Annotated in this window: 45 protein-coding genes, 1 pseudogene and 1 riboswitch (1 of these 47 only partly in view); of the genes and pseudogenes, 18 read left to right on the forward strand and 28 right to left on the reverse strand. The window is 67.3% G+C overall.

Annotation, left to right across the window (positions count from 1 at the left end; translation table 11 throughout):
• The 3 genes in view from ACSU1G_RS22235 to ACSU1G_RS22245 are tightly spaced (at most 17 nt apart) and all read right to left on the reverse strand, a layout consistent with a single transcriptional unit that may run on beyond the window.
• Nucleotides 1–240 carry the start of an amino acid ABC transporter ATP-binding protein gene (locus ACSU1G_RS22235; RefSeq protein WP_439282203.1) on the reverse strand. 669 nt of this gene lie to the left of the window's left edge, so only the first 240 of its 909 coding nucleotides appear in the window; its start codon is at nucleotides 238–240; the stop codon falls past the left edge of the window.
• Nucleotides 240–1,223 carry an amino acid ABC transporter permease gene (locus ACSU1G_RS22240; protein WP_439282204.1) on the reverse strand — a complete coding sequence of 328 codons (984 nt, stop codon included), beginning with the start codon at nucleotides 1,221–1,223 and terminating at the stop codon, nucleotides 240–242. Before ACSU1G_RS22240 ends, ACSU1G_RS22235 begins: the two co-directional genes overlap by 1 nt.
• A gap of 17 nt (nucleotides 1,224–1,240) precedes the next feature.
• Nucleotides 1,241–2,185 (reverse strand): transporter substrate-binding domain-containing protein, encoded by a 945-nt coding sequence (locus ACSU1G_RS22245; RefSeq protein ID WP_439282205.1) that lies wholly within the window; start codon nucleotides 2,183–2,185, stop codon nucleotides 1,241–1,243.
• A gap of 206 nt (nucleotides 2,186–2,391) precedes the next feature.
• Here ACSU1G_RS22245 and ACSU1G_RS22250 point away from each other — a divergent pair, with 206 nt between their 5' ends.
• Together ACSU1G_RS22250 and ACSU1G_RS22255 are read left to right on the forward strand one after the other, a co-directional pair.
• Entirely contained in the window at nucleotides 2,392–3,129 is a 738-nt protein-coding gene (locus tag ACSU1G_RS22250) for an HNH endonuclease family protein (RefSeq protein WP_439282206.1), read from the forward strand.
• Between the two features lie 174 nt (nucleotides 3,130–3,303).
• A complete protein-coding gene (locus ACSU1G_RS22255; protein WP_439282207.1) occupies nucleotides 3,304–3,945 on the forward strand; it encodes a hypothetical protein in 642 nt (213 codons plus the stop codon).
• Here the strand turns inward: ACSU1G_RS22255 and ACSU1G_RS22260 are convergent.
• Nucleotides 3,942–4,784, reverse strand: coding sequence for a metal-dependent hydrolase (locus ACSU1G_RS22260; protein WP_439282208.1), 843 nt, complete (start codon nucleotides 4,782–4,784; stop codon nucleotides 3,942–3,944). The two genes, ACSU1G_RS22255 and ACSU1G_RS22260, sit on opposite strands and share 4 nt — an antisense overlap.
• Before the next feature lie 153 nt (nucleotides 4,785–4,937).
• Here ACSU1G_RS22260 and ACSU1G_RS22265 point away from each other — a divergent pair, with 153 nt between their 5' ends.
• Together ACSU1G_RS22265 and ACSU1G_RS22270 are read left to right on the forward strand one after the other, a co-directional pair.
• Nucleotides 4,938–5,813: an enoyl-CoA hydratase-related protein gene (locus tag ACSU1G_RS22265; RefSeq protein ID WP_439282209.1), complete on the forward strand. Its 876-nt coding sequence runs from the start codon at nucleotides 4,938–4,940 to the stop codon at nucleotides 5,811–5,813.
• Between the two features lie 46 nt (nucleotides 5,814–5,859).
• Nucleotides 5,860–6,714, forward strand: a complete 855-nt coding sequence (locus ACSU1G_RS22270; protein WP_439282210.1) for an SDR family oxidoreductase — start codon at nucleotides 5,860–5,862, stop codon at nucleotides 6,712–6,714.
• On the opposite strand, the gene ACSU1G_RS22275 is transcribed toward ACSU1G_RS22270, so the two are convergent.
• The 12 genes from ACSU1G_RS22275 to ACSU1G_RS22330 all read right to left on the reverse strand — a co-directional run bounded on the left by ACSU1G_RS22275 (nucleotide 6,715) and on the right by ACSU1G_RS22330 (nucleotide 16,118).
• Entirely contained in the window at nucleotides 6,715–7,191 is a 477-nt protein-coding gene (locus ACSU1G_RS22275) for a prevent-host-death protein (RefSeq protein ID WP_439282211.1), read from the reverse strand. It lies immediately after the preceding gene.
• 136 nt (nucleotides 7,192–7,327) lie between these two features.
• Nucleotides 7,328–8,812: an aldehyde dehydrogenase family protein gene (locus ACSU1G_RS22280; RefSeq protein ID WP_439282212.1), complete on the reverse strand. Its 1,485-nt coding sequence runs from the start codon at nucleotides 8,810–8,812 to the stop codon at nucleotides 7,328–7,330.
• A 57-nt stretch (nucleotides 8,813–8,869) separates the two neighbouring features.
• A complete protein-coding gene (locus ACSU1G_RS22285) occupies nucleotides 8,870–9,976 on the reverse strand; it encodes an NDMA-dependent alcohol dehydrogenase (protein ID WP_439282213.1) in 1,107 nt (368 codons plus the stop codon).
• A gap of 141 nt (nucleotides 9,977–10,117) precedes the next feature.
• Nucleotides 10,118–10,528, reverse strand: coding sequence for a four-helix bundle copper-binding protein (locus ACSU1G_RS22290; protein ID WP_363351098.1), 411 nt, complete (start codon nucleotides 10,526–10,528; stop codon nucleotides 10,118–10,120).
• A 73-nt stretch (nucleotides 10,529–10,601) separates the two neighbouring features.
• Nucleotides 10,602–10,859 (reverse strand): DUF6480 family protein, encoded by a 258-nt coding sequence (locus ACSU1G_RS22295; protein ID WP_439282214.1) that lies wholly within the window; start codon nucleotides 10,857–10,859, stop codon nucleotides 10,602–10,604.
• A 201-nt stretch (nucleotides 10,860–11,060) separates the two neighbouring features.
• A complete protein-coding gene (locus ACSU1G_RS22300) occupies nucleotides 11,061–12,500 on the reverse strand; it encodes an MFS transporter (protein WP_439282215.1) in 1,440 nt (479 codons plus the stop codon).
• Between the two features lie 20 nt (nucleotides 12,501–12,520).
• Nucleotides 12,521–12,637, reverse strand: a riboswitch (SAM riboswitch).
• Nucleotides 12,638–12,809: 172 nt separating this feature from the next.
• Entirely contained in the window at nucleotides 12,810–13,301 is a 492-nt protein-coding gene (locus tag ACSU1G_RS22305) for a glutathione peroxidase (RefSeq protein WP_439282216.1), read from the reverse strand.
• On the reverse strand, nucleotides 13,301–13,723 hold the full coding sequence (locus ACSU1G_RS22310; RefSeq protein ID WP_439282217.1) for an organic hydroperoxide resistance protein: 423 nt from the start codon (nucleotides 13,721–13,723) through the stop codon (nucleotides 13,301–13,303). The genes ACSU1G_RS22305 and ACSU1G_RS22310 overlap by 1 nt, the downstream gene beginning before the upstream one ends.
• Before the next feature lie 43 nt (nucleotides 13,724–13,766).
• On the reverse strand, nucleotides 13,767–14,204 hold the full coding sequence (locus tag ACSU1G_RS22315) for a MarR family winged helix-turn-helix transcriptional regulator (protein ID WP_439282218.1): 438 nt from the start codon (nucleotides 14,202–14,204) through the stop codon (nucleotides 13,767–13,769).
• A 101-nt stretch (nucleotides 14,205–14,305) separates the two neighbouring features.
• Entirely contained in the window at nucleotides 14,306–14,596 is a 291-nt protein-coding gene (locus ACSU1G_RS22320) for a DUF4287 domain-containing protein (RefSeq protein ID WP_439282219.1), read from the reverse strand.
• Nucleotides 14,597–14,619: 23 nt separating this feature from the next.
• Nucleotides 14,620–15,717 (reverse strand): aminotransferase class V-fold PLP-dependent enzyme, encoded by a 1,098-nt coding sequence (locus tag ACSU1G_RS22325; RefSeq protein ID WP_439282220.1) that lies wholly within the window; start codon nucleotides 15,715–15,717, stop codon nucleotides 14,620–14,622.
• A gap of 8 nt (nucleotides 15,718–15,725) precedes the next feature.
• On the reverse strand, nucleotides 15,726–16,118 hold the full coding sequence (locus ACSU1G_RS22330; protein WP_439282221.1) for a RidA family protein: 393 nt from the start codon (nucleotides 16,116–16,118) through the stop codon (nucleotides 15,726–15,728).
• Between the two features lie 197 nt (nucleotides 16,119–16,315).
• Here ACSU1G_RS22330 and ACSU1G_RS22335 point away from each other — a divergent pair, with 197 nt between their 5' ends.
• Together ACSU1G_RS22335 and ACSU1G_RS22340 are read left to right on the forward strand one after the other, a co-directional pair.
• Nucleotides 16,316–17,422 carry an aminotransferase class V-fold PLP-dependent enzyme gene (locus tag ACSU1G_RS22335; protein WP_439282222.1) on the forward strand — a complete coding sequence of 369 codons (1,107 nt, stop codon included), beginning with the start codon at nucleotides 16,316–16,318 and terminating at the stop codon, nucleotides 17,420–17,422.
• A 68-nt stretch (nucleotides 17,423–17,490) separates the two neighbouring features.
• Nucleotides 17,491–17,754, forward strand: coding sequence for a hypothetical protein (locus tag ACSU1G_RS22340; protein ID WP_439282223.1), 264 nt, complete (start codon nucleotides 17,491–17,493; stop codon nucleotides 17,752–17,754).
• 41 nt (nucleotides 17,755–17,795) lie between these two features.
• Here the strand turns inward: ACSU1G_RS22340 and ACSU1G_RS22345 are convergent, their stop codons facing one another.
• The 3 genes from ACSU1G_RS22345 to ACSU1G_RS22355 form a co-directional block, all read right to left on the reverse strand.
• A complete protein-coding gene (locus tag ACSU1G_RS22345) occupies nucleotides 17,796–18,431 on the reverse strand; it encodes a hypothetical protein (RefSeq protein WP_439282224.1) in 636 nt (211 codons plus the stop codon).
• Nucleotides 18,428–18,679 (reverse strand): hypothetical protein, encoded by a 252-nt coding sequence (locus ACSU1G_RS22350; RefSeq protein ID WP_439282225.1) that lies wholly within the window; start codon nucleotides 18,677–18,679, stop codon nucleotides 18,428–18,430. Before ACSU1G_RS22350 ends, ACSU1G_RS22345 begins: the two co-directional genes overlap by 4 nt.
• A gap of 65 nt (nucleotides 18,680–18,744) precedes the next feature.
• The gene (locus tag ACSU1G_RS22355) at nucleotides 18,745–19,509 is read right to left on the reverse strand and encodes an Ltp family lipoprotein (protein WP_439282226.1); all 765 of its coding nucleotides are present in this window, start codon (nucleotides 19,507–19,509) and stop codon (nucleotides 18,745–18,747) included.
• 677 nt (nucleotides 19,510–20,186) lie between these two features.
• Here ACSU1G_RS22355 and ACSU1G_RS22360 point away from each other — a divergent pair.
• Both ACSU1G_RS22360 and ACSU1G_RS22365 read left to right on the forward strand, forming a co-directional pair.
• Nucleotides 20,187–22,310, forward strand: coding sequence for a GmrSD restriction endonuclease domain-containing protein (locus ACSU1G_RS22360; protein WP_439282227.1), 2,124 nt, complete (start codon nucleotides 20,187–20,189; stop codon nucleotides 22,308–22,310).
• 263 nt (nucleotides 22,311–22,573) lie between these two features.
• Nucleotides 22,574–23,998: pseudogene (locus tag ACSU1G_RS22365) on the forward strand (IS3 family transposase).
• 180 nt (nucleotides 23,999–24,178) lie between these two features.
• On the opposite strand, the gene ACSU1G_RS22370 reads toward ACSU1G_RS22365, so the two are convergent.
• The 4 genes from ACSU1G_RS22370 to ACSU1G_RS22385 all read right to left on the reverse strand — a co-directional run bounded on the left by ACSU1G_RS22370 (nucleotide 24,179) and on the right by ACSU1G_RS22385 (nucleotide 27,180).
• Nucleotides 24,179–24,409, reverse strand: a complete 231-nt coding sequence (locus ACSU1G_RS22370; protein ID WP_439282228.1) for a hypothetical protein — start codon at nucleotides 24,407–24,409, stop codon at nucleotides 24,179–24,181.
• A gap of 195 nt (nucleotides 24,410–24,604) precedes the next feature.
• Complete coding sequence (locus ACSU1G_RS22375) at nucleotides 24,605–25,318, reverse strand: protein-tyrosine phosphatase family protein (protein WP_439282229.1); 714 nt, start codon at nucleotides 25,316–25,318, stop codon at nucleotides 24,605–24,607.
• A complete protein-coding gene (locus ACSU1G_RS22380) occupies nucleotides 25,279–26,229 on the reverse strand; it encodes an ADP-ribosylglycohydrolase family protein (RefSeq protein WP_439282230.1) in 951 nt (316 codons plus the stop codon). The genes ACSU1G_RS22375 and ACSU1G_RS22380 overlap by 40 nt, the downstream gene beginning before the upstream one ends.
• A gap of 57 nt (nucleotides 26,230–26,286) precedes the next feature.
• Nucleotides 26,287–27,180 carry an ARPP-1 family domain-containing protein gene (locus ACSU1G_RS22385; RefSeq protein ID WP_439282231.1) on the reverse strand — a complete coding sequence of 298 codons (894 nt, stop codon included), beginning with the start codon at nucleotides 27,178–27,180 and terminating at the stop codon, nucleotides 26,287–26,289.
• Nucleotides 27,181–27,307: 127 nt separating this feature from the next.
• Between ACSU1G_RS22385 and ACSU1G_RS22390 the strand changes: the two genes are divergently transcribed.
• The 10 genes from ACSU1G_RS22390 to ACSU1G_RS22435 all read left to right on the forward strand — a co-directional run bounded on the left by ACSU1G_RS22390 (nucleotide 27,308) and on the right by ACSU1G_RS22435 (nucleotide 52,419).
• Entirely contained in the window at nucleotides 27,308–28,090 is a 783-nt protein-coding gene (locus tag ACSU1G_RS22390) for an NUDIX hydrolase (protein WP_439282232.1), read from the forward strand.
• A 280-nt stretch (nucleotides 28,091–28,370) separates the two neighbouring features.
• On the forward strand, nucleotides 28,371–31,319 hold the full coding sequence (locus ACSU1G_RS22395; protein ID WP_439282233.1) for a helicase-related protein: 2,949 nt from the start codon (nucleotides 28,371–28,373) through the stop codon (nucleotides 31,317–31,319).
• Nucleotides 31,320–31,322: 3 nt separating this feature from the next.
• Nucleotides 31,323–36,044, forward strand: a complete 4,722-nt coding sequence (locus ACSU1G_RS22400; RefSeq protein WP_439282234.1) for a DNA methyltransferase — start codon at nucleotides 31,323–31,325, stop codon at nucleotides 36,042–36,044.
• Nucleotides 36,045–36,058: 14 nt separating this feature from the next.
• A complete protein-coding gene (locus tag ACSU1G_RS22405) occupies nucleotides 36,059–42,499 on the forward strand; it encodes a DEAD/DEAH box helicase (protein ID WP_439282235.1) in 6,441 nt (2,146 codons plus the stop codon).
• A gap of 10 nt (nucleotides 42,500–42,509) precedes the next feature.
• Nucleotides 42,510–44,819: a 3'-5' exonuclease gene (locus tag ACSU1G_RS22410; protein WP_439282236.1), complete on the forward strand. Its 2,310-nt coding sequence runs from the start codon at nucleotides 42,510–42,512 to the stop codon at nucleotides 44,817–44,819.
• Between the two features lie 77 nt (nucleotides 44,820–44,896).
• Nucleotides 44,897–46,138, forward strand: a complete 1,242-nt coding sequence (locus tag ACSU1G_RS22415; RefSeq protein ID WP_439282237.1) for a DUF6361 family protein — start codon at nucleotides 44,897–44,899, stop codon at nucleotides 46,136–46,138.
• Nucleotides 46,138–48,054 (forward strand): hypothetical protein, encoded by a 1,917-nt coding sequence (locus ACSU1G_RS22420; RefSeq protein WP_439282238.1) that lies wholly within the window; start codon nucleotides 46,138–46,140, stop codon nucleotides 48,052–48,054. The genes ACSU1G_RS22415 and ACSU1G_RS22420 overlap by 1 nt, the downstream gene beginning before the upstream one ends.
• Nucleotides 48,051–51,341 (forward strand): helicase-related protein, encoded by a 3,291-nt coding sequence (locus tag ACSU1G_RS22425; protein WP_439282239.1) that lies wholly within the window; start codon nucleotides 48,051–48,053, stop codon nucleotides 51,339–51,341. Before ACSU1G_RS22420 ends, ACSU1G_RS22425 begins: the two co-directional genes overlap by 4 nt.
• Nucleotides 51,342–51,353: 12 nt before the next feature.
• Nucleotides 51,354–52,034, forward strand: a complete 681-nt coding sequence (locus ACSU1G_RS22430) for a DUF6308 family protein (RefSeq protein WP_439282240.1) — start codon at nucleotides 51,354–51,356, stop codon at nucleotides 52,032–52,034.
• Between the two features lie 4 nt (nucleotides 52,035–52,038).
• On the forward strand, nucleotides 52,039–52,419 hold the full coding sequence (locus ACSU1G_RS22435) for a hypothetical protein (protein WP_439282241.1): 381 nt from the start codon (nucleotides 52,039–52,041) through the stop codon (nucleotides 52,417–52,419).
• 495 nt (nucleotides 52,420–52,914) lie between these two features.
• Here the strand turns inward: ACSU1G_RS22435 and folP are convergent, their stop codons facing one another.
• From folP to ACSU1G_RS22460, 5 genes are all read right to left on the reverse strand, one after another.
• Entirely contained in the window at nucleotides 52,915–53,889 is a 975-nt protein-coding gene (folP, locus tag ACSU1G_RS22440) for a dihydropteroate synthase (protein WP_439282242.1), read from the reverse strand.
• 140 nt (nucleotides 53,890–54,029) lie between these two features.
• Nucleotides 54,030–54,827: an ABC transporter ATP-binding protein gene (locus tag ACSU1G_RS22445; RefSeq protein WP_439282243.1), complete on the reverse strand. Its 798-nt coding sequence runs from the start codon at nucleotides 54,825–54,827 to the stop codon at nucleotides 54,030–54,032.
• The gene (locus tag ACSU1G_RS22450) at nucleotides 54,824–55,828 is read right to left on the reverse strand and encodes an ABC transporter substrate-binding protein (protein WP_439282244.1); all 1,005 of its coding nucleotides are present in this window, start codon (nucleotides 55,826–55,828) and stop codon (nucleotides 54,824–54,826) included. Before ACSU1G_RS22450 ends, ACSU1G_RS22445 begins: the two co-directional genes overlap by 4 nt.
• 9 nt (nucleotides 55,829–55,837) lie before the next feature.
• Nucleotides 55,838–56,494, reverse strand: coding sequence for an ABC transporter permease (locus ACSU1G_RS22455; RefSeq protein ID WP_439282245.1), 657 nt, complete (start codon nucleotides 56,492–56,494; stop codon nucleotides 55,838–55,840).
• 197 nt (nucleotides 56,495–56,691) lie between these two features.
• The gene (locus tag ACSU1G_RS22460) at nucleotides 56,692–57,519 is read right to left on the reverse strand and encodes an ABC transporter permease (RefSeq protein ID WP_439282246.1); all 828 of its coding nucleotides are present in this window, start codon (nucleotides 57,517–57,519) and stop codon (nucleotides 56,692–56,694) included.
• Nucleotides 57,520–57,671: the final 152 nt, after the last annotated feature.

Consider the following 57,671-nt stretch of genomic DNA (forward strand, 5'->3'; position numbering starts at 1 on the left):
GGCACCGCCGTTGATGGTCTCCAGCTGGTCCAGGCACCGCACGAGGGTGGACTTGCCGGAGCCGGAGGGGCCCAGGATGGCCACCACCTCGCCCTCGTTGACGGTCAGGTCGATGCCGTCCAAGGCTACGAGGTCACCGAAGTGCTTGCGCAGCCCCACGACCTCCAGGACGCGGGTGGCGGGAGCCTGGGGGGCGCGGTCCTGACGGTCAGGGGCCGTGGTCGTGTCGGGTCCGTTCATCACTGGTTCTCCTCGTTCCGGTTCGCTGCCGCGGAACCGGCCGGGCCGGCGTCGGGCCCGGACTCTGCGATGGCCTTGGGGGCGGTGCGGGTGGCGCCGCGGCTGTAGTAGTCCTCGACCTTGCGCTGGAAGAAGGTCAGGACGGTCACGGCCACGAGGTACCAGATCACGGCCACGATCAGCATGGGCACCACGTCATAGGTGCGGTTGTAGACGACCTGCACGGCGTGCAGCAGATCGCCCATCGCGATGACGCTGACCAGGGAGGTGCCCTTGAGGGTGGCGATGACCTGGGAGCCGGTCGGCGGGATGATGACGCGCATGGCCTGGGGCAGCACGATCCGGGTGAAGGAGTGCCAGCGGCTGAAGCCCATGGCCGCCGAGGCGTCATGCTGGCCCTGGTCCACGGAGAGGATGCCCGCGCGGATGATCTCCGCCATGTAGGCGGCCTCGTGCAGGGACAGTCCGATGATGGCCGCGGTCAGCGGGGTGATCAGGTCATTGGTGGACCAGCTGAACAGTTCGGGGCCGAACGGCACCCCCACGGAGATGCGGGGGAGCAGGTAGGCCAGGTTGTACCAGAAGATCAGCTGCACCAGGGGCGGGACCCCGCGGAAGAAGCCGACGAACGTCAGGCACGCCGTCCGCACGGGCCAGTAGTCGCTGAGCTGGCCGGCGGCCAGGACGGTGCCCAGGGCGGTGCCGAGCACCATGGCCACCACCATCAGCAGCACGCTCGTCACCAGTCCGAGCAGCACGCTGGGGTTGAAGAGGTACTCGGCCACCACCGGCCATTCGAACCGCTCGTTGGTGACTAGGAAGGACAGGATGCCGAAGACCACCAGGACCAGCACGGCGGTCCCGAGGATGCGCAGCGGCCGGACCCGGGGGCGGGCCTGGGCCACGTCCACGGCGTCGGTGCGCACCGCGGGGGCGGATGGCGCATACGGGCCGGAGTGGGCGGACGGAGTGGGAGGGTTCATGGGGGTCTCCGTGAGTGTCATTCGCCGGACTCGGTCATCGGGTTCAGGGTCGGGGCCTCCACCGTGACGTCGTCCAGCTCCCACTCGGACATGATCCGGTCATACTCGCCGTTCTCGAAGATGCCCTCGAAGGCGGCGAGCATGGCCGGGGCGAGCTCGTTGTCCTTGGGCATGAACATGGCCAGCTGGTCCACGCCCGCGCCCTGCTCGTCCGACTGGACGAGGTACTCGAAGGTGCCCTCGTTCTGGGACTGGAAGTCGATGGCGGCGGTCTGGGTGGTCCCCGCATAGTCCGCGCGGTCGGACTGCAGGGCGAGGAAGGTGGAGTTGGTGTCTTCCAGGCCGATGAACTCGGGGGCCTCCAGGCCCTCGCCCTCGCACCACTCGGTGTAGTGCTCCAGCTGGCTCTCGGTGACGGAGCCGGTGACCCCGGCCACGCGGGCCCCACAGACGGCCTCCGGATCGCCCAGCTCGTCCTGCCGCTCGGCCAGGTACAGGTAGGAGGTGCGGGTGGTCATCCAGACCACGGCGTCGAAGTCCTCCTCACGCTCCGGGGTGGTGCGGACCGGGCCGTTGAAGGCGTCATAGCGGCCGGAGAGCATGCCGGTCAGCATGGCGTCCAGCCCGGAGGAGGTCTGGATGGTGAAGGGCACGCCGAGCTGCTCCGCGAGGGCGGCCTGGATGTCCGGGTCGATCCCCGTGATCTCGCCGCTCTCCTCGATGGTCCGGTAGGGCGGGTGGGTGTCACCGGCGATGGTGATGGCCCCCGCATCCTGGATGGCCTGCGGCAGCTGATCGTAGACCGGGGCCTCGGTGTTGACCTCGCCGGTGGTGGCCTCGGTGGCCCCGCCCGAACCGGGGCTGGCTTCACCGCCGGTGTCACCGCCTCCGGCGGAGCAGGACACGAGGGTGAGGGCGGCCAGGCCGGCCAGGGCTGCGGTGCTGAGACGGCTGAGCTTCATGGTGATCTCCCGGGTGAGTGAGGTGCATCACGGATGGAATGTTCGATGACAATATCATGTGGCTTGATATTAATCAGTAGTCGATTCCCTCGTGAATGGCGAATCAGGGGTGATCGCCGGACATCCTCTATTGTTCAGAACCTCAAGGGAAAGTGGGTACAGGCGTACGGCAGCCGGGATGCGTGGCATCGTGGGAGCATGCATCAATGTCCCAGGGCGGGCTCTGCCCACCCGTCCGTCGTATGGTGATGCGCCGGTACGCCGCCCTCGGATTGCTGCTGGCCGTGGGGTTGACGGGCTGCACCGTCGAGGAAGCAGGGGCCCCGCCCCCTGCCGAGTCTGAATCCTCCGACCCTGCCGTCAACCGGCCGGAAGCCCGGCAATCAGACGTCCTCGCCCAACTGGAGACCGTGGCTGTGAAGGGCCGGGCGCCCCGGACGGGGTATGACCGCGACCATTTCGGCCGCGGGTGGAAGGACCCGGACCGGAACGGCTGCGACGCCCGCAATGACATCCTGCGCCGTGACCTCGAGGATGCCGTGGCGAAGCCCGGGACGCAGGGCTGCGTGATCCTCTCGGGCCACCTCGAGGATCCCTTCACGGGGGAGGTCATCGAGTTCGTCCGCGGGCAGGACACCAGCACCGAGGTGCAGATCGACCACGTCGTCGCGGTGTCCGATGCCTGGCAGAAGGGGGCCCAACTCATGGACCCGGACGAGCGGGTCGAGTTCGCCAACGACCCACTCAACCTCCTCGCGGTGGACGGGCCCACCAACTCAGCCAAGGGCGACGGCGACGCCGCGACCTGGCTGCCGCCGAACCGCGGGTTCCGGTGTGACTACGTAGCCCGCCAGACGGCCGTCAAGGCCAAGTACGAGCTGTGGGTGACCTCGGCTGAGCGGGACGCGATCCACCGGATCGTCACGACGCAGTGCCCTGAATAGTTCATACCGGGGGTCAGGCCGGCAGGGGTCCATGAGTCTAGGAGGGATAGGAGGGGGCGCATCAGGGACGGGGCGCTGTCGGTAGGATGATCGGGTGACATGTGAGCGACACCCGAGGCGGTTCACCTCCAATGCCCTTCTGGGCCGGAATCCCCGCCCGTGTCTACTGCAAACATGAGTGCGGTGCAGCCCTCTCGCAATGTGCTTCGCGCTGCATGGATCATGGCCCGCGCGTTCACTCCCCACGCCCTGTTCGCACCGCTGGCGCTGCCTTGGACCCTGCTGTCGGTGATCGCCGGTGCCGTGCGCCGCGGGCTGTTCCTGGATCGGACCCGCACCGGCATGGTGCTCCTGTACCGCTCGGATCCCCTCCTCGACGTGTTCCTGGTGCTGCCGATCATGGGGGTGATCTTCGGCATCAGCCTCACGGTCCCGGTGCTGCTCTTCCTCCTGTTTCCCGGCCTGTGGACGCTGCTCACGATCCTCGGGGTGCCCGTGGTGCTGTTCCTCGGGGCCGTGTTCCTGCTGCCCCGTGGGGGAGGGGCAGTGTCCCCGTTCGGTGCTGAAACCCCTGCCGGGCCGCGATGGGAGCTCGCCGGCCTGGCGCAGCTTCCCGGCGCCCGCCTGACCGGAATCCAGCTCGCCCGGCGGGTGGTCAGCCAGGTCCCGCCGGCTGGGGCGGTGGTCGGTGCGACCGCCGGCACGCAGGCGCTGTACCGGCAGTACCTGCGTCACGGTTTCCATCCCGGGGCCAAGCACCGCGTGTACAAGGTCATCGGTGGACCACCACGCCCCACAGGCCCCGGCGAGTCCTAGCTGCTCACCACGCCGATCAGCGCCATCAAGAGACCCACCACCGCCACCAGCGAGACCACCGCGGCAAGGGCCCACTCGCGGCGTGAGCCGGTGGGGCCCAGGACCGGCACCTTCATCCGCCCGCCGCTGCTCCACAGCTCCTTGACCACCGGGATCCTGGTGAGGGCCTGCGGTGGCTTCAGGGCGGCGGGCCAGAGCAGGTTGCAACCGCCGTCCGTTAGCATGTCCCCGGCCACGTGCACCGCCGCGCCCAGGGCCACGGCTGCCACGAAGAGCCCACCCTGGTCACCCATCCCCACGGACACGAGGACGCCCAGGGGCACGGCCACCAGCCACGGGACCCTCCTGGCGCGGTCCGGCACGAACGTCAGCGCCTTGACCGCGAAGGAGGCCAGCAGCACGGTCCCCAGCCCGGCGCCGAGCTGCAGTGTGCCCGTGGTGGTCGGCACGGCCAGCAGGGACAGCAGCCAAGCCAGCAGGGTGAAGGCGGCCAGCCCCAGCAGCGAGTGGGTGCCGTTGCGGTGCCCACCGGCCACCGCGCCCACCTCCCGGCAGATCCACTCGGACACCGGCGGCAGGGAGTGCGCGATCGAGGCGTTGCGGTGGTCGGCATCCGGCAACAGGGCGGCGCCGGCGGCCACGATGGCGCCGGTGAGGACCCCCAGATCCGTGATCCCGTCCAGCAGCCCGAAGCCCAGCGGGATCGCTTCGGGCAACACCAGCACAGAATCTGAACCGAAGGGCCCGACGCCGGCCAGCGGCCCGAGCGGGACCGTATAGTCCGCGGCGAGCAGCACCCAGGCCGCCGCCCCGCAGGCGGCATGGTGCGCTCCCATCATGGGCGGGGCTCCTCCCGGTCAGGTGTGTGCGTGGGCAGCTATCCATCAGACCACGAGCCGCGGACGCGCTAAGGGTGACTCCGTGCCATGATCGGAGGATGAGACCGGCATCACGCCACGGGGGCCGGCTCGCCATCGTCAAGGAGCCACTCCATGTCACAGGACATCGTCGTCGAGCTGCAGGACGCCGTCCTCACCGTCACCCTGAACCGCCCCGCCAAGAAGAACGCCCTGACGGAGCAGATGTACGGCACGCTCGCCGGGGCGATCGAGCGCGCGGAGGATGATCCGCAGGTCAGGGTGGTGGTGCTCCGGGCCGAGGGAGACCTCTTCAGCGCGGGCAACGACATCGCGGACTTCTCCCGCCTGGCCGCCCAGATCACCGAACAGACCACCCCACCGACTGCCGGCCAGACAGCCGACCAGGCTGCCGGCCACACGCCCAACCGAACCTCGGGCACCCCGGGCGAGGGGCCGGCGTCGGGCGTCACCGGACAGATGGCGGTCTGGCGGTTCCTCCACGCCCTGGCGGCCAGCACCACGCCGATCGTCGCCGCGGTCCAGGGCAAGGCGGTCGGGGTGGGGACCACCATGCTGCTGCACGCGGACTACGTGGTCCTGGCCGAGGGGGCCACCCTCATCACCCCGTTCGTGGACCTCGCCCTCGTGCCGGAGGCCGCCTCCACCGTGTTGCTGCCCCAGCGCATCGGCCACGCCCGCGCCTTCGGGATGTTCGCGCTCGCCGAGCCGCTGTCCGCCGAGGATGCCGTGGCCTCGGGCCTGGCGAACCGGCTGGTCCCGGCGGCGGAACTCCACGAGACGGCGCAGCAGGTGGCCGCGACCCTGGCCGCCCGGCCACCGGGGTCGCTCGCCGCCACCAAGCGCCTGATGCGGGACGCGGAGGGACTGACCGCCATCATCGACCGCGAGGTGGCCGAGTTCGCCGGGCGTCTGGGCAGCCCGGAGGCCCGCGAGGCCTTCGCCGCCTTCGCCGAACGACGGAAACCGGACTACTCCCGGTTCACCTGACCACGACCCCCAGACCACCCGACCACCCGACCACGGAGGGATTCCCATGACCGAGACCACCGCCCGTCCCAACTCCGAGCGGGCCCTGGCCGGCCGCACCCTGCTGATGTCCGGGGGCAGCCGGGGCATCGGACTGGCCATCGCCCTGCGAGCCGCGCGGGACGGGGCGAACGTGGCCCTGCTGGCCAAGACGTCCGAGCCGCACCCGAAGCTCGAGGGCACCGTGTATTCGGCGGCGGAGGCCATTGAGGAGGCCGGCGGGCAGGCGCTGGCGATCGTCGGGGATGTGCGCGACGACGGCTCGGTCGCCGATGCGGTCGCCCGCACCGCGGAGCGCTTCGGCGGGATCGACGTGGTGGTCAACAACGCCAGCGCCATCGACCTGTCCGGCACCGCCGAGCTGCCGATGAAAAAGTACGACCTGATGCAGGACATCAATACGCGGGGCTCGTTCCTGCTGGCCAAGACGGCGCTGCCCTGGCTGGAGACGTCCCGGGCTGCCCACATCCTGACGCTGAGCCCGCCGCTGAACCTCAACTCGCAGTGGGCCGGGCGGCACCTGGGCTACACGATCGCCAAGTACGGGATGTCCCTGGTGACCCTCGGGCTGGCCGAGGAGCTGCGCGGGCAGTCGATCGCCGCAAACAGCCTGTGGCCGCGGACCACCATCGCCACGGCGGCCGTGCGCAACCTGCTCGGTGGGGAGCAGATGGCGGCCCGCTCCCGTACCCCGGAGATTATGGCCGATGCCGCCTGGGAGATCCTCACGCGGGACCCGGTGGAGTGCACGGGGAACTTCTTCCTCGACGACGAGGTGCTCGCCGAGGCCGGGATCACCGACCTCTCGGTCTACGGCGGTCCGGCGGAGACCCTGGAGCGGGACCTGTTCCTGGACGGGTAGTCAGGTTGAGGGCCGTGAGAGGCGGGGGCGCTCGACGGCCGGCATCTCGTCGAACCACTCAACTTCGGTGCTGTGTAGGCCGGCAGCAATCGCGGTGGCGGTCTCTCGCCATGAGGTCAGTTCGGCGATGGCCAAGTGAGGTTGTTCTGTAGAGAACGATGCTCGGGCAGCGTCGAGAATCTGCTGCGCACAGGTGTTCCTGTCCTCCTCAGTGAGGGCCAGCATCCAGGGAAAGAGCTTCGTCATTCGTTCCGCGAGCGTGCCGTTGGAGTCGGTAGCGGCCGCGATGAGCTGGGCGGCGAGTTCCAAGAGCTTCCGCCGCGCTTGATCGTGGCTGTCCGTCATCAAGACGAGAGACTCTCCATCGCGCCGCGTGACTGTGACTGGATGGTCTGAAGCAGCTGCGAAGACCTCCGCAGAAGCGCGGCTGAGATCTGAAGACTTGAATTCAGTTTGGGGTGGAAGGAGAGTGGGCATGGTCGAATCATAGTTCAGAACATGATCTGAATAAAGTGTGAGGCCGCTGAACTTGAACCCGCAGTGGGCCGGCCGGCACCCGGGCTAGACGATCGCCAAGCACGATGGCGGGTGCTGTGCTGGGGACAGGCCGCGGTCAACCCTCCAGATTCAGCACGATCGACTTGGTCTGCAGGTACTCGTTCAGCCCCTCGGGGCCATTCTCGCGGCCCCAGCCGGAGGCCTTGACGCCGCCAAAGGGGACCGCCGGGTCCATGAGGCCCCAGCCGTTGATCCAGATGATGCCGGCCTTCAGGCGCGAGGCCACCCGCTGACCCTTCACCGCGTCGCCGGTCTGGACGCCTCCGGCCAAGCCGTAGGCCGTGCCGTTCGCCACCGCGATGACCTCTTCCTCGGTGTCGAAGGGCTGCACCGTGAGCACCGGCCCGAAGACCTCGCGCGCCACCGCCGGATGGTCCTCCCGCACGTCCACCAGGACCGTGGCCGGATAGAAGTACCCCGGCCGCTCGGGATCGGGATCCCCGCCGACGAGCAGACGAGCACCGGCGGCCACCGTGTCCGAGACCAGGGCCGAGACCCGGTCGAACTGCTTCTGGCTGATCAGGGGGCCGAAGACTGACTCCGGGCGGGTGATGTCACCCCAGGGGATGCTGGAAACGGCCTGCGGTAGCCGTGCGAGGACCTCCTCGTACACCGGGCGTTCGACGTACAGCCGGGAGCCGGCCATGCAGAACTGTCCCGCGTTGAAGACGAACGACTGGATCACCGTGTCGATGGCGCGGTCCAGGTCCGCATCCGCGAACAGGATGTTCGCCGAGTTCCCGCCCAGTTCGGAGACGACCGGCCGCAGGTTCTTCCCGGCCTGGCCGGCCACACGGGCACCCACCTCGGTGGAACCGGTGAAGGCCACCTTGTCGACCTCCGGGTGCCCCACGAGGTGGTCGCCCAGTGCGGACCCGACGCCCGTGACGACGTTGAAGACGCCGTCCGGGACGCCCGCTTCCTGGAGGATCTCGGCCATCTTCAGCGAGGAAAGCGGGGTGTCGTCGGCGGGTTTGAGGACCACGGAGTTTCCGGCGGCCAGGGCCGGGGCGACCTTGGACGTGGAGAGGATCAGGGGGAAGTTGAACGGCGTGATGGCCGCGACGACGCCCAGTGGCTCCCGCTGCACCGTGGCGAGGACGCGCCCCGGGGTCTGGCGGACGGAGCCGTCGAGCTGCTGGGCCAACATCCCGTAGTACTCGAACGTCTCGGCCGCACCGTTCACGTCGACGGCCGTGGCCATGGCGATCGGCTTGCCGGCGTCCTGGCTCTCGATCCGTCCCAGTTCCTCGGAGCGCTCGCGCATCAGGCGGCCGACCTCGAGCAGGATCCGGGCCCGTTCGCGCCCGGGCAGTCCCGACCACACCCCGGAGTCGAAGGCGGCGCGGGCGGCGGTGGCGGCGGCGTCCACATCCGCGATGGTGGCGCGGGCGACGTCCGTCAGCTTCTCCCCGGTGGCGGGTGCCTCGACCGCCATGAGGCCGGCCCCGGTGGCGTCCCGCCATTGCCCGCCGATGAAGAGCCGGCCGGTGGGGAAGGGGTTCTCGCTGACGTGCGGTGAGGTTTCGGTGACGGTCATGGTGGCGTCCTTCGCGGTGGTGGCGGGTGGTGGCGCGCAGGGGAGGGTGGGCTGCGCTCAGTGCTTGATGAGCCCTCGGATGTTCTTGCCGGCCTTCAAGTCCTCGTAACCCTGGTTGACGTCCCCCAGGGCGTAGGTCCGGGTGATCAGGGCGTCGAGGACCAGCTGTCCCTGCTGGTAGAGGGAGAGCAGGCGCGGGATGTCATAGGTGGGGTTGCAGTCACCGAAGAGGGTGCCGCGGAGCGTCTTCTTGAACAGCGCAAGGATGGTGCCGGGGACCGTGACGGAGGGGTCCTCGAGGACTCCCATGCTGGTGACCACCGCGGTCCCACCCTTGCGGATGGCCTCGAAGGCCGCCGACGTCACCGGCTCCTCGAGGTGTCCCACGGTCACGATCGCCTTGTCCGCGCCGACGCCGAGCGTGAGGTCCCGGGCCAGCTCGGCCGCCTCGGCGGCGTCGGCGACCGCGTGGGTGGCCCCCAGTTGCAGGGCGGTCTCCCTCTTGAACGGCTCGGGATCCACGGCGATGATGTTCGCGGCCCCCGCATGGCGGGCCCCCTGCACGGCGTTGGAGCCGATCCCGCCGACCCCGTAGACGATCACGGTCTCACCGGGGCGGACGTCGGCGGCGTAGACCGCCGAGCCCCACCCCGAGGGGACGCCGCAGCTGACCAGGGCGGCCTTGTCCAGGGGGATGTCCTTGGGGATGGGGACCACCGAGTTCTGATGCACGACCCCGTACTCGCTGAACGTGCCCAAGGAGTTCATGCCGCCGTACTGGCCGTGCTCCCCGGTGAAGACGAAGCGGTCCCCTGGCAGGCTGCCCACCAAGGCGTTCGCGCCCAGATCGCACAGGGCCTGCTGGCCGGTGGCACACCAGCGGCACGTGCCGCAGTTGGGGATGAAGGAGCAGACCACGTGGTCGCCCTCCCGGACCCGCGTCACCCCCGGCCCGACCTTCTGGACCACTGCCGAGCCCTCGTGTCCGCCGACGAGGGGCAATCGCGCCTCGGAGTCACCCTGCAGGATGTGGAGGTCGGAGTGGCACAGTCCCGAGTAGGCGTATCGGAGCAGGACCTCTCCGGGGCCGGGCTCGGAGAGGTCGAGCTCCTCGATCCTGAAGCCCTTGCCGGGTTCCACGATGACGGCCGCGCTGCTCTTCACTCTGCCTCCTGGTGGGTCACATGACGTTCAGGCGCACTCCAAGCACAGTCGCTGGAATGAGATCCGTATCACTGTGGACCCTAGGGAGGTGTACTGGAGGCTGCAATGGCACTTTCACCTGGAAGAAGGGAGGTCCTGTCCTCAGCCCAGAGACTCGAGCAGCTCGGCACACGCCTGCTCGCACCGGCGGCACGCCTCGGCGCAGACCGTGCAGTGCGCGTGCATCTCGGCATGCTGGCCGCACTCATCGGCGCACACCCGGCACGCGGTCCGGCAGGCCTCGAGCAAGGCACGGGTGGTCTCGGCGTTGTTGCCGGTCTGGCGGGAGAGGACCCGGCCCGTGGCTGCGCAGAGGTCTGCGCAGTCCAGGTTGAACCGGATGCACTGCCGGAGGTCGGCGACGTTGTCCTCGGCCAGGCAGGCGTCCGCACAAGCGGTGCAGGTCTGGGCGCACTCGAAACACGCCTCGATGCACTGGGCCAGCTTCTCTCGGTCGATCGTGCCCAAGTCCTTCGGATAGGTCTCGAGCATCGAACTCACGTGATGGGTCATGACATCCTCCTTGGACGGGCCAGGTCGGTCGGCGTGATGAAACGATCGGTGGTGGCAACGCCTCGGCGGACGCTCAGAACAGTCCGGCGATCGAGCCGGCGATCCAGAAGCCGACGAAGACCAGGACCAGGACCAGCAGGGCCACCAGCCAGGCCTTGTTCTTGGCACCGACGCCTCGCTGGTCCTTGTCGAGCTCGTTGTTGGTGGGCTCCGCGCTGGTGCCCTCGGCTGGCGGGGTGTCCCCGTCGATGCTGTGGCCCGACGTCTCACGGGTGGCCTCGGCCGGGTTCTCGGAATGGCCTCGGGCCTCTTCGGGGTCGATGGTTGACACGGCTACCTGCCTCCTGCGGTCGGTCATGCGGGGCATGCGTAAGCACAGGCTAACAAGGCCCCCGGCCCGCAGAGAGGGTAGGTCTGCGGCGCCTTTGAAGCACGACCCGCGGCCCAAGGGCACCCTGATGCCTCCGGCCCATGACAGGCCGCGAGACCCGACTGACGCTGATTCCTGCCGCGGCAAGAGGTGACGCTGGCGTCAGGCGCGCAGTTGGTCTGCGGTAACGGGTCCGCTCGTGAGCGCCGCGAAAGCGGGGTCGGCATCTGGAGAAGGGCTCTTGAGCCGGTCCGGGTCCCACTTGATGAGGGTGGCGGTGAGGAAGCCGACGAACGGCACGGCGGCCATGGCCATGATCGCCCCAGAGGTGCCCAACCAGGCCTGCAGCAACGGGAACAGGAACAGGCCCGCAGCGGCGCCGATGTTGCAGAAGGTGGTTGAGACGCCCATGCCCAGGCCTCGGAGATGACTCGGATACGCGAGCGCGGACAGTGCCGCACCACCCGGGGCGGCCAACCCCGCGTGGAAGAGGATGAAGAGGGACGGCAGCAGGATGGCCACCGCCAGGGGAGCGGACTCGAGCGTGAGCCCGAAGACCACGAGAATCACCGCGCAGGCGGCGAAGCCGATCTGGATGGCGCCGCGGATGCGCAGTCGGGACGCGAGGCCGGCTGCGGCGAAGCCGCCGACGATGCCCAGGACGTTGAACGCTGCCGCTCCGAGGGTGGCTCCCGCGAAGCTCTCGCCGAACAGGGTCAGGGCGATGATCGGCAGGTACCAGCCGATCGCGTAGTACTGGCAGGCCTCGGCGAACCAGGCGACGTTGGCCAGGACGGTGCGTCGCAGGTAGGGCGCGCGGAACAGCGTGGCCAACCGGCCGGCGTCGTGCTGGGTGGTTCCGGTGACCGAGCCGTCTGGGGCGGCGGTGACCGCGGCGCCGGGGAACTCGTACATCCGCTGCAGGGCGGCGGCGGCCTGGGCGTACCGGCCCTTGGAGGCCAGCCACCGCGGGGACTCCACCAGCACGGCCCGCTGGGAGACGAGGAGCGCCAGTGCGACGACGGCGCAGCTGCCCAGCAACCAGCGCCAGATCGAGGTGCCGACCCCGAGGTGGTAGATGCCGAAGGTGAAGAGCAGGTTGGTGGTGGTGGCCACGTACCACATGCCCTGCCAGCGGTTGAGCTTGCTCTGGTGCCGTGCCGGCAGGAACTCGGAGATATAGGTCAGCAGCGCTCCGAAGTCCATGGCCCAGGCCACGCCGGCGAGCACGCGGGAGAGGATGAGGATCTCAAAGCTGCCCGCGGACAGTCCGATCACCATGGCGACCAGGGCGAAGGCCTTGGCTGCCAGGAGGATGTTCAGCCGCCCGAACTTGTCCGCCAGGCCTCCGGCGAAGGGGCAGACGAAGATCGCCACGAACATGTAGGTGCTCGTCACCAGGGAGACCTGGACGGGGCTCAGGCCCAACTCGCGGGTCAGCGGATCGAGACCGGAGGCGAGGGCCGCACCGGCGTAGGCCTCGAAGAACACCCCACCCAGGCCGAGGATCCACACCCACTTCATGGCCGGCCGGGTGCGGCCGATGTCCAGGCCGTGGACCACGGATGCCTCGGAGTCGATTCTCAGTGTGGACGTGCTCATGGCCTGTCTTCCCTACCTTGGCTCGCGTCTTGCCCGCACCAGTGGGCTGCGGGCCGAATCCTCACCTGGGGCACCCCGCACGTGCGGAGGGTTGCCGGCCACGGAACCAGGGTTCGCTGTGTGTGGCACTCGTGATTCGCCGCCGACGCTATCGGCGGGGCGGGCCCGGGGCATGCCGGCGGTCATGGTCCGTCATCCTGGCGGTGTTTGAGCCGATCACCCGGGTGCAGGGGACGGAGATGACGCCGTGAGACGCAGGCTGGCCTGCCAGGTGCTCCAGGACCTCAGCCCGCCGGCACCTCCAGGACCTCAGCCCGCCGGCACCTCCAGGGCCGCCTCGATCGCTGAACGCATCTTCTCGGGGCCGGTGGCCGGGGCGAAGCGTTCGAGGACCTTCCCGTCCCGGTCGACGAGGAACTTGGTGAAGTTCCACTTGATGGCCCCGCCGAGCAGCCCGGAGGTCTCCTTCTTCAGCCAGGCGAACAGGGGGTGGGAGCCGGAACCGTTGACGTCCACCTTGGCGAACATGGGGAACTCGACCCCGTAATTCAGCTGGCAGAACTCGCTGGCCTGAGCGTCCGTGCCGGGCTCCTGGTTCGCGAACTGGTTGCAGGGGAAGCCGAGCACCACCAGGCCCTGGTCCTTGTACTCGGCGTAGAGCTCCTGCAGGCCTTCGTACTGGGGCGTCAGGCCGCACTTGCTGGCGGTGTTGACCACCACGGCCACTTGGCCGGCATAGTCCGCGAGCGGCTGGTCCTGACCGGCCACGGTGGGGGCGGTGAAGTCGTAAAGGGTGGGCATCAGTCCTGCACCACGTTCACATGGACCTCGATGTTGCCGCGGGTGGCGTTGGAATACGGGCAGACCTGGTGGGCCTGGTCGGCGAGCTCCTGGGCCTGCTCGGCGGGCAGGTTCGGCACGACCACCTCGAGGGTGACCTCCAGGCCGAATCCGCCGGCGCCGTTGGGGCCGATGCCCACTCGCGCGCCCACGCTGGACTCGCCCAGGTCAGCCTTGGCTTTGCGGGCCACCATCTGCAAGGCGGAGTGGAAGCAGGCCGCGTAGCCGGCGGCGAAGAGCTGCTCCGGGTTCGCGCCGTCGCCGGTGCCGCCCATCTCCTGCGGGGTGGCCAAGTCCAGGTTGATTTTGCCGTCCGCGGTCTGGGTGCGGCCGTCGCGGCCGCCTCCGGTGGCCAGGGCTTCGGCGGTGTAGATCGTCTGCATGGGGATCTCCTGATGGTGGTTGCGTGGGCGTGTGGGGAGCTGGTCAGGTTGCGGCCACGAAACGCTGGGAGAGGTCCCGCAGCGCGAGCAGGTCTGCGGTGGAGAGCCCGACGGCGTCCAGCAGGCACCGCTGGACGTCCACCGCGCGCTCGCGGAGGGTCTCACCCGCTGTGGTCAGCCGGACGGTCACTCGGCGGGAGTCGGTGGTCTGGCGCTCGCGGGTGATGAACCCGTGCTCGTCCAGACGGCGCAGCAGCGGCGAGAGTGTGCCGCTGTCCAGGTGCAATCGCTCGCCGAGCTCCGAGACCGACTGCCCGTCTTGCTCCCAGAGCACCAGCAGCACCAGGTACTGCGGGTAGGTCAGGCCCAGTTCGTCCAGCAGTGGCCGGTAGGCCTGCTGGGCTGCCCGGGCCGCCGAGTACAGGGCGAAGCAGACCTGGTCCTCCAGGTGGAGGTTCGGTGGGGCTTCGGGGGTGCTCATGCAGGAAGTATTGCGTACAATTCAGTTGTGTGCAATAGAAGGCTCGAGGAGGGGGTGTCGAGGACGGTGCAACCGAGCCCGTGGCGGGCCCGCATTCCGGGTCAGGACGGTTTGCTGGCCTGGCCGTCCAACCAGAGCGTGTCCGAGGAGTCGCGGTGTGAGCCGGAGGTTCCCACGTGTTTGGCGTCGATCTGAGGGCCCTTCTGGATGACGTGGACCAGGGCCATGCCGTGGCCCCGGCCGAGTCCGTAGTCGGTCTTGAGCCAGTCCAGGATCTCGCCCGCCTTCACGGAGTCATCGCTGTACCCCCGGGCCTGCGCGATCTCGAGCAGCTGGCGCGGGGTGAGGCCGGTCTTGTTCTCAATGGCGTCGAGATAGGCCTGGAATGACATGGAACCTCCTGGGTCCTCGGATTTCACCGACCGGCGAGCGCCGTCTCGAGCGCCTCGGCGAATCGATCCACCTCGGCAGTCGTATTGTAGAAGTGCGGGGAGACCCGCACCAGGCCCAGCTTCTCCACGACATGGACACCGGCTCGCAGTAGTTCGGCCGTGATGGCCGCGGAATCCTCGGTACGGAAGCTGACGATCCCAGCCTGGGCATCCGCCGGGGTGATCGGTTCAATGCCGAGCGCGCGGATCGCATCCGCGGTCCGCCGTGTCAGTTCATCCACGCGTCCGTGGATCACCGGCCATCCCACGCTGCCGAGGAACTCCAGCGTCGCATCAAGGACGTACAGCCCCGGATAGTTCGGATCGGCGTACCCGAAGTCCGTACTGGGTGGCTTGTTCCGGTAGCCCCGGTAGGCCGGCGTGAGCTTGTCCCGCGCCCGCTCCCGGAACACGCCGATCCCGGTGCCGAAGCCCGAGAGCAGCCACTTGAACACTCCGGCTGCATACACATCCACGTACGTGAGGTCGACGGGGAGCGACCCCAACGCCTGGATGCCGTCGACGACGAGCAGGGCATCGACCTCTCGGCACGCTCGCCCCAGACGGTCCAGGTCCAGCCGGGTGCCCGTCACCGTGTTCACGTGGGACACCGCGAGGACCCGCGTGCGGCTTGTGATTGCCTCCAGCAGCCGGTCCTCCCGCTGGGGTTCCGTGCCCGGGTCGACGCGGACGACGCGGCCCCCGGCCGCTTCCGCACGGACCCATGGCCACACCACCGAGGGGAAGTCGTCAGCAGCGACGACCACCTCATCGCCCGCGTGCCACTCCATGCTGTTGGCGGCGAGGTTGATCACCTCGGTCGTGTTGCGGAAGAAGCTGGCATCCTTCACGGGAACATCGAGCAGTGCCGCCACGCGCTCCCGGGCACGCACGCCGAGAGCCATCCAGAGCCGCTGGCCGTCAGCGCCCATGCTGGCCACGTCGTCGTAGTAGACCGCCGCCGCGGCCGACTGGCCGCGCCACGCCAGACCGGCACCGCCGGAGTTGAGGTAGGCGCGGCCGTGCAGATAGGGAAACCCTGCCCGGATGCTGGCCAGCCGGCCGTCGTCGAGCCCCGTCATCCTGGCGCTCAGCGTTCGGAGGGGATGCGGGCGACCGCCTGCACCTCGACCTTGGCGCCAGGGACCATCAGGTCGGCGACGATGACCGTGGCGCTCGCGGTGCGTGCTTCACCGAAGAACTCGCGCTTGGCGTCGTTCACCACATGCCCGTCGGCGGGGTCGGTGAGGTAGGTCGTCACGGAGAGGACATCCTGGGGGCGTGCCCCGGCGGCGTCCAGCACCTTGCCGATGTTGGCGTAGACCTGCTGGGCCTGGGCCCCCGCGTCGTCTCCGCCGACCACCTCAAGGTCCACGCCGGTCGGGCCGCACCCGGACAAGTAGAGCAAATCCCCGGACCGCACCGCGTCGGTGTAGTGACCGATCGGCGGATGGTGATTCTCAGCGCGGATCTCTTGTCTCATGGGCTTCTCCTCAGGTTCGGGGTCAGCTGTCGCACTCGCTCCAGCGCCGGTCAGCACATGGCTGCAACCCGCTCGGTGCGGGTTTTTTCTGATCCTAGGTAGCTTCAGGAGGCAGCGGCATCCTGGTTCCGTCCCGCGAAATGCGCGTTGACCCCTGATGTGAACGCCGGAATGGTGTCTCGAAAAGGAGACGTGCTGTGGATGAATGGCAGGCGAGAGTCGAGAGCGATTTTGCCTATCGCGAGGGATGGGTCTATCTGCAGTCTGCGGGAGCTGGTCTGGCCTTCCCGGGTGCTGCGGAGGCAGCAGGTCAGTACTACCGTGATGTAGCGCTCCTGGGCTGCGATGCGCAGCCGAGTTGGCGCCAAGCGGCCACGGGCGCGAAGCAACGGACGGCTCGGCTCCTGGGTGTGTCCGAGGAGGAGGTCGAGTTCTTCCGCAACACCAGCGAAGTCATCAACCTCGCCGCGGCCAGCGCGAGCTGGCACCCCGGTGACGAGGTGGTGGTGGCAGCCGACGACTATCCCTGCAACGTCCTACCGTGGGCGAACGCCGAGGCAGCGGGCGTGAAGGTCGTCCGGGTCCAGCCGACCGCACCCAGCACACGTGAGCAGCAGTTGCTCGAGGCGATCACACCGCGCACCCGGGTCGTGTCCGTATCCCACGTGCACCCGTGGACCGGAACGATGCTGGACCTGAACCGACTGGGCCGCGCCTGCCGAGACGTGGACGCCCTACTCGTGGTGGACGGCATCCAGGCGCTCGGTGCGGTGCCCGTGGATCTGAGCTACGTGGACGTCTACGGTGCCGGGGTCTTCAAATGGTTGATGTCCGGCTTCGGCACCGCGATCGGTGTCTTCCGCGAACGCGCCCGGGAGGCGCTCACGCCCATCTTCCGCAGCTACGGCAATCCCGCTCCGAGCACCTCGTTCAGTTATGCGGCACCGAACTTCCCGGGGCTGTACGTCCTGGACGCGACGCTCGAATATCTGGAGGACCTCGGATGGCCGAACATCTTCGCGCGCGTCGAGCAGCTCACCGGCGAGGTCCTCACCGCCTTGGACGGCATCGGGGTCGCCTCGATCACGCCGCGTGATGTGCGCGCGGGGATCATTGCTCTCGACCACGTTGGAGACTCCGCCCTCGTCGCGCACGAGCTGCGGCAACGGAAGATCTCGGCGTCGGACAAGGCGGGGCGCATCCTCGTTTCGCCGCACTTCTACAACACTCCCGAGGACATTGCTCGGTTCGCCGAGGCGCTGTCGGACGTTCTGGTGACGTCCAGTCCTTCGTTGAGCGGCTGAGCGTCTCGTTGGTTCTGTGCAAGACGGCTAGCGTGGCAAGAGCAATGGCCACGGTGGGGGAGTACGGGATGAAATGGTTGTTAATCGAGGCATTGGAAATCCTCCGGGGAACGGATGCGAATGACACCCGGCCTAAGGCCCGGGGGCGCCGTGCCCACGCCCGCGTCCTGGCGATGATCAACTTCGCCGACGAGACGGCTCGGCTCAGTCGCGAACAGCACATCGCCAACCTGCTGGCGTTGGCGAAGACGGACCATGCCGATGCTGATTGGGCGTTAGGCGAAGCCCGGCGGATGCTGTCCGAGCAAAATGAGGGCAGCTCGGGGCCCTAGCGCTGACTGCATTGACCGGGCGCCCCAGGACGACTCCAGCCTCAGTGAAGAATGCTGACGGTGCTCGTCAGCGCGGTCAGGCTGGGAAACCGAGGGGTGGAACTGAAGCCGAAGTCCGCTGGTGGATCCAGGTCCGCCAGGGCACCCAGGTTTTCCCCGTCCCAGGCCGCGCGGGAGGCGGACAGGCGGTGCAGGTCCCGGGCGGCGTACCACTCGGTGCGGTCGTTGCCCGCGGTGCCCACGGTTCGCACCCCCGGCATCACCACCCGGGCCACCCGGTCCGTGACCCGGGCTATGGTCAGACTCGTTCCCACGGGGCCGGGCACCGCTCGCAACAGGTGCCCCAGTGGCTCACGCCGCCCCACCTCGAAGGACCAGTCCAGCGGCCCCGCGGTGACGTGCCAGCGCGAGCCGGCGGCAGCGCCGGCGTCGGGTCCCTGTACCCTGACGGGCACCTGCTGCACCTCGTCGAAGGTGTAGGTGGCGGAGACGAAGTCGGCCACCCACGGATCGGGGGCCAGCAGGATGCGGTGCCCGTCCTGGCGCTGGACCATGACGTCCGCGAACGGCCCGTGCGGGGACTTGTTCCAGCATCCGAGCACCAGCCGCGTCCCGCCGGTGGTCCCGGCACCGGCGATGTGGCCGGTGAACCTCAGGCGCGCCCTTCGACTGCTCACATGCTCCTCCGGGCCGAACCAGTGTTCTCGCTGATCTCGCGCAGGTATCGCACCACGAGGTTGAAGAAACCCGCGACGGCGATCAGCGCCACGAGTGCGAAGATCACGGAGGCGACGCACAGGATGACGAAGAAGTTGAACCCGTAGCCCTCCATCCCGAAGTAGCCCGGGACCACGGAGGCTGCGCCACCCGTGATGATGGAGCCGATGGTCCCGACAGCAAACCAGCTGCCGACGCTGTCCGACATGGTGGAAGCACATCCGTTCTGGAGTGGGGCGAGGGGAGTGGCCCGGTCAGACGGGGCCACTCCGACTACAGGCCTGTCTGGCTCACACCATACTGAGCCTGCTCCTGCGAGTAGCCCTCGAAGACCAACTGGTCGATCAGGCCCTGGCGTGAGAACGAGGTGTAGTCCAGATAGTCCGCGGCGGACTTGGCCGCCTGCTCGTTCCAGTCGACCTCTACGCGGTCCACGGCCCATGTGGCATCAGCGGTCGAGTAGTCCTCGAACTCCAGCTGGCCGATGAGCCCGCTCCGGGAAAACGCGGTGTAGTCGAGGTAGTCCTCGGCCGACCGCAGCGCGTTCTGCTGGCTCAGGGTGCCACGTTCGGCCTCGGCCTCAGCTGCAGCGGCGGCTTCCTCGGCGGCCCGAGCTTCCTCAGCTGCCTTGGCCTCCTCCTCGGCCTTCTTCGAAGCTTCCGCCTCCTCCGCCGCCTGAGCCTCGGCTTCGGCCTTCTCGGAAGCCTCGGCCTCCGCGCGGGCCGACTCCTCGGCTTCCTGCGCCGCCTCCTCCTCAGCGGATGCGGTGGCTTCGGCGAGCTGGACGTCCTCCGTGGCTGACGGCGTGGCCGACTGGCTCGAGGGAGCGGCCGCCGGATCCGGGTCGTCGCCACCACCGCTGGCCAGACCGGCGATGATGAACAGCGCCAGGACCCCGGCGGGGATGATGGCGCGCTTCTTCTTGTACCAGGGGCGGGCGGCCCTGGCAGCTGACTTGGCGGCCTTGCCGTCGGGCGGAGTGCCGCCGGTCGTCGGGTCCTGGCTGTATCCGTGAGGGGAGGGCTGGTTCTGGTTCATGGGAAGGTCCTTCATGAGGATCGCGTGGGAAGCGATAGACGGTGCGAACCGGTGCCGCGGTGGGGTCCCGCCGTGCCGGCTCTCCGGGTCTGCCGGAACAGAGACCGAGGGAAGGCCCGCCTGTTGGCGGGATCGATCTGGTTGGGACGCTACGGATGGGGGCGGACACGTTAAGGGCGCGGGGGACGACGACGGCCCGGTTCCGTCCACCGGTCGGCCCACGTCTGCGCTGGTCCGGCTTAAGTCCTGCGCCACTCGGGATGAAATACCTGCGCCGTCCACCCGCGCCGAAAACCCCGGAAAAGTAGGCCAAAGTGGCACTGCACATTAAGTCTTGACGAGCTGCGCACGAAATCCGGAGCAAGCGTCGGGAGCCAAAGCGGAGGCGGAGGTGGTCTTGGACTCCGTTTGGCTACTGTTCTCGAATCCACCGATCCCGGCTACGGCTTCGTGGCCGACGGGGCCCCAGAGCTCAGCGTGTGCGTCTGGTCCGGGTATCGCGGACAGGTGGCCGGCGGCACCCTCATTGACCATGCGCTGGCCGAGGCCGGCAAGGTCATGTTGGCACAGGCTGCCAGCCGTCGTCTCGATGAGGAACTCCTACTGGGTCCAGTGGCCGTAGGCGGTCAGGGAGCGTCGTCCGCTAACTCGGTGGCACGTCGTGCCAGAATCATGAGATGGAGACGAGAAAGCGCACGCCACTGGAGCTATTTAATCTCCCCCAGCACTTCATCATCCCGCTATTCCAACGTCCTTACGTCTGGGAAGAAGAAGAACAGTGGGCCCCGCTCTGGCAGGACATCCGTCGCACTGTCGAGGCTCGAATGAAGACGCCCTTCAAGGCGGTCTCTCATTTTCTGGGCGCCGTTGTCCTTCAAGCTGCCGAGCCTGCATCAGGCAACATGGGCGTATGGAATGTGGTCGACGGCCAGCAACGCCTAACAACCCTGCAATTGCTCATGGACGCCACCAACGCTCTGCTACTCGACGCTGGTCTGGACAGTCCAGCCCGGCAGCTTGAGGGACTGACCCACAATCCGTCGCACTACATCGCTGACGGCGAAAGCGCGCTCAAAGTCAGACATCTCAACAAAGACCGGGCAGCATTCGATGAGATCATGAATGCGGACCCATCGCTCTCCTATGAAGAGCTGGAGAACCACGGATCACGGATCGCCCGGGCACACCAATACTTCCGCCGCGTTGCCGAAGAATGGCTCGGCTCGCCCGAGGACGCTTCGTTCCCGATACGCGCCGACCACCTCACAGAGGTGATCCAGGGCGGGCTGCAACTGGTGTCGATCGACCTGACGCCGGACGAGGATTCCCAAGAGATCTTTGAGACGCTCAATGCTCGCGGCACTCCCTTGACCGCAGCCGATCTGGTCCGCAACTTCGTATTTCAACGCCTCGAGGCCGAGGGAGCAGACAGTAGGAGTGCATACGAGCGGGACTGGCCTTTCGAGACCAAGTTCTGGGAGGCCTCGGTCAGTGTGGGGCGCCAAACGGTCGGTCGTAGCTCGCTGTTCTTGAATCAATGGCTCATTTCCCGGCTGGGCGACGAGATCAGTCCGCACAACACCTTCAGTGCGTTCAAGAGATACGTCAACAACAACGCGGACGTCTCCATGAAGGATTTGCTTCCCCGGATTCGGCGTCAGGCCGACATGTATCAAACGTGGACTGAGGCAGCTTCCAGGAATGATGGAAACCTATCGGTCGTGGAGATGGCGGTCTACCGCATGAAGGCCAGCGGTATCGAACTGCTGAAACCTCTCCTGTTATTCCTTACGGATCCATCAAGGGGCATCCCGCCTGCTATCACTGAAGAGGTCATCCGAAGCACAGAGAGCTGGGTCTACCGTAGGCAACTTCTTCGTCTGTCTAATTCAGATCTGGGGCGCATCGTCGCAGAGATCATTCGAAACGCTAAGGCCACTGACATTGCCGATCTCGTTGAGCGGATCACGACTCATCTGACTCGGTTGAACGTCACGAGTACCTATTGGCCGGGAGACGTGGAGGTCCGCTCAGTCTTGGCGACGGAACCTGTGTACCGGCGCTACCCGCGTGCGCGTATGCGCATGTTTCTCGAGGCAGCAGAGAACTACTACAGGGCAGAAACTCAGCAGCCCCAAGTCGAGCGGGGTCGACTGCCGATCGAGCATGTGTTGCCCCAATCCTGGCAAGATTCCTGGCCAGTGGGATCACCCGAAGAAGTGGAAGCACGCGCTTCGCGAGTGCATCGGTTGGGCAACCTCACGTTGTTGACGCAGTCCCTTAATTCCAAGGTCTCCAACGCCTCGTGGGATATCAAGCGTCAAGCGCTCCTGCAGCACAACACCCTGACGCTGACCGGTCGCATACTCAGCGCGGCCGAAAATGACAGCTGGGGTGAGGAGCTCATTGACCGTCGGACCGACATACTGATCGGTACGCTACTCCACGTATGGCCCACGCCCGACGGACATCAAGGGACAGTGGTTGATCCCCAAGCGAAGTCGGTAGAGGGTATCGACCTTAAGCACCTTATCGAAGCAGGGTTGCTGTCCGTGGGCGAGACCTTGCATTCCACTCATCGGGATTTCAACGGGTCCACAGCTGAGGTCCTCGCTGGTGGCGATCTAAAGGTCCACGGAAAGGCGTACGCTTCACCCTCCGCCGCCGCCAAGAGCTTGCGCAAGCGCGCAACTAACGGCTGGTACTTCTGGTCCGTACCTGATGGCCGACGACTCAGGGATGTCAGGGCCGAGCTCGTCGCTCAGCGACAGGCTCCTGCTTCTCTTCCCCTGGTCCTGTAGCTGTCATTGGAGGTTGGTTGCGAACAGGCCCACCGGGCCGGTGCCAAGTGTCTTGAGCTTCCTCAGCCCTGATAGGACTATCTCATCTAGCTTTCGGCAGAAAGGTCGTACGTCCACGACCACCCGAAGCCGTCCATGTACCAAGGTCGATGGGCAATCTCTCCCTGGACATCGCTGACCCCCTGTGCGTCAGGCTGAGGTGAGACACCTCCACTGATTCCTTCCCTTGCACGGGGTGAGAAGCGAGACGTAAGTAGATGACGATGACGACGGCTGATGTGGCCACCGATGATGGGGTCATGGGACCTCGAGCGGATCGACCGAAACGGCGTAGTTTCAGCGCCGAGTACAAGGCACAGATTCTGGCTGAGTACGAAGCTGCTGATCGTGATGAGCGCGGAGCGATCCTGCGCAGGGAGGGGCTGTACTCCTCTCACTTGATCGAGTGGCGCAAGGCCGCACAGGCCGGCGCACAGGTTGGTCTGGGCCCGGCTAGCCGGGATCGACGCGACCGTGAGATCGAGCAGCTGCGTGCCCGGGCGGAGAAGGCCGAGGCCGAACTCGCTCGGTCGCGGGCGGCGCTGGACCTCATGGGAAAAGCACACGCGCTCTTGGAGACGCTCTCCGAGAGCGCGGAGCCCCAGAAGCGGTCGAAGCGGTGATCGTGCCGCTGGTCGACCAACTCGCTGTAGTGACCAACGTTGCGACCGCATGCGCCCTCCTGGGCCGTTCACGGGCCAGCCATTACCGCGCTCAGAAAGAAGTCCAGCGGCGGGCGGGGCTGCCATTCGGGCCCGAGCCGGCGCCCGTGCGCCCGGCCCAGACCACCGAACGCGCTCAGCGATACCGAGCGTGCCCGCGTCCTGGAGGTGTTGACCGAGCCTCGGTTCGCTGACAAAGCGGTCGCGCAGACCTGGGCGATCCTGCTCGACGAGGGCACCTACCTGTGCTCGATGTCCACGATGCACCGCATCCTGCGCGCCCACACGATGGCCGGTGAACGCCGCCGTCAAGCCACCCACCCTCCTCGTAAGAAGCCCGAACTACTGGCCACCGGACCTGGCCAGGTCTGGTCGTGGGACATCACGAAACTCCGCACCCCGGTCCGCGGGGTCTACTACGACCTCTACGTCGTCATCGACATCTACTCCCGCTATGTGGTGGCCTGGACCGTCGCGGCACGCGAGGACTCTGAGATCGCCAAGACGATGCTCGAAGAAGCGATGGGCGTGCACGGGATCCCGGAAGCGATCCACGCCGACCGAGGAACATCGATGACCTCCAAGCCCGTCGCCCAACTGCTCCTCGATCTCGGGGTCGAGAGGTCCCACTCCCGACCCCACGTCAGCAATGACAACCCTTACAGCGAGGCGGCGTTCAAGACCTTGAAGTACGCCCCGGTCTTCCCCGAGAGCTTCGGCTCCCTCCAAGACGCGCGGGCATTCTGCGAGGCGTTCTTCTCCTACTACAACCACGAGCACCGTCATTCCGGGATCGGTCTGAACACCCCGGCATCGGTGCACCACGGCACCGCGACCCAGGTCCGCGCCCAGCGCCAGGTCACCCTCGACGCCGCCTACGCCGCGAACCCCGCAAGGTTCACCCGCCAGCGTCCCGAAGCACCGGAACTGCCCGCCGCGGCGTGGATCAACCAACCTTCACAGGAGGCCCTCATACAGACCGCCTGAACGAACTTGTCTCACCAGCCTTGACATCTTCCGACCTCGAAGACTATGGATCCCACAATTTTCTCGGCGGGCACAATTTCGAAGGGGATCTTGTCGCCATCAGCGAGGCACGAGTATGCGGCTGATGAGTCGATGGCGTTCATTGTCGTCCCATTGCTGGCGTAGGCAAACCAATCGGTCTCAAACATCAGACTGGTGGGATACTCCCCAGTCGGTGAAGAGATCTCGCATCTCTTTCTTGGTCTCAACTTCAAGGTCAATCTGGACTAGGTGATTGCCATTGTCCGGAATGCCTGCGTAGTCGCTGGTGCACACAGCAGGCTTGATGTTCGTGACTTTGAACTGAATGGGGTGCCCACCGTCTGGGTCGGTTTCGTCGAATACGGCAGAGACTTCCCCAACTTCCTTCACGAGATCTCCCGGGTCGTTCTCGTTACGGGTGGCGACGGCGAGGGGTCGGGGTGGCTGACTCCGATGTTCCAGCGGGCTCGCCGCCGCATGACGATGGCGCTGGCGTGGAGGCTTCACCTGCCGAACAGGAAGCCAGCAGGATGGTTTCGGTGGTAGCCAACGCGACTGTGGCGTAGCAATGGGCCTATGCACGAGTTACCCGAAGAAACGAGTAAGGAAGAGAGGCGGTGATGAAGACGAAAACAATCTATGGCAGCCCACGAACGCAGTAAGTCGCAAGCCCGTGGCGGGATATGGAATCAGGATCAATGCGGTAGTTCTAAGCGTCGATGCACGCTCAGTGAGACCGGCCGTCCGGCGCGTCAGGCCGTTCTCAAGCAGTCGCCGGAATGCCGCGCTCGGGGCCGCTTTCGGCAACACTGTGCGCACGCGCTCCAAGGCTTCCAGGAGAGTAGACCCCGTCACGAGAGCCCCGTAGAACGCCGCCACCGTCGGCGTGCGCGATTCCATTCGCACGCAGTGCAGCAGCACCCGCTTGCCCTCCTCGCGGAATCGGCGGACCGTCTCGGCGGCGTCGCGCAGAGTGAACTCCGGGTACGGGTTCTCACCGTCGATCAGCCAGAACTCGGCGTGGTCGTCGGCCGAACTCACCCGCGCCTCCGCCGAGCCGACCCGGCACAGGCTCACGACGGCGCCGTACTCCACGGCGCCCAAGGCGCCGGCTGGCCCCAGCAGCACGCCGGGGTCATCCGGGTGTTCCACCACGGCCGCACCTTCGGCACCGTCCCACTGGCTGTAGTCCATCCTCTCAATGGCCGGCCACCGTCCTTCGACCCGGGACCGGCCGGCCAGGGCAACGCCCAGCCCGATCAGATGCCGGGCGCGCAGACCCGGCCAGCCGTGGAGCATCCGGAACCAGGTGTTCGGATCGCCGGCACGCCGTGGGCAGCCCCGAGCAGCGAGCCCGCGATGGCCGCCACGGTGTCCGTGTCCACCCCGCCGCGCACAGCCGCCTCCAGCGCGGACCGCAGGTGCGTGGGCCGGTCAACGCCGTCACCCCGCGTCCCCGCGATCGCACTCCACGCGCCCTGCAACGCCTCCACGACCCAGCCGTTGTTCCGGAAGTCGCGCGGGCTGCCGGCCTCAGCCACTCGGAACCGCTTCTCCCACACGTCTGCACGCTCGGCGGGCAGCAACGACAAGCCCACACGGACATCGAGCTCACCGGTGAGCACGGCGTGGCGGATTGCCACGGTCCAGAGCCCGCACGCCTCGCCGACTTCGGGATCGAAGTGCGTCAGCGCACTGATCCGACCCGCTGCCTCGAACGCTTCGGCCGGCGTGCGGTCCAGGAAGGCCAGCGCCACGGGTGCCGTCCGCATGAGGCAGCCATTGCCGCCCGAGTGGCCGGCCCGCCGGTGGACCATCTCCGCCGCGGCCAAGGCGTCTGCGACGTCGGGAGCCTCCCGGCCGGCGTCGTGGGCCAGGCGTTGGGAGTCGCGCAGGACCCCGCGGGTCTGGGTGCCGACGTCGGGCGCGGACTCCGCCCAGACCGCCCACTCCCGGACCATCTCGCTGCACGCGGCGTCCGTCAGCGCGCCGCGGGACGTGACGAGGGCGCGGGCGATGACCACAGCCATGGAGGTGTCACCCGTCCACTCGCCCGGGGCGAAGTTCCCCAGCCCGCCGCCGATCATGCCGACTGGATCAGAGGCGGCCACCGGCGGGTTGAACTCGTAACCGGCGCCGAGGGCGTCCCCGGCGGCCAGGCCGGTGAGCACCCCGGCGATGCGGGCGTTCTGGGCGTTTGAATACTTCATGGTTGCTCCTGGGTTCATGCGGACAGCGGGGTTGGTTGGTGCGAGCGAGCGGGTGCGTCAGCCGGCCGGCTGGAGCACCGCGTGCCGCGGATTGGTCAGCAGCGCGTGGATCTGGTGGTCCATCCAGTCCAGGGCCTCGACCTCCACCTTCTGGTTGCCGCCGGACAGGCGCCGGGCCAGGCCCGCTGGCGCAGTGGGGCGCTGGGGCACGGCGGCGGCCAGCTCGAGGAAGCGTCGGCCGCGGTGCGATGGCGTCGGGACGGGTGGGTGCCCGATCGCGTCGAACGCGGCGGCCTGGAGGACTGACCCGAACTGCTGCGCCAGGGCCTCCGGCCGGTCGAAGACCTCGGCGAAGACCGGGTGGCCCGCGATGCCGACCATCACCCCGACCTGCCCCGGGAACGGACGCAGCCCGGCGATCATCCCGGCCACCTCCTCGTCGGCACGGTCCGCATAGTCCAGGTAGGAGCTCGTGGCTGAGGCGCCGAACTGCCTCTCGAGCCCGTCGATCCGGGACCAGACCTCGCCCTGCCGGTCACGCCCCGCGGCCTGTGCGGTCCCACCGACGACGCCGGCCCGCAGCCCCGCGCGGATGCGTGTGCTGGCACGGCGGTTGGCTGAGCGGTGATCCCGCCCGCCGCTCCAGCGCCCGTGCTCGACGCAGACGACGGCGACGGACTGCTCGGTCTGAGGAGGGAGGAGGACCGAGTCGGCGACCATGCGGTGCTGGTGCCCGCCCTCGAGCAGCTCACCCGCGGTCAGCAACAGGGGCCCATCGTGTGAGTTCGTGATGACGAGCGTGCCGACCTGCGGGCCGGTTGGCATCTCGGAGACCTGCACGGACGGGGACATCGTGGCGTAGTCGCCGTGCGGCTGGCCTTCGCCCCAGACCGGGAAGACGGTCAGGGCGCCGCGGGTGGTCCCGCGTCCGAGGTGGAGGGAGTCAAGCATGGGGATCTGCCTTTCGTGGGCCGACCGGACTGGGGATGGCCCACCGGCCCGATGGAGTTGTCTAGATGACAACTAGAACTATGCGGGCGCATTTTGAGGTTGTCAACTAGACAACTAGAGTGGGGGCGTGGTCAGTGTTGCGAAGTACCAGAGTGAGTTCCCGCCGTTCGCCGTGACCGTGGACCTCGTGGTCCTGGCGGTGCGGCCGGAGGCGGACGGGGGACGTGACGGCCGGTTGCGTTTGGAGGCGGTCCTGATCGAACGCGGGGACGAGCCGTTCGCGGGGCAGCTGGCGCTGCCGGGCGGGTTCGTCCAGGTCGACGAGGATGTGGAGGCAGCGGCCTACCGGGAGCTGGAGGAGGAGGCCGGGCTCGGCGCGGCGGACGTGCGGCTGGAGCAGCTCGGCGCCTACGGGACCCCAGGCCGGGATCCGCGCATGCGCACCGTGTCAGTGGCCTGGCTGGCATTCGGGCGCGTGGACCGCGCCCCGCGCGGCGGCTCGGACGCGCTCTCGGCGCAGTGGATCCCGGTAGATCAGGTCCCCGGTGACCTCGCCTTTGACCACGCAAAGATCCTGCACGACGCCGTCGCCCAAGCCCGCGCGCGGGTGCAGGACGTGCGCGTGGCCGCCTCGTTCCTGCCTCAGCGGTTCACCGTGAGCCAGCTGCGCCGGGTGTACGAGGCCGTGTGGGGAACGGAACTGGACCAGCCGAACTTCCAGCGGCGCGTCCTGGCGTTGACTGGTGACGGTTCAGGCGTGGGCTTGCCGTTGGGGCGCGTGGAGGACCCGGATTTCGTCGACCCGGTGACACAACGCCGGTCGAAGCATGTGCTGCAGCTGCCGACGGATTCGGGACAGTTGGAGGAATCGGTGTGCCGGGTGGACTACCGGGGGGGAGGCCAATGGTGAGGGGGGTGAAGGCCAATGGTGAGGGGGCCTGCCGCCCTCTGGATTCAGCGGGTCGCAGAGGATTTACGTTGCGTGCCGTCCCTCTGGTGGATCGGGCACTGAGTTACCTGCATCCACTCTTACTCTTGTGTGGGCCCTCGTCCTTCAGACTTCGTAGAATCTCGTCGAGATTAACGACTCCATTACTTCAAATAGCCATGACAACTTCGAATTAGACCGTTGGTCGTTTCTCTCACCAATAGACTGTGGCTCGATGCCCCTTAGATTACAGGAGTTGCCCGTGCCACCTGCTGTCACCTTAACAGTTGCGCCGGGTTCAGTGGTGGTGATTCGAGACGAGGAGTGGCTGGTTACCTCGGTGGAGCAGACGGCCGACGGGCAGTTGCTTTCTGTCCGCGGACTCACCGAGCTAGTCCGGGACACGGAGGCAACGTTCTATGAGCGCCACGACGACATCCAGGTTCTAGATCCCGCAGCGGCGACCGTCGTCGGAGACTCTTCGCCCTCGCACCGTACGGCCCGTTTGTGGCTCGAGGCCACGCTGCGAAAGTCCCCGCTCCCCGTAGACGACTGCTCCGTCACGGTCTCGGCACGGGCGCTCGCGGACCCGCTGGAGTACCAGCGTGAGGCCGTCCGTCGGGCCCTAGACCCGGATAACCTGCGCCCGCGCCTGCTCCTCGCGGACGCCGTCGGTCTCGGCAAGACGCTCGAGATCGGCATGATTCTTTCGGAGCTCATCCGGCGCGGTCGGGGCGAGAGGATCCTCATCGTCACCCCGCGGCACGTGCTGGAGCAGATGCAGCACGAGATGTGGACGCGCTTCGCCCTGCCGTTCGTGCGCCTGGACTCGGTGGGTATCCAACGGGTGCGCCAGCAGCTACCGGCCACCCGCAACCCGTTCTCCTTCTTCAAGCGGGCCATCATCTCGATGGACACCCTGAAGTCGGACCGCTATCTCGCCTACCTGCGCCACCACCGCTGGGACGCTGTGGTGATCGACGAGTCGCATAACATCACCAACTCAGCCACGCAGAACAACCGCCTGGCCCAGGTGCTGGCCCCTCAGACGGACGCGCTCATCCTCGCCTCGGCCACCCCGCACAACGGCAATGCGGCGTCCTTCGCGGAGCTCGTCAGCCTCCTTGAGCCCACGGCAGTCCGCCCGGACGGCACGGTCATCGAGGAGGAAGTGAAGCGTCTGGTGCTGCGCCGCCACCGGCACAGCCCGGAGGTCGCCTCGGTGGTGGGCGCGGCGTGGGCCGAGCGCAAGCAGCCGCAAAACATCCTTGTGGAGGCGTCCCCGGCGGAGGACGCCGTCGCCTCGGAGCTCGCGGACGTGTGGCTGCACCCGAGGGCCGGGAAGTCGCCGCATTCGAAGGGCTTGGCCCTGTTCTCCTGGACGCTCGCCAAGGCATTCCTCTCCTCCCCGGCCGCGCTCGAGGAGACGCTGAACGAGCGCATCAAGCGCTTGCACCCGGAGAACCACTCGGAGTCGCAGGAGATCGAGGCGCTCGAGCGCCTGCGCTCCCTCAATTCCGCGGCCCTCGCCCAGGAGGACGGCGGCAAGTATGCCGCGCTCCTCACGCACCTGAAGCGGATCGGCGTGGCCAAGGGCTCACCGGTGCGCGTGGTCATCTTTGCGGAGCGCATCGCCACGCTCCACTGGCTGCGGGAGCGCCTGCGCAATGACCTCAAGCTGGCGGAAGACGCCGTGGACATCATGCACGGCGGCCTCACGGATCAGGAGCAGATGGACGTGGTGGAGGGCTTCAAGCAGGCCCACACGCCGGTCCGCGTCCTAGTGACGGGCGACGTGGCGTCGGAGGGCGTGAACCTCCACTTGCAGTGCCACCAACTGGTTCACTACGACATCCCTTGGTCCCTGATCCGCCTAGAACAGCGCAACGGCCGCGTGGACCGCTACGGCCAGCGCACGAGTCCGCAGATCACGGCGTTGATCCTGGAGCCGAGCCACGAGATGTTCTCCGGCGACCTGCGTGTGCTCTCGCGCCTAGTGGAGAAGGAGCACGAGGCGCACACGACGCTCGGGGATGCGGCGAGTCTGATGGGCACGTATGACGTGGACGCGGAGGAGAAGTCCATCCGCGCGGTTCTGGCGGGGCAGCGCAGCTTCGAGGACGTGGTGGCGGACGCCGAGGACGTGGCCTCAGGTGATTCCCTGGCAGGCCTGCTCGCCCGCCTGGCGGGCTCGGCGTTGCCTTCGGTCGAGCCGCATGAGCAGGACGACGGCGGCGCCCTCGGCTCCGCCATGCCGGCACCGGGCGCTCCCGTCGGCTCGGACACGGCCACCGAGCCGCTGGAGCTGCTGCGCGAGGGGTTGGTGGAGGTCTTCGGGCGCCCGGAACAGCCGCTGGCGGACGTGGGCGGCGGCGTGGCCTGGCGCGAGCATCCGGAGCAGCAGCTGGTGGAACTGGCCCCGACGCGGGATCTGGTGCGCCGCCTGGAGGTGCTGCCGCAGCCGTACCTGACGGACCGGCGGGTGAAGGAGCGTTTCGTACTGGCCACCACCAAGCAGAAGGGTGCGGACCTGCTGAAGAACGCGCTCTCGGACGCCTCAGACTCCACGTGGCCGGATGCACACTTCTTGGGCCCGCTGCACCCAGTGTTGGACTGGATCAGCGACCGCGCGCTGGCGAGCCTTGGCCGCAACCAGGTGTTCGCGGTTCGCGGGGACGTGGAGGACCCTACGGTGCTGCTTAACGGCACTCTGAGCAACCGCGCGGGCCACACGGTGACCTCGGCGTGGATCTCGGTGACGTTCCCCGTGGGTCCGGAGAGCGGCTTCGCGCCGGTGGCACTTCATGCGTCGGCCGCCGAGATGCTCGCGAGCGCGGGTCTCACAGGCGCGACGCCGAACCTCGGCCCGGCCGGCGACCTGGCGAGGCTGACGGCACACATCGCCCCCGCGGTCGCGAAGGCTGAGGAATACCTGAGCGCGGCGGTTTTCCCCGCTGCAGAGTCGGCCGCGCAAGAACGCGTGGACCGCTGGGTGCGCCGCACGGAGCGGTGGGCGGAGGAATCGGACGCGCTCGTCCAGCTCTCGCAGATTCGGCAGCGGCGCGTCTCTGTGGAGGAGGAGCGCCGCCTGGCGAAGGATCGCTCCCCGGCACGGCAGTTGGTCCGTCCCTTGCTGATGGTGGTCCAGAGGGACCACGCGGTGGGGCCCGCATCCGCCCGGCACTTGTCCACCCCGACCCAGGAGGGCTGACCGATGGCACTGAGCGACGCGTTCGTAATAGTGGGGGAGTGGATCTCCGAGCACTATTTCACCTCGCAGGCTTCCAAGGAGTCGTTCCATACTCGGGTGCTGTCCCGTCGCAAGGAGTGGGAGGACCATGAGCTCTCGTCGCGGGAGCGGTTCACGGCAGAGCGCGGTGGCCTGGAGCGGCGCCTAGGCGCGCTCTCTCAGGCCGCGGAGCGCGAGGAATTGGACGGGGAGGCCCAGGAGGCCGCAGAGGCGCTGTACGACGACGTCCTGACTGTCCTCGGGTATCGCACGGGCGAGTTCGCGCTGCACAGAGACGGCCCGGTCACCGTTGTCTCCTCGGCGGGGATCGAGGGTCGGGCGCCGCTGGCGATCGTGCGCGCGCGCCCGGTGGGCGCGGTCGAGGACGTGGTGACCAAGGGCAAGGCGGATGACACGTTCGGCACCCTCGCCGCGCCGTTCGTGACGGCGGCCGGGGACGAGTACCACTCGGCGGCCCGCGCGCTCTCGGCCCTCTTCGTGGACGCCGAGGGACCGGACTTCGCACTGGTGCTGGCCGGCCGGTGGGCCCTGGTGACCGAGCGCGCCCGCTGGGCGGAGGGCCGCTACTTGGCGGTGGACCTGCAGACTATAGCCGAGCGCAATGACGCCAAGCGCGGCGGGGAGATCGACCGCGCTCTCACCATCCTGGAGGCAGGCTCCCTTGCCCCGGACGCGGACGGCGCCGTGTGGTGGTCGGGTGTGCTTGCGGAGTCCGTGCGTCACACCGTGGGCGTCTCCGAGGACCTGCGCGAGGGGGTGCGCCGATCGATCGAGATCATCGCTAACGACGTGGTGGCCCGCCGCGCCATCGAGGGTCTGGACCCGTTGCCGATGGACCAGGCCCAGCCGTTGGCCGTGCAGTCTCTGCGCTACCTCTACCGCATCCTCTTCCTGCTCTACGCGGAGGCCTCCCCGGAACTGGGCGTACTGCCCTCGGGGGCGTCCGAGTACGACGCCGGCTATTCCGTAGACCGCCTCCGCGATCTGGCACTCCAGGAACTCGTGACTGAACAGGGACGTACAGGCACGCACCTGTACGAGTCGCTCGCGGTACTCTCCAGGCTGGTGGACCGAGGCCCGCGCGAGTGGCCGGCGGACGATGCGGAGTCCGGCGCCGGCCTCGAGTTCCACCCGCTGCGGGCGGACTTGTTCGCCCCGGCGGCCACCAATCACATCGACAGGGTGAAACTCTCCAACGAGGCGCTCCAGCAGGTGCTGAAGCATCTCTTGCTGTCCAAAGCGAAGAAGTCTCCCAAGGACAAGGGAGGTCTCGGGTTCATCTCCTACGCGGAGCTGGGCATCAATCAGCTCGGCGCGGTGTACGAGGGCCTCATGAGCTTCACGGGCTTCTTCGCGGAGGAGGAGCTGTACGAGGTGGCCCCGGGCGGGGACGCGTCCAAGGGTTCGTGGGTGGTCCCCGTAGACCGTTCGGACCACCTGAATGAGAAGGACTTCGTGAAGAGAGAGGCCCCGGACAGCGGCGAGCTGCGATCCGTGCGGCACCGCAAAGGTTCGTTCGTGTACCGGCTCTCCGGCCGGGAGCGGCAGCAGTCCGCGTCCTACTACACGCCTGAGGTGCTCACCCGCTTCACCGTGGGCCAGGCCCTCGAAGAGCTGCTGGACCAGGCCGGGACCAAGACGACGGCGGAACAGATCCTCGGGATTTCCATTTGTGAGCCAGCGCTCGGCTCGGGCGCGTTCGCCCTCGAAACCGTGGACCAGCTGGCCCGCCAGTACCTCGAGCGTCGCCAGGCGGAGCTGCGGGAGCGGATCGACCCAGAAGACTTCCCGCACGAGTTGCAAAAGGTGAAGGCGCATATCGCCCTGCACCAAGTGTACGGCGTGGACCTCAACGCCACCGCAGTGGAACTGGCTGAGGTGTCCCTGTGGCTGGCCACCATGACGCCGGGCCTGCAGGCCCCGTGGTTCGGCCTGCGCCTGCGCCGCGGCAACTCGCTCATCGGTGCCCGCCGCGCCGCCTACCCGGTTGAGGCCACGAAGAAGAAGGAGTGGCTCATCCGGGTTCCGGAGGACATGCCGCTGGCCACGCTCTCCGCGGAGATGGAGGAAGGCCGCCCAGGTCTAAGCATGAGCGGCATGGTTCACCACTTCCTGCTGCCTGCTCAGGGGTGGGGCTCCGGCGTGGAGGCCCCGAAGGAGGTACGGGACCTCGTCCCGGATGCGGTGAAGGCGCTCAAGGCGTGGCGGAACTCCGTGCGGAAGACACCGGCCAAAAAGCACGTCGACGCCCTGGGCGGCATGGCTCAGCGCGTGGAGCAGCTGTGGGCCCTGACCCTGCGCCGCCTGCGAATCGCAGAGGAGCAGTCCGGCCGCGACCTGGACCTGTGGGGCCGCGAGACCCTCGCGGTGCGGCGCGCCGTGACGCGCGAGGAGATCGAGGCGTCCCTCGCGGACGAGGACGGCCCGTACCGCCGTCTGCGCCGGGTGATGGACGCGTGGAGCGCGCTCTGGTTCTGGCCGCTGACGGAGACCGAGGTGGCACCGCCCACGCAGGTGCAGTGGTTCGACGCGCTCGCCATGATCTTAGGTCGGGACACGTGGGGCGTGAACGCCATGACCACAAAGGGCCGGCCAAAGAACGCTGGGACCACGTCCTTCCAGGTGTTCGACGAGGGCTGGGGTGGTCTGGGCGACTTCGAGCAGCGCGACCGCGTCTTTGCCGGTGCCGCGCCGATTGCCGAGGTACTCGAGGCTCACCCGTGGCTGACCGTATGCGAGGGGGTGGCGAAGGAGCAAGGGTTCTTCCACTGGGAGCTCGACTTCGCCTCGGTCTTCGCGCGCGGCGGTTTCGACCTGCAGGTAGGTAACCCACCGTGGGTGAAGCCAGATGTGGATGCAGTGGCTTTGCTGGCAGAGGGCGATCCGTGGTGGCAATTGGTCCACAAGCCGACTGTGGAGGAGAGGACCGAACGGCGGAAAGAGACCCTGAAGAGCGAGGATATCAAGGCGCTTTTCGTTCAGGCTCAGGCCGACACTGTGAGCGTCCGGGCAGCTGTCAGTGCAACGACGATGTACCCGATGCTGGAGGGTCTGCGTCCAGATCTGTATCGGGTTTTCATGGGGCAGACGTGGCGGAACCAAAGCCCCAGAGGTGTTACTGCACTCATTCATCTTGATACTCATTTCACCGACGACAGGGCTGGCTCCCTTAGGCGTATTGCATACCGGCGCCTGCGTCGGCACTGGCAATTCATAAACGAATTGCGACTCTTCGAGATCCAAGATCAGAAGGTCTACGGCGTAAATGTGTACGGTAGGGAGCGATCGGTGAGCTTCTTGAATGGGGCCGCTCTATACCACCCAGACACGGTGGTTGCGTCCTTGCGACATGACGGCTCGGGCGAAGAGCCTGGCTTTAAGCATGAGGGGAAATGGGATCAGAGGCCTCATGCTGCGCGTATACAGAGGGTCAGGGTTGACGATCTCGTGCTGTGGCGTGATACCACTGACCCGGAGCTAGCGGATCCCGAGAAGACTCGCATGGTGTCGACGGTTAATTCGGCGTCAACTCGGGTGCTTGCTCAGCTAGCCCGCTCTGTGCGTATCGGGACGGTTGCCTTGGAGTACTCCCAGGGTTGGAATGAGACGACCGATGGCCGTAGTGGACGTTTCACACTGTCTTGGGGTTCGGCGTCGTGGGATGAGGTGATCCTCCAGGGGCCTCACCTTGGAGTTAATAATCCCTATTTCAAGTACCCGAATCCAACGATGCTGCACCAGCAGGATTGGACCCTGAATGACCTAGAGTCATTGAGTGGAGACTCTCTTCCAGTGACCTCTTTCGAGCCCAAAGGTGATCGGATTGCATACGACCGTCTCTACACGCGGTGGGGAATGGATCGAGAGTCCTCCGCGCGAGATTTCTATCGAGTTTCCTGGCGTTGCATGGCTGCCAATACTGGCGAGAGAACGCTGATTCCTGCTCTTGTCCCTCCAGGCGCGGCGCACGTAGACGGCCTGTTTTCTGCCGGAAAGGCAGGAGGTGACTTGCGTGAGTTGGCGATTTTTGCGGGTGCAGCATCATCGCTTCTTCTGGACTTCTTGATTCGGTCTGCGCCAAAGTCCAACATCAGGTCAGCGACTTTTAACCGCCTCCCGCTGATTCCCCTCGATCACCCGCTTCTCCCGCAACTCATCCTGCGCACCCTGCAGCTGAACTGCCTTACGAATGCATATGCAGACCTGTGGAACAAGTGCTGGGTCGAAGCATTCCGGGAAGACTCCCCGATCCTGGGACGGGACGACACCGGCACGGTCGTCGAGCCGGAGTGGTCCGCGGCCACGCCGCTGCGCCGCGCCGTCGATCGCCGGAACGCGCAGGTGGAGGTCGATGCGCTCGTCGCATTGATGCTCGGCGTGGACGTCGAGGACCTCTGCACTGTGTATCGCACCCAGTTCGCCGTGCTCCACGGATACGACCAAGGGGCCTACACCTACGACGCGAACGGGCGCCTCGTCCCCAACTCTGTCCTCTCCGTGTGGCGGAAGAAGGGCGACCGCATCACCGAGGAGGAACGCAGCGAGGTACACCCGGGCAGCGGTGTCGAGTACGTGTACAAGCTGCCCTTCGCCACCCGTGACCGCGAGGACGACTTCCGCGTGGCCTACGCCGAGTTCGAACGCCGCCTCGCCGCCGCGACCGCCGTTCCCCCCGTGCAGGACTGAGAGGACCCATCCGAATGGCCGAGCTGCTACCTACCCTCCAGGCCCGCCGCGTGGCCGACGGTCTCGTGGACTACCTCACCACTACGTTCGCCTTGGCCGACGCCGAACCCCGGCGCGCCCTGGACGAGTTCCTCCGGGACGAGCAGAACGGCTTGTTCAAGGGCCCCTACGTGCGCTTGCGCCTGCCCTACCGGGCCGCAAACCCGGACTGGGAGGACCACCTGGACTGGAAGCCCGGCTGGACTCCGTACCGCCATCAGGCACAGGCATACGCCCGGCTCACCTCGTTGGGGAGGATGGACGCGGGGCAACGGCCGGAGCCGACGCTCATCACCACGGGTACGGGCTCGGGCAAGACGGAGGCGTTCCTCCACCCGATCCTCGACCACGTGCTCCGCGCCAAGCGCGCCGGCTTTTCGGGCATGAAGGCGCTCATCCTCTACCCGATGAATGCCCTGGCAGACGACCAGGCCCGCCGCCTCGCCGAGACCCTTGCCACGGACCCGGCGCTGAACGGCGTCACCGCCGCGATCTACACGGGCAACCAGGGGGGCACCCGCACCAAGGTGTCCAAGGACGGCCTCATCACGGACCGTCACACCATCCGGGAGACCGCCCCGGACATCTTGCTGACCAACTACAAGATGCTGGATCAGCTCCTGCTGCGTCCGGACGACCAGAAGCTTTGGGCCCAGTCCTCCCGTTCCCTCGCCTATCTGGTGCTGGACGAGTTCCACACCTACGATGGCGCACAGGGCACCGACGTCGCCATGCTGCTGCGCCGCCTTGGCCTGGCTCTCAAGTCCCATTGGCCTGAGGACGACCCCACCATCACCGAGGAGGAGCGCGCCCGCCCGCTGGGCCGCGTCACCCCCGTGGCCACATCGGCGACGCTCGGTGACAAGTCCGACCCGTCCGTGATGCTCGGCTTCGCGGCCACCGTGTTCGGCGAGGAGTTCGGCAAGGACGCCGTGGTCACCGAGACCCTCGTGGACTACGACGACTGGCAGGCTGCGGCGGACGTCGCTGTCGCCGCTACCCCTCGCCTGCTGCGCGACCTCGCCCGGGACGGCTCCCTTGAGGACCTCGCCGCCGACATTCTCGCGCACGCCCAGGACCCCAAGACCCTCACCGCCGCCGTGCTGGACACCCTCCACGAGGAGCGCGGCCTCACCGCGGACCATGCCCACGCCCTCCTGCGCCGCCACCCGGACGTCCGCGCCCTGGTGGAGGCCGCCTCCAGCGCTACCGCGTACCGAGACCTGTTGGGCGCCGTCGGGCTAGCTGCCGACCCGGACGACCACGATGGCCACGCCCGCGCCGTCCGCGTCCTCGAGGGCGTCATCGGCACCCTCAGCCACGTGCGCGCCGGCCACGGCCGCGACGCGATCGGCGTGGAGCTGCACTTCTGGGTCCGCGAACTCACCCGCATCGACCGCGCCGCCTCCGCCGTGCCCGCCTATCTGTGGTCGGACGACGGGCCCACTGGCGGTGCATGGGCCGGCGTCGAGGAACCCGGCGCCACCCGCACCTTCCCTGCCGTGTACTGCCGCCACTGCGGCCGCTCCGGCTGGGGCGTGAGCTTGGCCGCCGTCGGCGAGGAACTCGTCGCAGACGATGCGGACGTGCGCCGCGACCGCGCCACCGGCGAATCCCGTTTCCGTGCCCTCCTCCACGCCCCTGGTGAGGAGGAGCGTCACCAGGAGGGGCAGCAGGTGGGGGGCCTGCGCTGGATCGACGTGGTGGGCCGGCGCATCCTCGCCACCCGCCCGGACGAAGACGACCCCGCGCTCCGCGAGGGCCACGTGCTGCCCGTGCTCACCCGCACCGGCACCGAGGCCGACGACCGCGAGCGCTTCGACGACTGCCCCGCCTGTCGCCGCCCGGACAGCATTCGCTTCCTCGGCTCCGCTATCGCCACCCTGCTCTCCGTGGCCCTTTCAGTGGTCTACGGCGACCCCGCCCTGGACGATACCGAGAAGAAGGCGCTCGTCTTTACCGACTCCGTGCAGGACGCGGCCCACCGTGCCGGTTTCGTGCAGGCCCGCTCCCACTCCATGAGCCTTCGCACCGCCCTCGGCGCCCAGGTGGGCCCTACGCCCACCACGCTCGAAACCCTCGTGGATGACGTCATGGCCGCCGCCGGCGACGACCGCTTCGCCCGCTACCGTCTAGTCCCTCCAGACGTCCTGAAGCTCGACCGGTTCCGCCGGTTCTGGGAGGCCGAGGCTTACGCCGAGATCAACGGCACGGACCGCGGCTGGGTCAAGCGCCGCCTGCTCTTCGACGCCGCGCTTGAGTTCGGCCTGCAGACCACCTTTGGCCGTACCCTCGAGGCTACTGGCGGCGTGGGCGTGGCCGTGGAGGCCGGCACCGCCGCCCGCCTGGCCGGGATCGCCCGCTCCGTGCTCACCGAGGACGAGGTCCAGGCCCTGGACTCGGGCGAGGACGCCGTGCTCGGCGGCGGCCCCACCGACACCGAGCTCACTGCGTGGGTGCGTGGCGTGCTCGAGCACATCCGCCGCTCCGGCGGCATTCACCACGAGTGGCTCGCCAAGTACCTGGCCGAGGACGGGCGCCGGTACCGGATTTGGGGAGGCCGCCCCAAGAATGGCATGCCCGCCTTTCCCCCTGGCCGCAGCACCCCCGCTTTCCCACGCGTCGGGACGGCTAACCCGCAGAAGGAGAGCGCCCTCGAGACCGTGCGCTCTCCGCTGGGCTGGTACGCGAAATGGACCGTGAAGAACCTGCGCGTGGCCGAACGCCACGGCGCCAAGCTCGCCGAGCGCCTGCTCGCTGCCCTCACCCGAGAAGACGTGCTGCGGGAGACCGTCACCGACTCAGGCGCCTCCGTATACGGCGTGCCCGCTGGGTCCGTGACCCTGCGCGCCCTCACGGACACCGAGCTCGCCAACGGCGGCACCCTGCTCGTGTGCGACACGTGTCAGGACCAGCTGCCCGGCACCCCCGAGGTGGTCGCCCAGCTCGACGGCGCCCCCTGCGCCGTGGTCCGCTGCGGCGGGCGCCTGGCCGCGACCCCGCGTGAGGACAACTTCTACCGCCGCCTCTACAACGCGGCGGACATGCGCCGCATCGTTTCCGCCGAGCACACCTCGCTGATCGGGGATAAGGAGCGCCGCCGGATCGAGGACGGCTTCAAGCGCGGAGACCAGAACCCGGACGACCCCAACGTCCTCGTGGCCACGCCCACGTTGGAGATGGGCATCGACATCGGCGACCTCTCCACCGTGATGCTCTCCTCCCTGCCGCGTGCCGTGGCCCAGTACGTCCAGCGCGTGGGCCGCGCCGGCCGCCTCACCGGCAACGCCTTCAACCTCGCGTTCGTCACTGGCCGTGGCGACCAGCTGCCCCGCCTCGGCGACCCGCCCTCCCTTATCAACGGTGCCGTGCGGCCCCCGGCCACCTACTTGGACGCCGAGGAGATCCTCCGCCGCCAGTATCTGGCCTCCCTCATGGACGCCGTCGCCCGCCGGCCCGGCGTCGCCGCGCCGCAGCGATCCTCGGACGTGCTGGAGGGCACGGGCGAGGGCACGTTCCTCGGCGAGGCCCTGGCTCTCGCCCGGGATGAGGCTCAGCCCCGTCTTGACGCGTTTCTCGGCGGCTTCGCTGGCCTCGCCGATCACGTGGTTGCGGGTCTGCACGCTTGGGCCACCCCCCAAGACGACGGCAACTGGCCGGTGGACGCGTCCCTCGGCGCGCACGTCCACGCGGCCGTGGCTGAGTTCGCCCGCGTGCAGGATGACCTGCAGCGCCACATCCACGACATCGAGGTGGCCCTGCCCGTCCTGGCACAGGTGGCCCAGAGTCCCGCCGCTTCGGACGAGGACAAGCGGGACCACCGCCTCGCCGAGGTCGCCTACCGGCTCGCCGATAAGGAGGCCAAGGAGCACCGCGGCGGCCACTGGGTCTCCGCCCTCGAGGAGCGCGGCCTGCTGCCGAACTACACGCTCCTGGACGATACCGTCACCCTGGACGCCCGCGTCACGTGGCTCGATCCTGACACCGGCGAATACGAATCCGAGGCCAACGCCCTCAAGCGCCCCTCCGCCCGCGCCCTCACTGAGTTCGCCCCCGGCGCCACCTTCTACACGCACGAGCTGGCCATGCGGATCGACGGGATCGATCTCGGCCGCGACGGCGCCAAGGTACGCTCCTGGGCCTTGTGCGCGGACTGCGGCTACGGCGAGGAGCTCGCCCCGGATGCCGCCGCGCCGTCGGCCTGCCCACGGTGCGGCTCCGTTGCGCTCGCGGACACCGGCCAACGGTATGACGTGGTCCGGCTCGAGCACGTCTATGCCGAGGTGCGGCGGGACCGGGACCGGATCGACGACCGAGACGACTCTCGCCGCCGCACCCCCTTTGGCGTGGTCACCGCCGCGGACCTGTCCGAGGAGACAGTGAAGAGCCGCTGGCACGTGGGGGAGAGCTTCGGCATTACCCACCACCGGGGCATGAACCTTCAGTGGATCAACGTGGGCCCGCGCGCCAAGGGTGGCATCACGGACCGGCGGATCGCCGGCGCCGACGTCGTCCTCACCCCCTTCCGCGTCTGCGCCGGTTGCGGCCGGCTGGACGACCGCGTGGGGGAGAACAGCCGCTCCGAGCACCGCCCTTGGTGCCCTCACCGGGACGGCGCCACGGAGGACGTACGCACCGTGCTGCTCAGCCGCGGCCTGCGCACCGAGGGCGTGGTCATCACCCTGCCCCCGCACCTCGTGGGTGCGGACTCCTTCGCCCTGCCCTCCCTCACCGCGGCCCTCCTGCTCGGCCTGCGCGAGGACATTGGCGGCGCCCCCGACCACCTGCAGGTGGCCGCCGTCCCCGTCCCGCGCCCCCACGGCGACGGCACGACGGACGAGGGCCTGCTCCTGCACGACGTGGTTCCCGGCGGCACCGGCTACCTCGCGGATCTTGCCGCTCCCGAGCGGCTGTGGCGCGTGCTCGTGAAGGCCCTCTATGCAGTGGCCCGCTGCGAGTGCAAGGACGAGGACCGCGGCGCATGCCACCGCTGCCTCTTGCCCCTCGCCACTGGTGGCCGCACGGACACCCTCTCCCGCTCCGCTGCCGAACGGCACCTGCGGAGCCTGCTCGGCCTCGAGGCCGACGCTGACGTGGCCGACCTCGACCCCGAGCAGATGCGCTGGACGCCGGAGCCGGGTGTCATCGTCATCGACCCCGACCCCGAGTCCCACCTCGAGCGGCTGTTCCGGCAGGTGTTCACCGCTCGCGTGGAGACCGCCGGCGGTGTGGTCAAGCAGGTCTCTGGCGACGGCGGTGTGGAGCTGGTCATCAGTGGGCTCGGCGTCATGCGCTGGAGGCTGGTGCCCCAGGCCCGCATGGACTTCGTCATGCCCGACTTCCTGCTCACGCCCGAGGACCCGAACCAGGAGGACGTGGTGATTTTCGCCGACGGCTGGCGTTTCCACGCCGCTCCCGGCTGCAACCGGATCTCAGATGACGCCCGCAAGCGCGAGGACCTGCGCGCGGACGGCGTAGGCGTCGTCGTCGTGACGTACCAGGACCTGCAGGCCGCGCAAGATCCCGTGGCGAACGCGCGCGCCGTGCCCGGGTGGATGGGCCCGGAAGCCGTCCAGCAGTACTTCGCGGTTTCGGGCCAGCTCGGCAGCGGCACCACTCAGTCCGTGATGGAGGACCACCGTCGCGGACCGCTCGACGTGCTCATAGGGCGTATGCAGCGTCCCGCCGACGGCGACGCCCGCGTCGGCCTGAGCCGCGGGCTCGGCGCGCTGTTCATCAGCCTCTCCGCGGCGGTCACCGTTCCGCCGGCGGACACCGCAGCCGCGGCCGCGTTCCGACTGTTGGACGGGGAGATCGGCCCCGCCGGCGGGGAGACCGGGTACCTCTGGAGACGCGAGCACCTCGTGGTGTTTTCCCGTCTGGCCCCCGGCGGGAGGAGCCTGCAGACCGTAGTGCTGCTCGATGACCGGGACGAGGCCCTCGAACGCGAGGACCACGCCGACGCCTGGCGAGCCTGGCTCGAAATCGCCAACGCGGTGACCCCGGCAGGCTTCGTGCAAATCACCACCGCGCGGCGAGTCCTCCGAGATGTCGTCGCGGCCGTCGAGGCCCCGGCCGGGACAGCCGAGGCGGCCCGCACGGTGGAGGCGGAGATCGCCGCCGCCGAGGCCAAGGAGACCGCCCTGCCCGGGGCATGGGCCGATGTCGACCTCGAGCTCCTCCTAGACGACGAGGTCGAGATGGCCCGCGCGCTGGCCGGGGCCGGCATCATCGTGCCGGAGGGGATCGGCGAGGAGATCGCCGGGCTGCCGGTCACGTTCGCGTGGCCGGACCAGCACATCGCCGTCGTCGCGAACATGGCCGAGACCGACCGTATGGAACTCGCTGCGGTCGGCTGGACCGTCCTGGATGCGCAGTCCGATCCCACCACCGTCATCCACCGACTGAAGAGCTGAGGAGCGCACCGTGGCAACCCTGGTGATGAGTCACTTCGACATGCCGAAGGACAAGACCGTCAAAGCGAAGACGATCGACTTCTTCGACAAGCTCTCCAAGGACGACGCCCTCCCGGGCCTCCACATCGAGCCCATCAAGGGATCGGCGGACAAGCGGGTACGCACCGGCCGCGTGGACCAGGGCTACCGCGCCGTGATGTTCAAGCTCACCGAGGGCGACGCGGTCTCCTACGTGCTGCTCGGCGTGTACGAGCACGACAAGGGCAACCGGGTCGCCGAGCGCGCCATCCTCAAGCGCAACCCCATCAACGGCGTCACCGAGGTCCGCATGACCGAGGCCGTCCGAGAGGCGCTCCGCGCCGACGCGCACGAGGCCCCCCCAGCCGCGGAGACCGCGACGCCAGCCGAGTCCGTCGTGCCGGCCGCGGCTCCGGCGGCAGAGGCGGCGGCCGTTCCGACTCCCCCCACCGAGCCCATGCCTGAGGCGACCGCCGTGGTGGAGCTGAGCGCGTCGTCGTCGCCCGTCCTCGAGGCCCACGGCTGCACCCGCGAGGACCTGCTGGGACTGGGCATTGACGGGGAGCTCGCCGACGCCGCCTTGCGGACGCGGGACGAGAACGAACTGCTCGAAGTGGCCGACGGCGCCCAGGTGCGCTGGCAGGGCCTTGCGCTCCTCGATCTCGGCACTGGCGTACCCGTGGAGGATGTCCGGGTCTCATTCGGCCTCACTGAGCCCGTGGACGCCTCCGGCACCGAGGACGAGCAGCTCCTGCGCGGCCTCAAACACCCTGCCGCCCAGGTGTCCTTCGCATGGATCGAGGACGACGAAGACCTGCGTCGCGCGATCGAGAGCGGCGACTTCGCGGCCTGGCGGCTGTTCCTACACCCCGTGCAGCGTCAGTACGTGGACCGGAACTACAACGGCCCTGCCAAGCTCACCGGCGGGGCCGGCACCGGCAAGACCGTGGTGCTCCTCCACCGCGCCCAGCGGCTGGCCGCGGAGAACCCGGACGCCCGGATCCTGCTCACCACCTACACCCGCAATCTCGCCGACGCCCTGCGCCGCGACCTCCAGCGGCTCGAACCGGACCTGAGGATCGCCGAGAACCCCGGGGATAAGGGCGTCCACGTGGCCGGCATCGACGCGCTCGCGCTCGAGGTCGACAAGCGGGCCGGCGCCGGGATCAGGGAGGCCGCGGCCGTGGCCCTTGGTACCGGAGCGTCCGACGTGAGCCGCCGCCCCGACTCGAGGGCGTGGGACGCGGCGATTGCCGCCGCCGGCGCGGACCTGCCCGCCGAGCTGCGGACGTCGTCGTTCTTCGAGGCCGAGTACGCCATGGTCGTGCTGCCGCTGCGCATCACCGAGCGCGCCGGCTACTTGCGCGTCCCGCGTCGCGGCCGCGGCACCGCCCTGAATCGCGCCCAGCGCGCGCAGGTGTGGGCGGTGATCGACCAGTACCGCCGCAGTGCCGCCGCGGGCGGAACCATGGACTACGAGGAGGTGGCCCAGGTGGCCGCCGTCCACCTCGAACTGCGCGCCGAACAGAGCGAGCCCGCCCCGTTCGACCACGTGCTCGTGGACGAGGCCCAGGACCTGACTCCGAGCCGTTGGCAGCTGCTCCGCGCCCTCGTGTCCCCCGGGCCGAACGACTTATTCATCGCCGAGGACAACCACCAGCGCATCTACGGCCAAAAGCTCGTGCTCAGCCACTACGGGATCGCCTCCCGCGGCCGCTCCCGCCGGCTCACCTTGAACTATCGCACCACCCAGCAGGTGCTCGGGTGGGCCATGCAGGTGCTCGACGGCGCCGACTTCGAGGACCTCGACGGCCTGCCCGAGGAGCACGGCGAGTACCGGTCCGTGCGTTCGGGGCCGACGACTCTTTTGCTCGAGTCCACGACTTCCGCTGATGAGTACGACAAGGCGGCCGAGCTACTGAACGGGTGGCTGGCCGATGAAGACGTGCGACCGGAGACCGTGGCCGTGCTCGTGCGAACTAAGCACGTCCGCGACCGCGTGGTTGGCGCCCTCGCAGAGCGAGGAGTCAACATCCGGGCGGTAGACACCGAGACGATCAAGCCGGGCGCCGCAGTCGCCATGACGATGCACCGCGCGAAGGGCACCGAGTTCGCCCGTGTGCTGCTCATGGACGTGCGGGAAGGAGCCGTGCCCGCCAACGTCAGCCGCAGTGCAACGAGCGGGGCTGACCGCGAGGATGCGTTACTTCGTGAGCGGTCGCTACTCTATGTGGCCGCGACTCGTGCCCGCGACGTGCTGGCTGTGAGTTGGTCCGGAACGCGGTCCTCACTACTGAACTAGCAGCAAGTTGTGTCTGGTTTTCTGCGTCTGCCCGGTTCAGCCGTTGTGCAGTCCGGCATTCATGCCACAATCCCCACATGACCTCGTCCTTTGGTTGGCTCGCTCTCGACCCGGAGCAGCGGCGGCGCATGATGGAGGCCGTCGACCAGTTCCGGGACGAAACCACCATCGACGATCTGGGTTTCGGCGGCATCCGGGACGCGTTCTCGGACACCCTGTTCCCCGGGACCTCTACCCTGCATACACGGTTGCGGTACGTGCTGTTCGTCCCGTGGCTGCTGCAGGAGGCCAGCCACCGGGACACGGTCGTGCGAATGCAGTCCACCTTCCGCGAGTACGAGTACCAACTCATCGACGCCCTGAAACGCGGGAGAGAGGCCGAGGGTGTCTTCGGCCGCGACGCCGGCCGCGCCCTCCGGCGCCTTCCCAGTGAGGTGTACTGGGGAATGCTCGCCCGATGGGGCGTCTTCGAGCCGGGTTTCACCGCGCGTAGCTACTTCGAACGGGAACAGCTGCGGCGCGAGGAACTGCGGGCCGCCCCGAGCGCCGATGACCCAGACGTCCACGTCCACCTGACCCCCACCGGACTCGACCCGCGTCTGCCGGACCCTCCCGGGAAACTGCTGAAGAACGCCACCTTCTCCCTCCGCCCCGAGGACGCCCAATACCTGCGGGAGGCCATCACCCGCACCACCGCCGGTACCCTGCTGGCCCACCTGGCAGCCCACCGGCCGGAAAACTGGACGGACGCGTCCACCGCGCCGGCCGGCGTCGGGGATCCCGCCATCCGGCAGGGACTCTCCCCGGAGCTGGACGTCCTCGTGGACCGCGCCGACCGGTTCGCGCTGACCGCGGAAGGCGCGAACCTGCTCTACAACCTGCTGCTCGCCGAGGCCACCGGCAAGCACCACCACCAGGGCACCACGTTGACGGAGGTCTACCGCGACCGAATGGACGCGTGGTTCGAGGAAGCCCAGTCCGTGGAACCCCTGCACGCCCAGGACCGGGAGGCCATCTGGCTGATGGTCACCGCCCGCGGCCGGAGGGTCTCCCGCACCACGCGGGACTTCATCGGCACGTGGGCGGACGCCGTCGCCACCGCACCGTCAGCGGCCGATCTCTTCGGAAGTGCAGACCTTCGCCAACGGGTCGTCGACCGCGAACGCGAGAAGAAGGGCACCCGCGCCCGCCTGGCCCCCGGCAACCAGCGGGCCCTGGACGCCTGGACCGGCGCCAGCGGAACCGGCCGCTTCGACTACCGGTGGCGCAACGTGCGCCGCCACCTCCAGGACCTCTACGACGCCGAAGGGGGCGCCTGATGCTGCACCCGGACACCACCGTGCTGCTCACCGACGCGCTGCGCCCACCCGCCGGGTACCGCGTGGACCAGGCCGTGGCCACCACCTACACGCTCAACCTCACGGCCATACTGATCGCGCCAATGACCTTCACCCTCGGCGACGTGGACGACGCCGACGCCCTCGCCACCGGTGACCCCGTCCGGCTCCTCGACGCCGTCCAACGCCACGTGGAGCACACCACCGTGTTCGTTCAGGCCGGCGGCATCCACGTCCCGGCCACCCACAGCCGCATCCACGCCTTCCTCGAGGACAGCATCCACGAGGTCATGCCCCCGCACGCCGAGCACCTCTTCCACCCCAAGCTCTGGGCGGTGCGGTTCGCGGCCGACGACGGTGCCTTTCACCACCGCGTCGTGGTCTCGAGCCGGAACCTCACTCTCGACAACTCCTGGGACACCGTCCTGGTCCTGGACGAGGAGGAGGATGGGACGATTGACGCTGGGCCGGCCGCCGACGTCGTCGCGGCCCTGCCGTCCCTCACGCTGGACCGGCTCCCGGAGGGACGCGCGGCCGCCGTCGCCGACCTGGCCCGCACCCTGCGCGAGGCGCGCCTGGCCGCACCCGCGCCGTTCACCGGCGGCAGCCTGCTGCCGCTCGGGCTGACGGATGAGCGGCCCTGGCCCTTCCCCCAGGAGGCGGAACGCGTCCTGGCCATCAGCCCGTTCCTGTCCGCGGCGACCCTGGACTCGATCCGCGCCGGCAGCGCCGAGGCCACCCTCGTCTCCCGCCCGGACGCCATGGACCTGCTCGGCCGGCGCCAGCTCACCGGATGGTCCACCACGGTGCTGCACCGCGGCGTCGAGGAGACCGAGGACGACCAGGCCAGCGTGCGCACCTTGGACGAGTTCACCGCCGTGGTGTCCGACCCAGGCCAGGCGGGCGGGTTGGATGGGTTGGACGGTCCAGGTGGGGCGGACCGTCCTGGCGCCGGGACGGTGGCGCGGCTGGACGGCCTGCACGCCAAGACGGTGGTCCTCGACCTGCCGGGGGACCAGTCCATGGTGGTCACCGGCAGCGCCAACCTGACCGGTCAGGCGTGGAGCGGTGGGATGGAGATGAACGCGGTGCTCACCGGTCCCACCGCCACCTGCGGCGTCCACGCGGTGCTCGGCGAGGGCCGCGAGTCCCTCGGCCTGGGTGCCATTCTCCAGCCCTACACCCCGCAGCACGACGACGGCGCCACCGATCCGGCGATCGCCACCAGCTACCAGCTCGAGGAGTTCCACCGCGCCCTGGCGCAGCAGCGGCCGCAACTGATGGTCTCGCCCGTGGGCGAGGACCGGGTGGAGGCGCTGCTGCACCTGGCCATCCCCGAAGGCGCCCCCGGCGCCACCCGGATCTGGCTCACCACGGTTCCCGCGCAGGACCGGGACCTGGCCGCCGAACAACGCTGGGAGATCGCCCCGGTCAACGTCACCCCGTACCTGGCCGTCGAGACCACCGCGGGGGAAGGGGACGCGCGGGTGACGCGCCGGTGTGTGCTGATGATGCGCCTCCACGGCGACCCACTGGACCGCCGCCGAGCGGTGCTGGCTAGCATCCTCTCCAACTCCCGCAGCGTCCTGCGGTACTTAGCGCTGCTGCTGGGCCTGGACCCGCTGCAGTCCGGGCCCTCGGCCTGGGAGAACGTGTCGGAGACGACGGCGCGGCTCGATGACGCGGGCTCAGAAGGGGCCGCAGGGCATGCGCCGCCGCTGGTGCTCTTCGAGCCCCTCGTGCGGGCCGCCGGCCAGGATCCGAAGGCGCTCGCCTCCGTGGCGCGGCAGGTGGCTGAGCTACGGGAGATGCCCGGGGCCGAGGACATCATCCCGCCGGAGTTCCTGCAGATGTGGGACGTGGTGCTGCGGGTGGTCCAGAAGGGGCGGAAGTCATGACCGAGACCCGGCCGGACGTCCAGGGGATCCTCCATGGCCTGAAGCCGTTCCAGCGGTCCACGGTGGACCACGCCTTCAACCGGCTGTGGCTGGACGAGGACCGGGTGGACCGCTTCCTGGTGGCAGACGAGGTGGGATTGGGCAAGACGCTGGTGGCCAAGGGGATCGCCGCCCGGGCCATTGACCACCTCTGGGACACCGGCCGGCCCATCACCATCGTCTACATCTGCTCCAACGGGCAGATCGCCCGGCAGAACCTGCGTCGGCTGCGCGAACTCACCGGGGGAGAACTGCAGGACAACGCCGACCGGCTGACCATGCTGCCGGCCACCATGGGATCGGCGACGGAACAGCGGCTGCAGCTGGTCGCCTTCACTCCGGGCACCTCGCTGGAGCTCGGGAACTCCACCGGCGCGGTCCGGGAGCGGGCCCTGCTGCATTGGATGCTGCGCCACGTGCTGGGCAGCCGGGAGATGGGGAAGGCGTCCTGGACCAGCTACTTGGCCGTGGGGGTCACAGTGGACCGATTCCGGAACCGTCTCCGCTGGGACGAGAGCCGACCCGCGTTGGATGAAGCGCTCATGGCACGGTTCGCAACGTACCTGGACACCGAGGCCGGGCCGCACGGCGGGAGCCTGCTGGAGGACCTGCTGGCGGACCAGGAGCGGTGGGCCAGGACCCCGCACCGAACGGACAAGCATTGGCGGTCCCGGCGGCCGGTCATCGGCGGACTCCGCATGGCCATGGCCAACGTGTCCGTGGAGATGCTCGCCCCGGACCTGGTCATCCTGGACGAGTTCCAGCGGTTCAAGGACCTCTTCGCGGGCCAGCACGGCGATCATCCAATATCCAATGCGCAGCGCCTGGCTCAACGGGTGATCTCCCGGGGCCCCACGAAGGCCTTGGTCCTCTCGGCCACGCCCTACAAGATGTTCACGCTCCCGGATGAGCCGGATGGCGAGGACCACTACTGGGACTTCACCAACACCATCTCCTTCCTCACCGGCCAGGACGCGGCACAGTCCATCACCCGGCAGTTGGGTCTTCTGCGTGAGGGCATCCTCCAGCGATCCGAGGCTGGACACTCGGCCGCCGAGGACGCCCGGGCCGCAGTGGAGACCGCATTACGCAAGGTCATGTCCCGCACCGAACGGCTCTCGGCCACGCCGGGCCGGGACGGCATGCTGACCGAGAGGACCTTGGGCCCGATGACCCTGGAGCCGGCAGACGTGGAGGCTTGGCTGGCCGCGAGCGACATCGCCCAGCAGGTTGGCCGCCAAGATCCGTTCGAGTTCTGGCGGTCCGTGCCCTATGCGGCGAACCTCATGGACCGGCACGGATACCAGCTCCAGGAACAGTTTCTCGAGATGGCCGCGCAGGACGACGCAGGCCTGGTCGGCGTGCTGCGCGAGCACCGGAACACCTTGCTCGACTGGGAAGGCATCCGGGAGTACCGGCCCATCGAACGGGTCAACGCGAAGATGCGGGTCCTCGTGGACGACCTCATAGATCACGAGGCGTGGCGTCTGGCCTGGATGGCGCCGTCCTTGCCGTACCTGCAGCCGGGTGGCGTCTATGCGGGGGAGAAGGTCCAGCGCTTCACCAAGCGGCTGATCTTCTCGGCCTGGGCTGCCGTCCCGAAGGCGATCGCCGCCGTGGTCAGCTACGAGGCCGAGAGGCGCATGCGGGAACAGTCCGGGGCTGCCGTGGACGCCACTCACCGCTACGGTGACCGCCGATCCGCCGTCCCGCTGACCTTCAACTGGGACCCGGAGAAGAACATGCCCCGCAACCTGCCGAACCTCACGGTGCTCTACCCCAGCGTGACCCTCGCCCGACTCGGTGACCCGCTCGTCATCGCCGCCGAGCACGGCTGGGAGTTGCCGCTGGACCGGGACCGGACGGTCGCCGTCGTGCAGGAGAGAATCACGCGGTTGCTGACCGAACTCGGTATCCATCCGCAGCCCGGAGCCGAGGGATCACGCCGCCGCTGGTACGGTGTGGCCCCCTATCTGCTGGACGCGGCACTGGACGACGACGGGAGCCTTGAGGGCCGGCTGCTGCAATGGCTCAAGGGCGAGCGTGGCGAGGGCTCCAGGCTGGTCGACCACATGCGCTGGGCCATGGAACCGGACTGGGCCGAGATGGGGGACCCGCCCGAGGACCTGGCCGACGTGCTGACCCAAATGGCGCTCGCCGGTCCGGGCGTCTGCGCCCTGCGTGCCTTGGCCCGGGCGGAGGGCGGCGTGCATTCCGTGGGCGATCCCGATCTGCGTCTGGCAGCGGTGACCGCATCCAAGGGGCTGCGCTCGCTGTTCAACAAACCGGAAGTCGTCTCGGCCGTGCGCGGGGCCGCCGACGCGGCCGACGAGGCGGACCTCGACTCCTATTGGAACCAGGTGTTGCGATACTGCCTGGACGGCAACCTGCAGTCCGTGCTGGACGAGTTCGTGCACACGCTCACCGAGTCCGAGGGGCTGGGGCCGGTGTCTCGGTCCGAGCGGGCCGAGGCCCTGGCCGATCGGATCGCGGCGACTGCCTCCATCCGGTCTGCGTTGAACACGGTGCAGGACGTGCGGGTTTCCGGTGGGCATATTTCGTTGAAGACGGAGCACCTGAACTCGCACGTGGCCGCCCGCTTTGGACGGGTGCAGTCCTCTGAGGCAGCCGTGGAGCGAGAGGCCACCGTACGCGAGGGGTACACCTCGCCCTTCTGGCCGTTCATCATGGCCAGCACCTCGGTGGGTCAGGAGGGGCTGGACTTCCATACGTACAGTCACGCGGTGGTGCACTGGAACCTGCCGAGCAATCCCGTGGACCTGGAACAGCGCGAGGGACGCATCCACCGGTACAAGGGGCATGCGGTCCGTAAGAACGTGGCGACCGTGCATGGCAACAGCGCGGTGACTCTGGATGGCGCGGATCCGTGGGCGGCGATGTTCGCGGCCGCTGAGGGGTGCCGACCGTCCGGGGACTCGTTGATCAATCCGTACTGGGTCTTCCCGCTGGAGGGCGGGGCTGCCATTGAGCGATACGTTCCGGCGATGCCGCTGAGCCGGGAGGCCAAGCAATACGAACAGCTGCGCACGACGTTGGGCGCCTATCGGTTCGTCATGGGCCAACCTCGGCAGGAGGACCTGATCCGGTACCTGGGGCCGGATGCGGCGAAGCTGCGGATTGATCTGAGTCCGCCGTCGGCCCCTCAAAGTGGTGCCGAAGTTTCGGCGTCCGCGACGCTTGATAGCGTCTCGGCCACAAAGCAGTTGATCGATGTTGACCACAAATGAAACGGGGAAGCCATGCCATTGAAAGCCATGAATCATATAGAGAATGACGAAGCGGTTCGGTACATCAAGAAGTACTTCGAGCCCCGGAACAATGGCCGCCCACTCTTCACAGGGTCGCACTTCGATTCCTTCGACGGCGGAGGCGGTGTAGAGCCGAACCGGATAACGGCCGCCGACCTGCTGGCCTTGGAGATGCTTTCTGAGAGTGTTCGTGGGCAAGCCGCCCTGGGAATCGTGGAGAGCCTTGCCGATGAGATCGAAGAACTGTTGGTGCAGGTCCCCGAGGAGGCCAAACTGGAGGAAATCACGGAGGCAGAGTTTGAACGGTTGCTGGACAAGGGCTCGCCAGCCCAGCAGCTGTGGGATTTGCTGAAACAGAACAACGGCAGCCGGTGGCACATCGGAACTACGAGGGCGAGCAAGATCCTTGCTCGAAAGCGTCCGCACTTGATCCCAATCTATGACACGGTTGTTCGCCGTGAAGCACTCGGGGAGCGTAGCGGCAACTACTGGCGTGACTGGTTCAACGCGTTTCAGGGTGCCGAAGGCCGGCAGTTGGCAGAACGACTTCGCTCCATTCGCAACGAGTCCGGGGAAACCCATCTCTCCCTTCTGCGCGTCCTCGACATTGTCCTCTGGATGAAGGGAACGGGCTATGCAAAGGTCACCGAAACCGCTGGCGACGAGGAGTAAAACTATGACTGTGTCATATGGACGAGGCAGCGAACTGGAGATCGAAGACGCCTTTACCCGGTACTTGAAAGCAGATGGGTGGGAGGTTCGGCGACAAGTGGGGTATGTCGACGTCGTGGCCACCAAGGGCGGCCGAACGCTCAAGGCTGAGGTCAAGGGCCGGACCGGGCATAGCCAGGGACTCGACTCCGATACGATGTTCGGCCAGATTCTCCGGCGATTTCCGAAGCAACCCGATGAAGATTTCTCCGCCGCTGTGGTGGTGCCGGCTGAGTCAGTCGCCACGGTGCACCGCATTCCGAGCTGGGTTCTGAGTCGACTGGGGATCGCTGTCTACACCGTTGACACGAAGGGTCCAGTTGAAACGGTGGCAACGAACTGGTGAAAGGTGAACGCGTGAATACGGGTGACGCGGTTCTAAGCGGGAATGACGCGCTGACCGCAAACCAAGAGTGGATTGACGTCGACGGTGAGCACATCAAGACTCTGCAGGAACTCTGGCCGGAAAAGCCAAGAGCGATGATCATCGGACTCAACCCTGCGCCCGTGAGCTTGGATGCATGGCAGGGTGTCCACATTCCGCCACCCGGCGAAGTATCTGACTGCCTGTTGGGATCCACTGTATCCAGGAGTTCAGGCCGAGGCCGCCGGTAGGCTGGGCCTCTCACCCGGTCCACCAGGGCCCCGGCCGAGTCCACCTAGTGACCGTCATATGCGCCGTCGAAGGTGGTCATGTACTGCAGGTCATGGCCGGGAAGCGGCGTATTCCGGGAACTCGCTCCGAAGGTCGTCGGCAGAACTGCGGGGACCGATTCTCGGTGGGCATACAGGGTGAGCAAGCCTCATCGGGCGTTTGCCCGCTCCAGTGGCAGCAGCTGCCTCAATGTTGCAGAAGTTCCTCCCATTCGACGGCGTCTCCTAAACCGACAGAGCGGTCAGCGGGGGCGTTGGCCGGCCCCATGTTGTGCTCCATGCGCATCGGTTCACGCCACCCGAATACCGCCTCGCTCATTCGTGCAATCGAGGACGCTGGTCCGACCTGATGCATCCGGATGATGCGGGCACCTTGCATGATGCACATCTGTGCGGCTGCGAGGGATCCGGCGAGCCGGGCGGATTTGTGCTGGTCTAATGTCTCGCCGATGAAATCTTTGTTGGACACGGCCGCCAAGGCTGGAAATCCGAGTGCAGTGATCTCTTCGAATCGGCGGGTCAGTTCAAGGGAATGGAGGGTGTTCTTGTTCAGGTCGTGGCCGGGATCAACGATTATCTTCTCTGCAGGCACCCCTAGGGACACTGCTTGGTCCACTTTGCGGTGAAGAAATGTCGCAACCTCGGTCACCACGTCGGTGTACGAGGGGGAGGGATATGGGGTACGCGGGCGTGCTAGGGAGTGGGTGATCACCAGATGGGCGCCAGCCTCGGCGACGACCCTGGCGACGTCCGGATGGGAGAGCCCGGTGGTGTCATTGATGACGTCGGCTCCCTCCTCCAACGCGCGTTCTGCCACGGCTGGGTGAAAGGTATCCGCGGAGATGATGGCCGTGCCCGCCGGACCGGAGCACCTGCGCAGTTCTCGGATCACGGGGACTATGCGCTCGGCCTCCTGTTCGGGCGGCACTGCCGGGCCAGGTGCGAAGGGTGCCCCGCCGACATCAACCCATTCGGCGCCGTCTGACACAGCTTGTCGCGCTGCAGAGACGGCGGCGTCTAGGGCGAATGTGGCGCCGTCGTCGAAGAAGGAGTCCGGGGTGCGGTTGACGACAGCCATCACGAGGATGCGGCGGCTGAAGTCCACTGTGCAGTGCCGGAATGCGTGTAATGGGTGGGCGAGTTCGGGCAAGAGGAGCGGCAATGGGCACCCTTCTCTGGAAGGTAGGAAAGAGGTATCTCCTCGATCCTTTCGAAATTCTGCCTTAGACAGGTTGTTCCAACACCTCATCTTCGCGTTGTCAGTCCAGCCATTAGGGCGCCCAGTAGGGTGCGCCGTACTGATCAGAGGTCGCGGATGGTTTGCAAAACCTGGGAACGCGTACTGCTGAATCCGGTTAGCTCCTTCGTGCGGATCTGGTCCCTTTCGCGAGGGAGGGGGACCTCGACTATCTTTTGCACCGTGGTGGGGGGCTTGGACAGGACGGCAATGCGGTCACCCAGATAGACGGCCTCATCAATGTCGTGCGTGACGAAGAGGCACGTCAAACCGGATTCCAAATGGATGCGGCGTACCAGGTCCTCCAGGTCACTGCGCGTCTGGGCATCGACTGACGCGAACGGCTCGTCCATCAGGAGCAGCGATGGGCGGTAGGCCAGTGCGCGGGCGATCGCGACTCGCTGTTGCATCCCGCCGGAGAGTTGCCAAACCCCACTGCGCATGAATTTCTCCAGGCCGACGGAGACCAGTGCCTCCTCGGACCGCTCTTTGACCTCGGCCCGGGATAATCCTTTGTGGATTAGTGGAAACTGTACGTTCTTCTCGACGTTCAACCATGGCATGAGAGACCTGTTGTAGTCCTGGAACACCATGGACAGGCCCTTGGGTGGCCCGGTGATTTCCTGCCCCTCGAACAATGCCGTTCCGCTGGTTGGTGCCTGCAGCCCCGACAGGCACCGCAGCAAGGTCGTCTTGCCCGCTCCGGAAGGTCCGACTATGCAGAGGAATTCACCGGGTTGGACGGAGAAACTGATGTCCTCGAGCGCAACGAAGTGTCCGCGGTCGGATTCATAGGTCTTGTTCAGGCTGGTAACCGATAGCAGTGCGTCACGGTCCACTTCAGCCAACAGGGGAGTTGTCACAGAGCGTCAGCCCCTCCCATGAAAACGTCGAGGTCGACGGAACCTTCCTGCAGCTGTCCGTGCTTGACCATCAAGTCCACGACACGTTGCAGATCCTCCCGGGAGGTCTCGCCGCCCACCCATTCTTCCAACACCATGTTCTCTGCGACGGGCATCTCGAACTTTCCGAGTTCGGAAAGGTACTCGGTGTCCCGTTGGGGGTCCTCTTCCAGGGCTTGTGCAGCCTCATTGGTGGCTTCAAGGAAATCGCCAACGATTTCCTGGTTCCCCTCTTGGTACTCGGTGGTGGTCACCAACGCACCCTGCGGCATGCCCTCCAGAGCGGGAATCGAATTAAAGTCGATGAGCATTTCCAGATCCGAGTCCCCCTGGCTTTCCAGTGACGCGCGGGAGGGGGGGGTCAGATGTCCGGCATCCACATCGCCGCGTTGGATAGCGGCAATCGTCTCTGGGGGGGCTACCTCGACCATGGTGACGTCGTTCAATGTCATTCCCGCGGTTTCCAGGGCCTCGGCAACCATCGACTCGCCGTATCCGCCCAAAGACGCGACGGCGATCTTCTTGCCGCGCAGGTCCTCCATTGAGGTAATGCCCGCGTCCTTCTTCACGTACACCGTCTGCATTCCGTCCTGCAGTTTCTGGACGCCGGTGATCATTCGGAGGTCGACGCCGGCTGCCATTGCGTTGAACGCGGGCTGGTAGGTCAGGTTGGCGATATCTGCATCTCCACTGGCGACCAACTGTGCCAGAGCTGATGTTGACATCAGCGTGGTGGTATCGAGTTCGATGCCGCGTTCTTCAAACAGCCCCAGGTCCTCGGCGACGAGGACCTGGCGTGCGCCGGTACCGGTGGAGAAGGAACCGTAACTGACGGAGGTGCTCCCACCGTCGTCGGCAGCGTTGCTTCCACTGTCCGGTGAGCCCGTCCCTCCTGTCGAGGCGCAGGAGGTGAGGAGTAGGGCAGACGCCAGGGCGGCGGTTGCGCGTCGGAGGTTTTTCATAGTGATTTCCTAACTGTTCTGCGCTGTGTGCCAGCGGAGGAGGGGTCGTTCGACAAGGTTGAGGATGACAGAAAGCAGGTAGCCGATGGCGCCGAGCAGGAGAATCCCTGCCCACATGTCAAGTACTAGGAATCTTCGTTCGGCGTACAGGACGTAGTAGCCAACACCGTCGCTTGCGCCGAGCATTTCGGTGAGGACCATAACGATCATCGCGATCATGGTCATCAGCCGCAGGCCAGAGAAGATTTGGGGCATGGCACCGGGTAAGAGCACTCGGGTGAAGAAGTCGAGCTTGCCAATTTTGTAGACGTGGCACACATCTACAGTCGTGTCGTGAATGTCCTTAACACCGTGGATCACATTGAGCATGAACGGGAACAAGGCCGCTACGACGATCACGCTGATCTTCATGGAATCGCCGATCCCCATAAGGGCGATGAAGATGGGGACTTTGGCGGTGGACGGGATAGCGCGGATGAAGTGCACAACCGGGGTGAGCAAATGATCGAGTAGTTGGATGCGTGCGATCGCAACTCCAAGGATCAAGCCGATGACGATCGCTATACCAATGGCAGGCAGCAGCCTGCCCAAGCTGGCCGCCACCATGGCCAGGACGTTCGTCCCGAAGGTGCCGTTGGGGTCAGTATTGGTCCAGGTGGTAGCCATGTGACCCAACACCTTGGACAGCGGGGGAATGAAGAGCGAGGGAAACAGTCGTGCGTACAGTTCCCAGACAACCCCGGCAGCAACAAGCACCCCGAGCTTCAGGAGGACACCCGAGGCTGTACTCCAGCTGCGTCGCGCCCGCCAGAATGGTGTCGAGATCTCGCTCGTCGTCGCTGTGGGGGCCGTAGTAAGAGTGGTCATCGTCCGCGCCCTCCGGCAGCTTTATTCCAAGGAAATAGGATCCGACCCAAGGAAACGAGAGCCAGGGTCAGCAATAACCCGATGACTCCCGAAAGATAGGCGCCGGCATACACGAAATCACGTCGGGTAATCGCATTCAGGTAGGTCATGAGCCATTCCCCGATACCCCCGCTGCCACCGGCCAACATCTCGGTACCGATGGTGACCAGCAGGGCTGCCGTCGCCGCAATCTGGATACCGGTGTAGATGAACGGCGCAGCAGAGGGCAGGACAACCCGCACCATGGCCCCGAACCGGCTGACTCCGAATACACGTGCGGCATCCTTCTGGAGAGGGTCCACCCCGCGCACGGCATAGATGGTGTTGAACAGGATGATCCAAAAGGTCGAGTACGCCACGAGCGCCACCTTCATCTCCGCGCCAGCCCCAAGGATCAAGAGCGCGGGCGGTATGAGCGCCACCGCGGGCAAGGGCCGCATGAACTCGATGAGCGTGCTCACGGCGGCAAAGGTCGGCCTGTTCGTACCGAAGAGAATTCCCGTGGGCACCGCCAGGAGAATAGCCAGTCCGAGTCCTATGAGTGCGGCGGACAACGTATCCCATACGGCTTCGTGGAAGACCGAATCCGCCAACACCGTGAACGTCGTCGCAGCCACAGTAAGAGATCGAGGCAATTGCTCGGGCGGTATGTCGAACAGGATCCCGGTCACGTCCAACAGGACGAAGAACAGAATGATCCCCAGTAGGCCGTATCCGACGGCGGGAAGCCGTCCGAGGGCACCACGCCGTCGAGTTGGGCGCGAACGTGCTGATACTGCTGTCATGTACAGGCACCTTTCAGGCGGCATGCGTCCCGGCGTGTCTGAGGTAACCGCCTTATTCAACCCAGAATGGGCAACTGCTTACGGAGTACCACAATTGAACCTTGTGGACACATAGTAACCATGTGAGTTAGATTACGGAATACCTTCAGCGA

The organism is Microbacterium sp. A93, from assembly GCF_051842835.1.

Excerpts from the sequence above, each read along its gene's own strand:
- ACSU1G_RS22430 (WP_439282240.1), top strand. The coding sequence starts at position 51,354 with ATGCCATTGAAAGCCATGAATCATATAGAGAATGACGAAGCGGTTCGG.
- ACSU1G_RS22325 (WP_439282220.1), bottom strand. The coding sequence starts at position 15,717 with ATGACGGGGCTCGACGACGGCCGGCTGGCCAGCATCCGGGCAGGGTTT.
- ACSU1G_RS22265 (WP_439282209.1), top strand. The coding sequence starts at position 4,938 with ATGTCACAGGACATCGTCGTCGAGCTGCAGGACGCCGTCCTCACCGTC.
- ACSU1G_RS22375 (WP_439282229.1), bottom strand. The coding sequence starts at position 25,318 with ATGCTCCACGGCTGGCCGGGTCTGCGCGCCCGGCATCTGATCGGGCTG.
- ACSU1G_RS22250 (WP_439282206.1), top strand. The coding sequence starts at position 2,392 with ATGTCCCAGGGCGGGCTCTGCCCACCCGTCCGTCGTATGGTGATGCGC.
- ACSU1G_RS22330 (WP_439282221.1), bottom strand. The coding sequence starts at position 16,118 with ATGAGACAAGAGATCCGCGCTGAGAATCACCATCCGCCGATCGGTCAC.
- ACSU1G_RS22260 (WP_439282208.1), bottom strand. The coding sequence starts at position 4,784 with ATGATGGGAGCGCACCATGCCGCCTGCGGGGCGGCGGCCTGGGTGCTG.
- ACSU1G_RS22460 (WP_439282246.1), bottom strand. The coding sequence starts at position 57,519 with ATGACAGCAGTATCAGCACGTTCGCGCCCAACTCGACGGCGTGGTGCC.
- ACSU1G_RS22315 (WP_439282218.1), bottom strand. The coding sequence starts at position 14,204 with ATGAGCACCCCCGAAGCCCCACCGAACCTCCACCTGGAGGACCAGGTC.
- ACSU1G_RS22350 (WP_439282225.1), bottom strand. The coding sequence starts at position 18,679 with ATGTCGGACAGCGTCGGCAGCTGGTTTGCTGTCGGGACCATCGGCTCC.
- ACSU1G_RS22310 (WP_439282217.1), bottom strand. The coding sequence starts at position 13,723 with ATGCAGACGATCTACACCGCCGAAGCCCTGGCCACCGGAGGCGGCCGC.
- ACSU1G_RS22270 (WP_439282210.1), top strand. The coding sequence starts at position 5,860 with ATGACCGAGACCACCGCCCGTCCCAACTCCGAGCGGGCCCTGGCCGGC.
- ACSU1G_RS22290 (WP_363351098.1), bottom strand. The coding sequence starts at position 10,528 with ATGACCCATCACGTGAGTTCGATGCTCGAGACCTATCCGAAGGACTTG.
- ACSU1G_RS22415 (WP_439282237.1), top strand. The coding sequence starts at position 44,897 with ATGACCTCGTCCTTTGGTTGGCTCGCTCTCGACCCGGAGCAGCGGCGG.
- ACSU1G_RS22425 (WP_439282239.1), top strand. The coding sequence starts at position 48,051 with ATGACCGAGACCCGGCCGGACGTCCAGGGGATCCTCCATGGCCTGAAG.
- ACSU1G_RS22255 (WP_439282207.1), top strand. The coding sequence starts at position 3,304 with ATGAGTGCGGTGCAGCCCTCTCGCAATGTGCTTCGCGCTGCATGGATC.
- ACSU1G_RS22450 (WP_439282244.1), bottom strand. The coding sequence starts at position 55,828 with ATGAAAAACCTCCGACGCGCAACCGCCGCCCTGGCGTCTGCCCTACTC.
- ACSU1G_RS22420 (WP_439282238.1), top strand. The coding sequence starts at position 46,138 with ATGCTGCACCCGGACACCACCGTGCTGCTCACCGACGCGCTGCGCCCA.
- ACSU1G_RS22340 (WP_439282223.1), top strand. The coding sequence starts at position 17,491 with ATGAAATGGTTGTTAATCGAGGCATTGGAAATCCTCCGGGGAACGGAT.
- ACSU1G_RS22405 (WP_439282235.1), top strand. The coding sequence starts at position 36,059 with ATGGCCGAGCTGCTACCTACCCTCCAGGCCCGCCGCGTGGCCGACGGT.
- ACSU1G_RS22245 (WP_439282205.1), bottom strand. The coding sequence starts at position 2,185 with ATGAAGCTCAGCCGTCTCAGCACCGCAGCCCTGGCCGGCCTGGCCGCC.
- ACSU1G_RS22380 (WP_439282230.1), bottom strand. The coding sequence starts at position 26,229 with ATGAAGTATTCAAACGCCCAGAACGCCCGCATCGCCGGGGTGCTCACC.
- ACSU1G_RS22360 (WP_439282227.1), top strand. The coding sequence starts at position 20,187 with ATGGAGACGAGAAAGCGCACGCCACTGGAGCTATTTAATCTCCCCCAG.
- ACSU1G_RS22305 (WP_439282216.1), bottom strand. The coding sequence starts at position 13,301 with ATGCCCACCCTTTACGACTTCACCGCCCCCACCGTGGCCGGTCAGGAC.
- ACSU1G_RS22300 (WP_439282215.1), bottom strand. The coding sequence starts at position 12,500 with ATGAGCACGTCCACACTGAGAATCGACTCCGAGGCATCCGTGGTCCAC.
- ACSU1G_RS22275 (WP_439282211.1), bottom strand. The coding sequence starts at position 7,191 with ATGCCCACTCTCCTTCCACCCCAAACTGAATTCAAGTCTTCAGATCTC.
- ACSU1G_RS22240 (WP_439282204.1), bottom strand. The coding sequence starts at position 1,223 with ATGAACCCTCCCACTCCGTCCGCCCACTCCGGCCCGTATGCGCCATCC.
- ACSU1G_RS22280 (WP_439282212.1), bottom strand. The coding sequence starts at position 8,812 with ATGACCGTCACCGAAACCTCACCGCACGTCAGCGAGAACCCCTTCCCC.
- ACSU1G_RS22400 (WP_439282234.1), top strand. The coding sequence starts at position 31,323 with ATGGCACTGAGCGACGCGTTCGTAATAGTGGGGGAGTGGATCTCCGAG.
- ACSU1G_RS22455 (WP_439282245.1), bottom strand. The coding sequence starts at position 56,494 with ATGGCTACCACCTGGACCAATACTGACCCCAACGGCACCTTCGGGACG.
- ACSU1G_RS22435 (WP_439282241.1), top strand. The coding sequence starts at position 52,039 with ATGACTGTGTCATATGGACGAGGCAGCGAACTGGAGATCGAAGACGCC.
- ACSU1G_RS22320 (WP_439282219.1), bottom strand. The coding sequence starts at position 14,596 with ATGTCATTCCAGGCCTATCTCGACGCCATTGAGAACAAGACCGGCCTC.
- ACSU1G_RS22355 (WP_439282226.1), bottom strand. The coding sequence starts at position 19,509 with ATGAACCAGAACCAGCCCTCCCCTCACGGATACAGCCAGGACCCGACG.
- ACSU1G_RS22385 (WP_439282231.1), bottom strand. The coding sequence starts at position 27,180 with ATGCTTGACTCCCTCCACCTCGGACGCGGGACCACCCGCGGCGCCCTG.